This is a genomic window from Simplicispira hankyongi (genome assembly GCF_003570885.1).
Lineage (GTDB): Bacteria > Pseudomonadota > Gammaproteobacteria > Burkholderiales > Burkholderiaceae_C > Simplicispira > Simplicispira hankyongi.
Genome location: NZ_QXJC01000004.1, coordinates 1 through 54,353, shown reverse-complemented (window position 1 = coordinate 54,353; position 54,353 = coordinate 1). Strand labels below are relative to the sequence as shown.

The window sequence follows — 54,353 nt, the reverse complement described above, 5'->3', positions numbered from 1 at the left end:
GGAAACCACCTGCCCCTTCGCATCAAAATCAACGTCAAAAAGGGTGTCGACGGTGCCAAGCACGCGGTACGTAAAGGTGGGACCGGGCTGGTTGCGGTATTTGATGAACTGTGTCGGATGGCCCAATGCGTCGCGGACCTCTGCCATGCTCATACCGGGGGTGACCAAAGCCTCTTGGCTCTGGCTGACCCAAAAACCACTCGCTGCTTGCGCCAGGGCAGCGCAGAGTGCAAAGCCTGCCGCCACCATCAGGCGCGAAGTGGGGGCGATGTAGGGACGTGCCATGATGTCCTGCTTTCTCAAAGGGCCAAGCTTCAGCGTGCATGCAGATTCGCCTGCATTGAACGCAGCACATTTGGCTGGGTAAGTGCGTCTTGCCAAGCGCCTGCTCAAGCGGCCGAGGCCGGCAGGCCAAACACCCGGTCGAAACACCAGTTGAAGACAAAGGTGTAGCAGAGGAAAAACACCACCAGCCCCAGGTCCATCACCAGCGCCTGCCACAGGCTGACGCCAAACCACCAGGCAAACAGCGGCACCAAAAACAGCACCAATCCGCCCTCGAAACCGATGGCATGCGCCACGCGCCGCGCCAAGCTGCGGCCACGCACGCTCTGGCGCGCTTCCCAGCGTTCGAACAGGGTGTTGAATACCAGGTTCCACAGCACGGCAACGGCTGAGGATGCGGCCGAGATGACGGCGGAATGCGCGGCGCCCTGGCCTGTTGCTGCGGCCAGACCCCATGTGGCGACGGCGATGGCGATGATCTCGTAGACGGTGACATACACCACTCGGCGGCGCAGGCCGTGGAGGCCGGGAATCAAGGCAGTGAAAGACATACGGCGATTCTTGCAGGCTTTCGCCTGTCCGACCGGACGCCAGACTATGCGCGGCGTGCATAAACTTGTAACTGCGCTGCCTTGGACATCGGCATTTCACAGGCCTATGCTTCGCGCTTCGACTGATCCCACAAGGAAATCTTCATGCAACAAGCGTCTGGCTCAGGCACATTGCCCAGCCATCCCCTGCCCTCGTATCTGCAGGCCGACCACCTCGGCCCCTGGGGCAATTACCTCAAACAGGTTGACCGCGTCACGCCCTACCTGGGCTCGCTGTCGCGCTGGGTAGAAACCTTGAAGCGCCCCAAGCGCATCCTGATCGTCGATGTTCCCATCGAACTGGACAACGGCACTATTGCCCACTTCGAGGGCTACCGCGTGCAGCACAACCTCTCGCGCGGGCCCGGCAAGGGCGGCGTGCGTTTTCACCAGGAGGTGACGCTGTCGGAAGTGATGGCGCTGTCGGCCTGGATGTCGGTCAAGACGGCCGCCGTCAACGTGCCGTACGGCGGTGCCAAGGGCGGTATCCGCGTGAATCCCAAGACCCTCTCGCGCGGCGAACTCGAACGCCTGACGCGCCGCTACACCAGCGAGATCGGCCTGATCATCGGCCCGACCAAGGACATCCCCGCGCCCGATGTGAACACCAACGAACAGATCATGGCCTGGATGATGGACACCTACTCCATGAACACGGGCGAAGCCGCTACGGGCGTGGTCACCGGCAAGCCCGTGGACCTGGGCGGCTCGCTGGGCCGGCGCGAAGCCACGGGCCGCGGGGTGTTCACCGTGGGCCTGGAAGCGGCGCACCACACGGGCCTGAAAATCGACGGCGCCCGCGTGGCCGTGCAGGGCTTTGGCAATGTGGGCGGCACCGCGGCCAAGTTGTTCTGCGACGTGGGCGCCCGCCTCGTCGCGGTGCAAGACCACACAGGCACCATCGCCCATGAGGGCGGCATGGATGCTGTCGCACTGCTCGCGCATGTGGCCAGCACGGGCGGCGTGGCCGGATTCCCCGGCGCCGAAAAACTGGCGGACGAAGACTTCTGGGGCGTGCCCTGCGAAATCCTGATCCCCGCCGCGCTCGAGAGCCAGATCACCGCAGAGAACGCCCCCAAGATCCACGCCAAGCTGATCATCGAAGGCGCCAACGGCCCCACCACCCCCGAGGCCGACGACATCCTGCACGACAACGGCGTGCTGGTGCTGCCCGACGTGATCGCCAACGCTGGCGGCGTGACGGTGAGCTATTTCGAGTGGGTGCAGGATTTCTCCAGTTTTTTCTGGACGGAAGACGAAATCAATGCCCGCCTGGTGCGCATCATGAAAGAGGCGTTTGCCGGCATCTGGCAGACGGCGCAAGAGCACAAGGTCAGCCTGCGCACTGCCACCTTCATCGTCGCCTGCACGCGCATGCTCCATGCCCGCGAGATGCGCGGCCTGTACCCATGACATTACCTGCAATCGAAGTGTGACAGGCGCTTGAGTTCTAGGATCTGAGGAGCCTGTTGGTAGCGGCCGGCCCCATCCGTGTCCGCTGTTACCCGAACCACCGCCAGTGCGTCGCGATCCGACCCTGGCGGTTTTTTGACTTTCCCGAACGGCGGTTCCGATGTGGTGTGATGGCGACACACAAACCTGCACACCTGCCGTTCAGGCACCTAGAACGACCGCACAGCCCCGGCGGAAACACCGTGATACGCCAGCGTACAACTGGTAGCGTCTGGCTACAGTGCGCCATGGAAGACTGCCCCGACTACATGGCACTTCCAGGAGACCTCGGTGGCCCTTCCCTCTCTGCGCAGCCTGATGACGCGCTTCGTGCTCCGACGTCTGCGTACGGCCCGTGCGGTTGCAAGGCTCGCTTATCGGCTGTACCCGACAAGGCCTGCGCTTATCGACCGGCGTGGCACTCTGAGCTACGCCCAGTTGCAGGATCGCGTGCTGCGTTTGCAGGCGTGGATGCAGGCGCAAGGCGTTCGCAAGGGGGATATTGTGTTCACCTGGCTCCCGGAAACCGGCGAACAGTACGAAATCCGCCTGGCGACTTTTGAAAACGGCACCATCTTCGCCAGCTTTCACAAGCACCTGCCCGCCGACGCGGCGCTTTCGACCATCGAGCGTGTGCAGCCCACCGTTTTCATCCACGATCCGCTGCTGAGTGCCCCCATCCTGCAGGCTGTGCGCGAACGCCTGCCGCACCTGCACCTGCTGGCATTGGGGGACGACTACGAACAGGCCCTGGCGCGGCACACACCCAGAGCAGGCACGGCCGATGTGCACGAAGCCGATGTGTTTGCTCTGCACATGACCTCGGGCACCACTGGCCTGCCCAAGGCCATTGGCTACAGCCACCGAAAATACCTCGACAGCGTCCGCCTGATCTCACAGGCCGTCGACTTCAAGCCACCCGCCAACGGGCCCGATGTGCACATGCTGGGCCTGCCGCTGACCGGCCCAGGCTCTGGCCTGGTGCTGCCCACGCTGCTGGCGGGGGCCGCGCTGGTCATGCCAGAAGACTTCCGCGCCACCACCCTGGCCCGGCTGATCGCGCAGCACCGCGTGTCGCGCGCCTTTCTGTCGCCTTCGGCCATCATCGACCTGCTGGACGAACCCACGCTGGATCAGTACGACCTCTCGTCCCTCACGCACGTGCCCTATGGCTCCGAAATGATGCCGGCACCCAAGATCGCCGAAGCCATACGCCGCTTCGGGCCCATCTTCCAGCAGGGCTACGGCTGCCTGGAAGCGCTTCCCCCGGTTACCTGGCTGCTGCCCCACGAGCATGTGGATGCGCGGGGGATGCCACTGGGCACTGACATTCTCTCCAGCGTCGGCCATGTGATACCTGGGGTGCAGGTGCTCATCCGCGATGAGCAGTTTGCGCCCTTGCCAGTCGGCCAGATCGGCCTGATCACGGTACAGACGCCGGTGCAGTTCGAAGGCTACTGGTTTGACCCGGAAAAGACGCGGGAAACCCTGCGCGACGGGTGGGTGGTGATGGGCGATCTAGGCTACTTTGACGCGGCAGGCTACTTGCATGTGCTGGGCCGCAGCGCCGATCGCGTGCACCGCAACGGGCAGATGCTCAACCCACGTGAGGTCGAGGAAGTGGCGCACTGCCACCCCGCCGTCAAGGAGGCGTGCCTGGTGCAACACGGGGCCGACGCCGTGCTGGTGCTGAGTCTGCGGCACCACTGGCGCAATGGCCGCAGCCAGCAGAGCATGGCGCACGACGTTGCGGAGTTCCTGGTGCGGAATCTGCCAGCGGAGATGCAGCCCGACGATGTTCGTGTGGTCCACGAGATACCGCGCAGCTTCCTTAACAAGATGCTGCGGCGCGAGGTGCGACTGATGCTGGCCGCAGAGCCCCGCAGCACTGACCCCGTGCACGGCCCTCACACGGCAGCGCCGACGCGCAGCGCGCAGGAAACCAGGCCGCATGCACACCCTGCGTCCGAGGCTGCCTGATGCCTGCCACACCGCCAACCCGGCTCTCGACCGACACCAAACTGAGTTACGCCATAGGCAACATCGGCCTGCAGATGCTGGTCGCCTCGATGAGCTTTCTGCTCATGCTCTTCTACACCGACGTGGCGCTGGTGCCCCCAGCCGTTGCGGGTGCCGCGCTGCTGGTGGGCAAGGTGTGGGACACCGTCAACGACCCGCTGTTTGGCTGGTTGACTGATCGCACCCGGTCCCGCCACGGGCGCCACCGGGTTTACCTGATCTATGGCGCCCTCCCGCTGGGCCTGGCTGCCGCTGCCGTATGGATGGTGCCGCCCGGCCTCAGTCCGTGGGCGGCTTTCCTGTGGATCGCCATCACCTACACGGTGTTCGACACCGTCATGACCCTGGTGCAACTGCCCTACCAGGCCATGGCCGCCAACCTGACGCACGACTACGACGAGCGCACGAGCCTCACTGCCTTTGCCTCGATGGGCGCGCTGCTTGGGTTTTTTGCGGGCAGTGTGCTCATGCCGGTGCTGGTGCGCACCGCGCCCGACGCAAGCACAGGCTACGCCCTGGCGGGCGCCTGCTTCGGGTTGGCAGCCGGCGTGGCCGTGGCGGTGGTGGCCTGGCGGGTACGCGAGCCCGACGCCACCGCGCAGCCCGAAAGCGCCGATACCCGTGCGGCCTGGGACTCGGTGCGCGCGACCCTGCGCGAGACCTTGCGCAACCGGCCTTTCCTGATGCTGGTGGGCGCGGTGGGCCTGGTGCGCCTGGGGCTAACGCTGGTGCAGGCGTCCCTGGCGTATTTCGTGATCTACCAATTGCAGGGCAACAAGGGCGATCTGCCCCGGTTCATGGCCATCCTGTTGGGCGTGGTGGGCCTTTCGCTGTTTGCGTGGAAACGGGTGGTGGACCGCTGGGAGAAGAACTGGGCCTACATCCTGGGCCTGTTGCTGTGCATCGCAGGTCTGGCGGCGCTCTATGGCGTGGGGCCTGGCCAGCAGTCCACGGTGACCGTGCTTCTGGTCGTGATAGGCATCGGCATGGGAGCGCACTGGATTGTGCCGTTTGCCATGGTGCCCGACACCATCGACCACGGCCACATGCAGGTAGGCGAGCGCAAGACGGGCATGTACTACGGCCTCTATGGCCTGGTGGACAAACTCGCACGCACCGTGGCCACCGTGCTGGTGGCAGGCATGCTGGACATGACCGGCTATGTGCCCAACGTCGCGCAATCGACTCAGGCGCTGCAGGGTATCGCCCTGATGACCAGCATTCTCCCGGCGCTGTGCCTTGGCTTGGCCGTCCCCTTATTGCTGGCCTACCCCATCACGCGCACGCGCCATGCCGACATCCGGCGCAGTGTGGGTGCGCGCGAGGCGGGCGCGGCAGGCCGCTGAGCGGCAGCGGCCCGCTGGCCCTCAGTACGGCCAGCTGCTGCAGCGGGTCCTGGCGGGCCTGCAGCAAATCGCGGCCTGTACCCATGGTGCATTCGCAGCAGAAATGTGAGGTTTTTTGCCATTCAGGGCAATACCAACGTGCGTATACAGCTATGTTCTTCATAGTGACACATGCCTTCTCATGGCTGCAGGGGGCATAGGCCCCAAGCGTGCAACGCAGTGTTCGCGGCATAGGCACGGGTTCTGCGCTACAAAGTGTCCATGCCAAGCACTGCCCCCACCCTCATCACCCCCCGCGCCGCCGACCTGGGCCATGGCCTGACGGTACGGCGCCTGTTGCCCGCAGCTGCCCGCCGTAGCGTCGGCCCGTTTGTCTTCTTCGACCACGCTGGCCCCGTCACGCTGGCCGCCGAGGACACGCGCGCTGCCGACGTGCGGCCGCATCCGCACATTGGCCTGGCGACGGTGAGCTATTTGCTCAGCGGTGAAATCGTCCACCGCGACAGCCTGGGCACGCACACGCGCATCCAGCCCGGCGCCGTGAACTGGATGACGGCCGGGCGCGGCATCACCCATTCCGAGCGCTTTGAGCACCCGGCGTCGTTTGCCGGTGGCGGGCTGGAGCTGCTGCAGTCCTGGGTGGCGCTCCCCGAAGAACTGGAAGAATGCGAACCCGCGTTCGCCCACACGCCTGCCGATGCGCTGCCTGTGCGGGACGATGGCGGCGTATGGCTGCGCGTGATTGCCGGCACGGTCTACGGTTTGGGCAGCCCGGTGCAAACGCTATCGCCCTTGTTCTATGTGCACGCCGAGCTGCAGGCCGGGGCGACGCTGGCCTTGCCAGACGGCTACAGCGAGCGTGCTGCCTATGTGGCACGCGGAGAAATCGCGTACGAAGGCACGCGCTACACCGCCGGCCAGATGCTGGTGTTCGCGCAGGGCGCCACCGGCGCCCTCACCGCGCCCGCGTCCGCTACGGTCATGCTGCTGGGCGGCGAGCCACTGGGGCCGCGCCATCTGTTCTGGAACTTCGTCTCCTCGCGCAAAGAACGCATCGAGCAGGCCAAGGCCGACTGGGCGGCCGGGCGCTTTGCCCTGCCGCCCGATGACCACGATGAATGGATACCGCTGCCTCCGACACCGGCGCACGGCTAGGGTCGCTGCAACTCAGGCCGGCTGCGGCTCGCGGTAGAAGGGCCGCAGGCGCGGTGCGTCCTGGGCCACACCGGCGGCAATTGCCGCGATATGGTCCGGCGTCGTGCCGCAGCAGCCGCCCACAATGTTCACCAGGCCCTCGGCGGCGAACTCGTGCACCAGGCGGCTGGTCACGTCGGGTGTCTCGTCGAAGCCAGTGTCGCTCATGGGGTTGGGCAGGCCCGCATTGGGGTAGCAGCTGATGAACGTATCCGGCGCGGCCTTGGCCAGCTCTTGGATGTAGGGGCGCATCAGCGCGGCGCCCAGCGCGCAGTTCAGGCCCACGGCCAGCGGGCGGGCGTGGCGCACGCTGTGCCAGAAGGCCGTCACGGTCTGGCCCGAAAGGATGCGGCCCGAGGCGTCGGTCACCGTGCCGCTGATGATGATGGGCAGGCGTTCACCGGTTTTCTCGAACACCTCGTCGATGGCGAACAGCGCCGCCTTGGCGTTGAGCGTGTCGAAAATCGTTTCCACCAGAATCACGTCGGCCCCGCCTTCGATCAGCGCTTCGGTCTGTTCGAAGTAGGCCGCGCGCAGCTGCTCGAAGGTGATGTTGCGGGCGCCGGGGTCGTTCACATCGGGGCTGATGCTGGCGGTCTTGGGCGTGGGGCCAAGGGCTCCGGCGACAAAGCGCGGATGATCGGGCGTGCTGAATTTGTCGCAGGCGGCACGCGCCAGCCTGGCCGAGGCGAGGTTCATTTCGCGCGCCAGGTCGGCCATGCCGTAGTCCTCCTGCGCAATCGTCGTCGCGCCGAAGGTGTTGGTCTCGATCAAATCGGCGCCAGCGGCCAGATAGCGCTCGTGGATGTCGCGAATCACGTCCGGTCGCGTGAGGCTGAGCAGTTCGTTGTTGCCCTTCACGTCGCGCGGAAAATCCTTGAAGCGCTCGCCCACGCTGCCCGGCCCGCTATAGCCCTCGCCCCGGTACTGCGCCTCGCCCAGCTTGAAGCGCTGGATCATGGTGCCCATGGCGCCGTCGAGGATGGCGATGCGCTTTTCAAGAAGAGCGGGGAGCTGCTGGGCGCGGGTGTAGGGGGCGGTTTGCATGGGTGCGATTGTAGAAAACCGCACGTCGCGCGCGAGCGCAGGGGTTTTGCGAAGAAACAGAATGGAAGAAGGGGAATGCTTGGCCGGGATCAATCCCGCACCGGGCTTGGGTGCCGGGTCTGGGAAGCTGCCGACAAGGCCAGCAGCCTTGCATCCAGATCAATGCGCACCTCCGAGAGCAGTTCCAGCGCTTCGTCTTGCAGTTTGCCGGGAGCGGGATGCGAGCGCAAGGCGTTGTCTCGCCGCTGCATCAACGCCTGCAACTGCGGCGCGCAGAGCCGAACGACCGACTCGATGACCGCATCGACCTCGGAATACCCGGAGTCGAGCGCCATCGAGGAGAGCAGTTCCAGTGTCAGGTTTGCTCCCAGCATCAAATCGCCCGTGACCCAACTGTTCACCGTGAACAGCGAAATGGGCAAACCCTTGGCGTTGAACCCGATGGCGAGCAGGTGCCGTGTCTGCGGCTTGGCGGCTGGGTTGCCACACAACTCGGCAAACGCCCGTTCCGACCCTGACTGCAGTCGCCGGCCCCAGAGGGGCTTTCGGGCGAACAGGTGGATGTGCCCATGCTCTGCCGCGCCCGGCCGGTCTTCAGGGCTGTGCGAGTGGTAGAACCATTGGTAGCCGCTGGCCCGGTCGACAGCATCGTCTTGCGGGTAGTGGGCCCACTGCCTTGGTGCCTGGCCCGCCAGCAACCGGCCCAGCAGGTGCTCGCCGCGCGCCGCCACGCCCGCGTAGGCCTCCAGCAAGCGCAGCCCTGCTGCCGGCAAAAAGGCGCCCGACTTGGTTGGGCGCGGCGAGGCTTTCTGCATCAAGTTCAGCTCTTGGGCGCGCACTTGGGGCCGCACTTCGGAGCGCATTTAGGAGCGCACTTGCTGGCGCCGCACTTGGCAGCCTTCTTCACGGGGTACTTTTTTACGTGGCATTTCGCTGCCCCTTTGGCACCACATTTCGCCATGGCGCTGGGTGCGCATTTGGCTTGACCGGAGGTGTCCTGGGCTGCTGCGGGCAGTGCCAGTGTTGCAGCGGTCAATACGGCCAGCGAGGCCAGCGTCAGTTGGGTTTTCATACGGTTCTCCTGAATAGATGCGTGGTTGAGGACGTTCCTCCCCGGTTAAGAGAAGGCATCGTGGCCTTTGGGTTCGCGGAAAGAGAAAAAAGCCGGGCCTGCTGCAGGCAAAGCGATGTACCCAGCAACAAACCGTGCAAAAAATGTGGCTGGCCGCGAATCGTTTGGGCCGCCCACGGCCTCTTAATACGTGTTCACGGTCAACAGGAGGCGTCCCATGAAATCCAACCCGTTCGCTTGGCGCACGCTCATTGCCACAGGGCTCGCTTTGGCGGCCACCCTGGGGTTTGCCGGCCCCGATCCGGCGGCATCTACCATTCGCCCACCCGGCTACCAGCCTTTAAAGGGCCACGCCAAGGCTGGGATGGCGCTGTTCAACGACACGAAACTCTCCACGAACGGGATGTCCTGCGCGTCCTGCCATACCAACCATGCGGCCTTTGGAGCAAGTTTTGCCCAACCGTACCCCCACACGGTAGCCATGGCCCGTGACCAGCTTGGCCGCAAAAGTGTGTACCTGGACGAGATGGTGCAAGCCTGCATGGTCATGCCCATGGCCGCCAGGCCGCTGCCCTGGAATTCCCAGGCGCTGGCCGATCTAACGGCCTACACCGCCGGGTTGCAAACAACCTTCAAACCGGCGCATTAACTACCCACCCTCCAGGAGAACTCCATGAAACGATCCCAACCTCTTGTGGCCGCACTTGCTTTCTGCGCGGCAATGGCATCGGCCGCCGAACCCATGCCCTTCACCCAGCAAGCATTCGACCAGTTGGCCCACGATGGCAAGCCGGTGGTGGTCGATGTCTCGGCGACCTGGTGCCCGACCTGCAAGGCCCAGAAGCCCATCGTTGAGCGACTCTCCAAGCAAGCTGCTTACCAGGATGTGGCGATCCTGGCGGTGGACTTTGACGCTGACAAGGCGGTGCTCAAGCAATTCAAGGTCGCCATGCAAAGCACCTTGATCGCGTTCAAGGGCGGCCATGAAACAGGGCGCTCGGTTGGCGACACCACGCCTGCCGGCCTCGAAGCCCTCTTCAAGAAGGCGGCCCAGTAATGGCATTCGGGCTCGGCTCTTATGGCTTTGGCCTGCTGGCCGGGCTGCTGTCCACGCTGTCGCCTTGTGTGCTGCCGATCTTGCCGATTGTGTTGGCCTCCGCCACAGCGGCGCATCCCCGTGCGCCGCTCGCCCTCGCAGGCGGTCTGGCCCTCTCGTATGCCGCCATCGGCACACTGATCGCGTGGGCGGGCTCGGCCATCGGCCTTGACACTTCCGCCTTTCGATCTGTCGGCGCCGCCCTCTTGGGGCTGCTCGGGCTCGTATTGATGTCCACCAGCCTGCAGCGGCGCTTTGCTTCGGCCACTTCCGGGATGGGCAATGGTGGCAACCACTTCATCTCCCGGCTCAACCTCAATGGCCTCAGCGGGCAGTTCATCATCGGCCTGGCATTGGGGGTGGTCTGGAGCCCTTGCGTAGGCCCGACACTCGGCGCCGCCATCGTGCTGGCCAGCCAGGGATCGCAGCTGCCGCAGGTCGCCTTGCTCATGGGCCTCTTTGGTCTCGGCGCGGCCATGCCGGTCATCGGCCTGGCCTCTCTCTCGCGTGCCGCCATGATGAAAGTGCGCGGCAAGCTGATGCAGGCAGGTAAAACCGGAAAAATCGTTCTGGGGGCCTTCATGGTGGCCATCGCCTTGCTGATCCTTACCGGAGCCGATAGGCCGCTGGAAGCCTGGCTGGTCGATCTGTCGCCGGCTTGGCTCACGGCATTGACCACGCGTTTTTGATGCGGCCTCCTGCCAGCCGAGACTGCGGCGGACACGCGGAGAGATTTTCTTCGGTCGCTTTCGAACCGTTTTGCCTGTTCAGCGCCTCTTATGAACAGGTTCTTGGGAACGGTGCCCTCGAACCTGAAACCGCCAAAGGAGATTGCAATGTTCTACGTGAAAAATGTCCCCCATTGGGAGCGCGGCCTGCGTTTGATCGTGGGGGTGATGGCCCTCGCTTTCGCCGCCATGAACTGGGGCGCGTCCGGCTGGGCCGTAGGCGCTGGCACCATCGGTGCCATGCTTGCCATGACCGGCCTGGTGGGGTTTTGCCCGATGTGCGCCATGGTTGGCCGCAAGCTCGACAAGAGGCCCTGAACCATGGCAGACGGTGTGGTGGAGCGGAACAACCTCATCCTGGCAGCCCAAACGGGCGATCCGGTTGCGATTTCGCGCCTGCTGGTGGTCTGTCAGGCGGACGCCCGCCGCTACGCCCGCCGGCATTGTCAAGTGAGCGACGTGGACGATGCCGTTCAGGAGTCGCTGCTGATCATCTTCCACAAGGTCAAGGGCCTCAAGGTTGCGGCCGCGTTTTCTTCGTGGCTGTTCACCGTCATCAAGCACGAATGCCGCAAGCTTGAACGCATGATGTTCAAGCACGATCCGCTGGAAGACGGTGTAGCGGAACAGCAGTTGGCGAGCCGCAGCGACGACGCTTTGCGAATCGACCTGGCGAACGCCCTTGAATCCTTGCCCGCCCATTACCTCGAAGTGGTCTTGTTGCGGGACTTTGAAGAGTTGTCGATCGCGGAAATCGCCGAGCGCCTTGGTGAGCAATCGGGTGCGGTCAAGAGCCGGCTGCACCGCGCCCGAGAACTCGTCCGGGAATACCTGCTCCATTCGGACAACTGAGCCGCCCGGGCACCAGACCTCACCTGGCGGCGCGTCCCGTAAAACCCAGCACCGCCTCCAGCATGCGCCGCACATGCGGCTGCACCTGCGCGGCGCGCTCGGGCAGGTAGGCAAACGGCAGCGCCTCCTGCATATAGCTGCACTGCGTCATCTCCAACTGCACGGCATGGATGCCCCGCGTCGGATCGCCGCAATGGCGCGTGATGTGGCCGCCCTTGAATCGGCCATTGAGCACGGCGGTATAGCCGGGCGCGCTCTGCGCGATGCGCAGCAGTTCCTGCGCCAGCGCCGGGGCGCAACTGGCGCCGTCGGCGGTGCCGAGGTTGAAGTCGGGCAGCTTGCCTTGAAAGAAGCGCGGCAGCACCGAGCGGATCGAGTGCGCGTCCCACAGCATGGCCACGCCGTGCGCCGCGCGGATGCGGTCGAGTTCGGCGCGCAGCTGCGCGTGGTAGGGCGCCCATATCGCTTCGCGGCGTGCGGCGATTTCGGCGGCATCGGGCAGGTCGCCGCGCACATAGAGCGGGGTTTCATCGAAGGTATCCACCGGACACAGGCCGGTGACGTTCTGGCCGGGGTAGAGGCTGGCGCCGTCCGGCGGGCGGTTCAGGTCGATGACGTAGCGCGAATGCGTGGCCGCCAGGAGGGAGGCGCCCATGTCCTTGGCAAAGGCGTACAGGCGCTCCAGGTGCCAGTCGGTGTCGGGCACCGCGCGCGCCTCGGGAGCCAAGCGGTCCGCGAGCGGTGGCGGCAGGTACACGCCGCCGTGAGGGATGGAAATGAGCAGCGGCGCGCTGCCTTGGTGAAAGCTGAAGGGCGGTGGGGCGCCGGGGGTGTCGGTCATGGCGGGCTCCGGTAATCAGGCGGCGGCTAACAGGGCCTGGCGCGTGGCAACGAAGGCGCGCGCGGCCGCGTCGTGCAGGGGGTGCCGGCCGGCCACCACGCGGGGCACGCCAGCCACCCACAGGCTGTGCAGTGCGCTGCCGCGCTGGCTGGCGAACACATGGGCGGCGAGCATGCGCTCGGCGTCGAGCCCGGCCAGGGCGACGTGCTGCGCGTCCAGCGCCAGCATATCGGCCTGCTGGCCAACCGCAAGGCCGGCCACCGGGCGCCCGGCCGCCTGTGCGCCGCCCCGCACCGCCTGCAGGGTCATGGCGGTGGCCACCTGGGCGTGGGCGCTGCTGGCCAGCACGTTGCGCTGGCGCAGGTGCAGGCGCTGGCCGTATTCAAGCAGCATCAGTTCTTCGGCGGCGTTGACGCAGGCGTGGCTGTCCGAGCCCAGACCCCAGGCGCCGCCTTGCCGCAGCCACCGCGGCATATCGAAAAGGCCGTCGCCCAAATTGGCCTCGGTGCTGGGGCACAGGCCCGCCACGGCGCCGGTGCGCGCGGCGGCGGCGTATTCGGCAGGCGCCATGTGCGTGGCGTGCACCAGGCACCAGCGCGCGTCTACGGGCATGTGGTCCAGCAGCCACTGCACCGGGCGCTGGCCGCTCCAGGCGATGCAGTCCTCGACCTCTTGCGTCTGCTCGGCGATGTGGAGGTGGATGGGCGCGTGCGCATCCAGCGCGGTGATGCCGGCGACCGCCTCGCGCAAGCTCTCCGGCGGCACGGCGCGCAAGGAATGTGGAGCCAAGCCCAAAACAGCCCCTTGCGCATGTGTGGCGGTCGCAAGCTGCTCCAATAAAGAGAGCATATTGCCGGTGCTGCGCAGGAACCGAGCCTGGTCGGCGCGCGGGGCCTGGCCGCCAAAGCCGCTGCTCTGGTAGAGCACGGGCAGCAGTGTCATGCCGATGCCCGCCGTGCGCGCGGCGCGCAGCAGCGCCAGGGAGAGCGCGGTGTCGTCGGCATAGGGCTTTCCGCCCTGGCCGTGGTGCAGGTAGTGGAACTCGCACACCGAGGTGTAGCCGGCCTCCAGCATTTCCACGTACAGCCAGGTGGCAATCGCCTCCAGGCTCTCGGGCGTGATGTGGGCGGCAAAGCGGTACATGAGCCGGCGCCAGCTCCAGAAGCTGTCCTGGCCACCCTCGGGATAGGGGGCGCGGTATTCGGTCAAGCCGGCAAAGGCGCGCTGGAAGGCGTGCGAATGCAGGTTGGGCATGCCGGGCAGCAGCGGGCCGGGCGCCACGGGCACGCCGGCGGGCGGGGCGGCGCCCACGCTGACCTGGGTGATGCGCCCGCTGGCGTCCCACTGCAGCAGCACCTGGCGCGCCCAGCCGCTGGGCAGCAGGGCATCGTTTGCAAAGAGGTGGCCGCCAGCGGCGGGTTTAGACGCCATGGCGCGCTCCTTGTGGGGCAACGCTCGTCGCGCCCTGCACCACCTGCCCCTGGCGCACGATGGTGCGCGCGGGTTGGTGACCGAACCAGTAAGCCAGTTCGGCTGCTTCGGCAAAGGGCCAGAGCACGAAGTTGGCCGGGCGGCCGGCGGCCAGCAGGCCATGCGTGTCCTGTAGGCCCAGCGCGCGCGCTGCGTGCGTGGTGATGCCCATCAGCGCCTCGGGCACCGTCAGGCGGAACAGCGTGCAGGCCATGTTGGCCATGAGCAGCAGGCTCAGGCAAGGCGAGGTGCCGGGGTTGTGGTCGGTGGACACGGCCATGGGCACGCCTGCGGCGCGCAGTTGCGCAATGGGCGGCAAGTGCGTATCGCGCAGCGTGTAGTAAGCGCCGGGCAGCAGCACGGCGACGGTGCCAGCGGCTTTCATGGCGGCGATGCCTTCGGCAGATAGATGCTCGATATGGTCGCACGACAGCGCGCCGTAGCGCGCCGCCAGCGTGGCACCGCCCATGTCCGAGAGCTGCTCGGCGTGCAGCTTGACGGGCAGGCCCAGCGCCTGGGCGGCGCGAAACACCTGCTCGGTCTCGGCCAGCGTGAAGGCGATGCGTTCGCAGAACACATCGACCGCGTCGACCAGCCCTTCGGCGGCCAGCGCGGGCAGCATCTCATGGCACACCCGATCGATGTAGTCCTGGCTGCCACCAGGCTGGCCGGCGTATTCGGGCGGCAGCGCGTGCGCGCCGAGGAAGGTGGTGCGCACCGTCACGCCATACACTTCGCCCAGCCGCCGGGCGACGCGCAGCTGCTTGCGTTCGTGCGCCAGCGCCAGGCCGTAGCCGGACTTGATCTCGATGGCGCACACGCCCTCGGCCAGCAGCGCCTGCAGGCGCTGCTCGGCCAGGGCAAAGAGTTCGTCTTCCGACGCCTCGCGCGTCGCGCGCACGGACGAGGCGATGCCGCCTCCGGCCATGGCCACTTCCTCGTACGTGGCGCCGGCCAGGCGCATGGCGAACTCATGGGCCCGCTGGCCGCCGTAGACGAGATGGGTGTGGCAGTCCACCAGGCCGGGCATGGCCAGGGCGCCGCCGCCGTCCCACTGCGGCAGCGCGGCGTAGGCGGCGGGGACGGCGCCCGTGGGGCCCGCCCAGCGCAGCAGGCCGCCTTGCACCACCAGCGCGGCCAGTTCCCCGGCGGGCAGCGCCCTATCGCAGGCGGTGAGTTCGGGTATCGGGCGCAGGTTGCGCCAGACACCGTCGGCGGAGGTGGCATTGGGTTCCATACGGAGCTTTTGATATTGTTTTGATAGCTACTCGCGCTTACTGCATAAGCGCTAAAGGCTATTTTTATATATATTTCTGCCTCGCTGCGGCTGCGCCCGCGTTTCCGGCAATGGGGTCAGCGCACGGGTTTTGCTGCGCGAAAGCGTGGTTCGACCCCATGGCCTGCATTGCTGGGCGCGCATCGGGCTCCAATCGCACGTGCAGGAGTACGTGGTCCGGCCCGCTGGCATGCGGCGCGGCGTGCCAGCCGCAATCCCCATCGGCCCACCACAGGCCGGTATGCGGCGCCAGCTCCAGCGACTCGCCCGGCGCAGCGGGCGCCACGGTCCAGCGGCCCTGGACCGCCAGCAACAGGCCGGCTGGCCGTGCCGGCAACACCGCCGGACCGCGCAGCACCTGCACCGCACCCTGCCAGCGGCCCCGGCGCGTCATCAGGTTGAAGTCGGTGGACGTGCCGCCCAGCAAGTCGCACTCCATGCCGCCATCGCCTGCAAAGGCAAAGGGTTGCAGCGGCTGGTCCAAACGGTGGTCGATGCCGGTGCCCGGCTGGCGCAGGTGCACGCCATCGCCCGTGAGCAGCGTGATGATCCGGTCCACCCCGGCAAAGCGCGAGAACGGTCCGCTCTGTGCAATCGTGGCCACGCTCACCCGCCAATCGAACTGCTCCATGTCGGCGCCGGCCGGCCAGCAGGCGAGTTCGCGGGTGGCGCCGCCGCCGTTTTTCCACGGCGTGGGGGCGATGGTGGTCAGGTCAAAGCGCTGCATGGCCGGGTTCCTTCACCATGGGGAGCTTCAGCCCCTGCCGCTTCGCCGTCTCCACCGCCAGTTCGTAGCCGGCGTCCGCATGGCGCATCACGCCGCTGCCGCAGTCGTTGACCAGCACGCGCGCCAGGCGCTCGGCTGCCGCATCGGTGCCGTCGGCGACGATGACCATGCCCGCGTGCTGCGAGTAGCCCATGCCCACGCCGCCGCCGTGGTGCAGGCTGACCCAGGTGGCGCCGCCGGCGGTGTTGAGCAGCGCGTTGAGCAGCGGCCAGTCGCTCACGGCGTCGGTGCCGTCGCGCATTCCCTCGGTCTCGCGGTTGGGGCTGGCGACCGAGCCGGTATCGAGGTGGTCACGGCCGATCACGATGGGGGCCTTGAGCTCACCGCTTTTCACCATCTCGTTGAAGGCCAGGCCCGCCTTGTCGCGCTCGCCCAGACCCAGCCAGCAGATGCGCGCCGGCAGGCCCTGGAAGGCGATGCGCTCACGCGCCATGTCGAGCCAGCGGTGCAGCGGCTTGTTGTGCGGGAACAGCGCCTTGAGCTTGGCGTCGGTCTTGTCGATGTCCTCCGGGTCGCCCGAGAGCGCCACCCAGCGAAACGGCCCCTTGCCTTCGCAGAACAGCGGACGGATGTAGGCGGGCACGAAGCCGGGGAAATCGAAGGCGTTTTTCACGCCCGCATCGAACGCCACCTGGCGGATGTTGTTGCCGTAGTCCACGGTGGGAATGCCCATGGCCTGGAAGTCCAGCATGGCCTGCACGTGCACGGCGCAGGATTGGGAGGCCGCTTTGGTCAGCGCGGCGTGCTGTGCGGGGTCTTTTTGCGCGGCGCGCCACTCTGCCACGCTCCAGCCGCTGGGCAGGTAGCCGTTGATGAGGTCGTGCGCAGAGGTCTGGTCGGTCACCAGGTCGGGGCGCATGCCGCCCGCCTGGGCGCGGCGCACCAGTTCGGGAACGGTGTCGGCCGCATTGCCCAGCAAGGCAATGGAGACAGCCTCCTTGGCCGCCGTGTGCTGTGCGATGAGTGCCAGCGCATGGTCGATGTCGCGCGCCTGCTTGTCCACATAGCGGGTGCGCAGGCGAAAGTCGATGCTGCTTTGCTGGCATTCGATGGTCAGCGAGCAGGCACCGGCCAGCGTGGCGGCCAGCGGCTGCGCGCCGCCCATGCCGCCCAGGCCGGCGGTGAGAATCCACTTGCCTGCCAGGTTGTTGTCGTAATGCTGTCGGCCCGCCTCGACAAAGGTCTCGAAGGTGCCCTGCACGATGCCCTGGCTGCCGATGTAGATCCAGCTGCCGGCCGTCATCTGGCCGTACATGAACAGGCCCTTGCGGTCGAGTTCATTGAAATGCTCCCAGTTCGCCCACTTGGGCACCAGGTTGGAGTTGGCGATCAGCACGCGCGGCGCGTTCTCGTGCGTCTTGAAAACGCCCACCGGCTTGCCCGACTGGACCAGCAGGGTTTCGTCGCTGTTGAGGTCTTTGAGCGAGGCGAGGATTTGGTCGAAGCACTCCCAGTTGCGCGCGGCGCGGCCAATGCCGCCGTAGACCACGAGATCCTGCGGGCGCTCTGCCACCTCGGGGTCCAGGTTGTTCTGGATCATGCGGTAGGCGGCCTCGATGAGCCAGTTTTTGCAATGCAACTGGGTGCCGCGCGGCGCGCGGATCACGCGGCTGGCGTCAAAGCGGGGGGCGTTGGACGTTGCGGAGAGGATGGCGTCGTTGGCGTTCATGGGGGGCTCCTTGGGGTATTGGGTTCAGGCGTGGCTGGGCAGGCAGTGCAGCAACGGTGCAGGCCAGGTGGACTGCTGCGCCCATTCGCGCATGGACTCGATGTCGGGTGCGAGGAAACGGTCCTGCTCCAGGTAGGCCACACGCTCGCGGATCGCGGCGAACTGGGCTTCGATGAGGGGTGAACTCTTGAGCGAGCGATCAAATTCCATGCCTTGTGCGGCCGCCATGGCCTCGATGCCGACTACCACGGCCGTATTGCGCACCATGTCGGCGAGGCGCCGCGCGCCATAGGTGGCCATGGACACATGGTCTTCCTGGTTGGCCGAGGTGGGCAGGCTGGTCACGCTGCTGGGGTTGGCCAGGCATTGGTTTTCGGCCGCCAGGGCAGCGGCGGTGACCTGGGCAATCATGAAACCGGAGTTGACGCCGCTCTCCAGGATGAGGAAGGCCGGCAGGCCCGAGAGGCCTGGGTCCAGCAGCAAGGACAGGCGCCGCTCCGAGATGGCGCCGATTTCGGCCACGGCCAGCGCAATGATGTCGGCCACAAAGGCGACCGGCTCGGCGTGGAAGTTGCCGCCAGAGATCACATCGCCATTGCTGAACACCAGCGGGTTGTCGGACGCCGCATTCGCTTCAATGGTCAGCACGCGTGCGGCATGCTGCAGGTTGTCCAGGCAGGCGCCCATCACCTGCGGCACGCAGCGGATCGAATACGGGTCCTGCACACGGCCGCAGTGCGGGTGCGAGGGGTCGATGGCGCTGCCGTCCAGCAATGCACGCACCACTGCAGCGACCGCTATTTGACCCACTTGGCCGCGCGCTTCGTGGATGCGGGCGTCAAAGGGCTTCACCGAGCCCTTGATGGCTTCGAGCGACAGGCAACCGGCCACCAGGGCCGCGGCGAACACGTCCTCCGCGCCAAACAGCCCGGCGAGCGCCAGCGCGGTGGACGCCTGCGTGCCATTGAGCAGCGCCAGCCCTTCCTTGGGGCCGAGCACGAAGGGCTCCAAGCCCACGGCCGCCATGGCGTCCTTGCCGGAAACGATCTTGTCATTGAGCTTGGCCTGGCCTTCGCCAATCAGCACGCAGGCCAGGTGCGCCAGGGGCGCCAGGTCGCCCGAGGCGCCCACCGAGCCCTTGGCGGGGATGACGGGCAACACATTGGCGTTGGCCAGCGCCAGCAGGGCCTCGGCGATTTCAGGGCGTATGCCCGAATGCCCGCGCGCCAGACTGATGGCCTTGGTCGCCAGGATGAGGCGCACCACAGCATCGGGCAGGGCATCGCCCGTGCCCACGCTGTGCGAGAGCACCAGGTTGCGCTGCAGCTCGGCCAGGCGCTCGTGGGCGATCTTCGTGCTGGCGAGCTTGCCGAAACCGGTGTTGATGCCGTAGACCACCAGGTCTTCGTCGACGATGCGCTGCACTGTGGTGTGCGCCGCCTGCATGCCCGCGCGCGCCACTGGGTCCAGGCGCAGAGGCAGCGGCGCGGCATGGATACGGCGCAGCTCGGCTAGCGTGACTTTGCCGGGGTGCAAGGTGAGGGTGTTGGTAGCGGGCATGGCAATCATCCTGTCTATACAAGTAACCGTCAAAAAAATAGGGGTGTGGCCTATGCGGCCACGGGGTTGCCGTCGGTGCGAAAGCGGCTGCCCAGGCGGTAGCGTGAGGCCGGGTGCAGGCAGTGCACCACAGTGACGGGAACGCCGCGCGACCAGGTGCGCCGCGTGAGCAGCAGGCAAGGCTCGGTGGCGGGCATTTCGAGCAAAGCGGCCTGTTCAGGGGTGGGCAGCACGGCGTCGACCATGTGCTCCATCTGGTCGAAGGGCACGTTGCGTACCAGGTATTCAGAGGGGGGCGTCGCTTCAAAGTCCTGGGCGATGAAGCCCGGCGCCAGCCGAGGGTTGACATGCCGGTCTTCAAGCTGCACCGGGACGCCGTTTTCGCGGTGCAGGCACAGGGTGTGAAACACGGGCGTGCCCTTGCGCACGTCCAGCGCCGTCGCCACCCCCCGCGTGGCGCCGGTGCGCTCTACGGTCAGCACATCGCAGCGGTAGGCGTGCCCACGCTGGCGGATTTCGCTGGCCAGATTGGCAATCTGCAGCAGGGTGGATTGGGGCTTGTCTTCGGCCACAAAGCTGCCCACGCCGGCGATGCGAACGATGCGGCCTTCGGCCACCAGATCGCGCAGGGCGCGGTTGACCGTCATGCGCGAAATACCGAACTGTGCCACCAGTTCATGCTCGGAAGGCAGCCGGTCGCCGGCCCGCCAAACACCTTGCTGCACTTTGCGCACGATGAAATCCTTGACCTGCTCGTACAGCGCCAGCGTGGGCGCGGCAGCAGGCGCGCTGGTCTGGCTGCGGACGGTGGTGGAGGCGCGGGACGAGCGGGCGAGGGTCATGGCGGCGTTTGCTTGTCTATACAGGTTAGTCGAATCTGGATCTGGCTGTCAACCCTCGGAATCCCCGGCAGGGTGGCGCTACGCCCTAGTGTCGTGAGTTGAAAGTTCGTTTCAGAAAGCTGCCGAGAATCGCCGCCTTGCCTGACGACGATTTCGACAGCTTTACTTTTTCAACCTACTTCCAACTCACGACACTTTGCACCGGCAGCACCACCCGCACCGCCAGCCCTGGCCCGGCATTGCGCAGCTCCAGCCGCCCGCCGTGCGCCTGCGCCACCAGGCGGCACAGATACAACCCCAGCCCCACGCCGCCGGTGGCGCGCTGGCGGGCGCTGTCGGGGCGGTAGAAGGCCTGGGCCAACTGCGCCAGATGTTCTGGCGGCACGCCGGGGCCGTGGTCGCGCACTTCGATTTCCAGCTCCGTGCCTTGCACACGCAGGTGCAGCTCGGGTGGCAGCGTGGCGCTGTCGCCAGGGTTCTGGCCGAAATGGTGGCTGTGGCGCAAGGCGTTGTCCAGCAGGTTGCGCAGCAGCAGGCGCATGCGGGCGCGGTCCAGGGCCAACACCGGCAGCGCCGACGGTGCCTGCATGCGGATGGCTGCCGCTCCGGCATGGCGGTTGCCCAGTTCGGCAACCACCTCATGGGCCAGGTCCACCAGGTCCACCGGCTCGCGGTGCAACGCGGCATGGCTGCCGGCCAGGCGCTCGCTTTCCAGCAGATCGGTGATAAGGCGTGCCATCTCGCCCAGATCGCGCAGCAGGGCCTGGCGCGGGGCGTCGGCGCCTGTGGCGTCGGGCAGCAGCTCGGCGTTCAGGCGGGCGCGCGTCAGCGGGCTGCGCAGTTCGTGGCTCATGGCCAGCAGCAGGGCGCGCTTGGCGTCGAGCATCTGGTGGATGTCGCTGCCCATGGTGTTGATGGTGGCAGCCAGTTGGCCCAGTTCGTCGGGCTTGTTCGCGCAGCGCACCGGGATGGGCTGTTCGAAGCGGCCCGCGCCAAAGCGCTCGGCGCCGGCACGGATCTCGTCGAGCGGGCGCAGCAGGCGGCGCACATACAGGTAAGCCAGCGCGGTGAGCAGCAGCAGCGCGGCGAGTGTGATCCAGGCGATGCGCGGGCGCTGCTGCCAAATCTGCATGTTCAGGCCAAACTCCAGCCGGTGGCCGTCCGGGGTGGTGCGCACCAGCAGGTTTTCGCCATCGCCACCATGGCGCAGGGCCGGCTCGCGCGCCCAGCCGGGCGGCGGCAGGCCTTGGCCGGCCGCGCTGGGCTGCGAGTCCCAGTTCACCTGTGGTCCCGAGATGCGCAGCGTGATCGGCAGGCGCGCGGTGATGGCCTGGGCGCGCGCGATGCTGGGCGGGCTGCCCACTTCGCGCGCCAGGTGGTCCACGTAGTCGATCAGCAGCGGGCGGGCCGCCTCGCGCCAGCCGACCGCCACGGCCTTTTGCACGCCGCCGATGAAGGTGACGGCCATGGCCAGCGCCAGCGCCACAAACACCAGTACCAGGTGCAGGCGCAGCGACCGATGCACGGCCTGGCGTGCCCGGCGGTGCCAGGGCGCCCGGCCCGCATGCCGCCGCGCGTGCCGCCCTGCCTCCCGCCGCCTCATGTCGGCAGCCGGCGCAGGGCCAGCGTGTAACCGGCGTTGCGCAGCGTTTTGATGGCGTCCAGCGGCTCGAGCTTCTTGCGCAAGCGGCTGACCACGATGTCCACCGCGCGGGTGTACAGCTCGGCCTCGTGGCCGCGCAACTGGTTGAGGATGTCGTCGCGGCTCAGCACCCGCCCGGCACTCTGTGCGAGCAGGTGCAGCAGATCGAATTCGGTGCCGGTCAGCTCCACCTCGCGGCCCAGGCATTGCACGCTGCGGCGCGCGGGGTCAATGCGCAGGCCCTCGAATTCCAGCACGCCCTGTGCCTCTTGTGCATCGCCCGGCCCGGCCGGCTTCATGCGGCGCAGCACGGTTTGCAGGCGGGCGACGAGTTCGCGCGGCTCAAAGGGCTTGGGCAAATAGTCGTCGGCGCCGAGTTCGAGGCCGACCACGCGGTCCATCACCTCGCCGCGCGCGGTGAGCATGATGAGAGGGATGTCGCTGGTTCGCCGAATGCTGCGGCACAGCTCGAAGCCGTCCATCTCGGGCAGCATCACGTCGAGGATGGCGGCGTCAAAACCCCCTTGACCCGGACCTTCCAGCAGCGCCAGGCCTTCGCTTGGCCGCAGCGCCTGCACCAGTTTCAGCTCGTAGCGCTGGAAGTAGGTGGCCAGCGGCGGGCCGAGCTGTTCGTCGTCGTCGATGAGCAGGATGCGGTGCATGGTGCGTGAATTCTCGCTTCATCGTGGAACCATTCCATTCCCAGATCAAGCGTAAAGCCGGTGGTGGCGCAGGATCAGGCTGCGCAGGCGCCGCTGGCTTTGTGCCGCCAGCGTGTCGAAGCAATCCGCCGCCGACAGCAGCGCCGGCAGCGTGCGTGCCGCCTGTTCGGGCTGGTGCGCCGCCAGCCCCAGCGCATGCACGCGGTCAAAGCGCGGCCCCCAGACGAGGGCCAGCAGCTCCTCATGCGGCTGGGGCACCCCATTGAACAAGGCGGGGCCGACTTCGCGCAGGCCCTGCGTCAGGCGCTGCAGGCTGGTGTGATGCGCAGGCATGGCGTTGCCTCAGCCCCGGTGGCGCATCCAGCCGCGGCGCTTGCTCATCATGTCGCGCACCTGGGCTTGCTGCTCGGGCTTCAAACTGTCGTAGAAGTCGCCCATGGCGGCAATCACCTCGGGGCTGCCGGCCTGCACGGCGCGCACCTTGGCGTCCACCAGCGCCTGCGCGCCCGCGCGGTCGAATGTGGCCCCTGTCACCAGGGCCTGCAGCGCCTCGCGCGGGTTGGTGGCATCGCCCATGAAGGCCTTGCGCTGGGCCTGCAGCGCGTCGGCCAGGTGTTCGAGCCTTTGCTTTTGCGCGGCGTCCAGTTCGAGCTTGCTGCCAACACGCTCAAGCGCCTTGCCGCGCATCTCGGTGAGGCTTTGCTCGTCCATGGGGCCGCGGTGCCAGCCGTGTCCGCTGGAGCAGGCCGACAGGCCGCCCACCAGCAGCGAGGCGCCGAGCATGCCGAACAGGGTTCTCTTGATCCAGGGTTTCATCGCGATGTCCTCTTCAATCAGGGTGTGAATCGAAGGACCGATGGTGCGCAGTGGCCGGCCGCGCGTCATCTCGGGGCGGTTTCGGTTTATTTCGCTTTGTATCGGACCCACACCGTCTGCCGATAATCGGGGGCGCCAGCCGTGCGCTGGGCCTGGGCGCTTGGACTGAATTTTTATATAAAATCGGCCTCTAGCGCTTATCCAGTAAGCGCTATCAGCTATCAATCAAAGAGCAAACCGTTTGTCTGCCGCGTATTCCATCCTGAAAGAAGTCTTTGGCTACGAAGCCTTTCGTGGCCCGCAGGAAGCCATCGTTGACCATGTGATTGGTGGCGGCGACGCGCTGGTGCTCATGCCCACGGGCGGCGGCAAAAGCCTGTGCTACCAGGTGCCGGCCATCGTGCGCCAGCAGCAGGGCCGCGGCGTGGCCATCGTCGTCTCGCCACTGATCGCGCTGATGCACGACCAGGTCGGCGCGCTGCACGAGGCCGGGGTCGATGCCGCCTTCCTCAACTCCAGCCTCGGCTACGACGAAGCGCAAGATGTGGAACTGCGCCTGCAGACCGGCGGCATCACCCTGCTGTACGCCGCGCCCGAGCGGCTGAACACGCCGCGCTTTCTGGGCCTGCTGGACGACCTGTACGCGCAGGGCAAGCTGAGCCTGTTCGCCATCGACGAGGCGCACTGCGTGAGCCAGTGGGGCCACGACTTCCGGCCCGAATACCGCGCGCTCACCGTGCTGCACCAGCGCTTTCCTGGCGTGCCGCGCATTGCGCTGACCGCCACGGCCGACGCGCTCACCCGCGAAGACATCGTCGAGCGGCTGCAGTTGCAAGAGGCGCGCCTTTTCATCAGCAGCTTTGATCGCCCCAATATCCGCTACCGCATTGAAGAAAAGAAAGACGTCACCACCCAACTGCTGCGCTTCATCGAGCGCGAGCACGCGGGCGAAGCGGGCGTGGTGTATTGCCAGTCGCGCAAGCGCGTGGACGAGCTGGCCGCCACGCTGGCCGGCGCGGGTATCAACGCCCTGCCTTACCACGCAGGGCTGGACGGTGCGGTGCGCAAAAAGCACCAGGACCGCTTTCTGCGCGAAGAAGGCATCGTCATGGTGGCCACCATTGCCTTTGGCATGGGCATCGACAAGCCCGACGTGCGCTTCGTGGCGCACGTGGACATGCCCAAGAACATCGAGGGCTATTACCAGGAAACCGGCCGCGCCGGCCGCGACGGCCTGCCCGCCGACGCCTGGATGGCCTACGGCCTCGCCGACGTGGTGAACCAGCGCCGCATGATCGACGAGAGCCCGGCGGGCGAGGAATTCAAAGCCGGGCTGCGCGGCAAGCTTGACGCCCTGCTGGCGCTGGCGGAGGCGACCGACTGCCGGCGCGTGCGGCTGCTGGCGTACTTTGGCGAAGCCTCCACGCCGTGCGGCAATTGCGACAACTGTTTGACGCCCCCTGCGGTGTGGGATGCGACCGACGCGGCCCGCAAACTGCTCTCGACCATCTACCGGGTCCAGCAAGCCAGCCACATTGGTTTTGGCGCAGGGCACTTGATGGACGTGCTGCGCGGCAAACCCACCGACAAGGTCACCCAGTTCGGCCACGACAAGCTCAGCACCTTTGGGTTGGGCGCCGATTTATCGGAACAGCAACTGCGCGGCGTGCTGCGCCAGCTCGTTGCCACTGGGGCGGTCGGACTCCAAAAAGTGCAAATGGACAACGGCCACAGCTTTGACACCCTGGCGCTGACCGATGCGTCACGCTCCGTGCTGCGCGGCGAAGTGCCCGTGCGCCTGCGCGAAACCGTCGCCGCCGCCCCTGGCGAGCGCAAACGCCGCCGCAGCCCCGCCGGCACCCTGCCGCCGGCCGCCGCCTCGCTGGACCAGGCCGCCCAGGTGCGCTTCATCAACCTCAAGGCCTGGCGCGCCGAAGTGGCGCGCGAGCATGGCCTGCCCGCCTACGTCATCTTCCACGACGCCACGCTGGCGGCGATTGCCGAGCGCTGCCCGGCGACGCTCGCGGATTTGCAGGGGATCAGCGGCATGGGAGCGAAGAAGCTGGAGGCGTATGGAGCGGAGGTGCTGCGGGTGTGTGGGGGGTAATGGCCACTTCGCCGCATGCGCCATGCGCTGCGGCCATGAAAGCTTCCTCCCTCCTTCCCTCCCTCTCTCTCGTGTGCATCAGTCCGCGCGCCTGAACGGTGGCGCCAGCGAGGCTTCGGTCGCTCCAGCGGCTGGCGGCTCCAGCCCTTCCACCGGGGCGGCGCTGTGGCGCTGTCTATGGCCCTGGCTCCAGCGTAGCCACAGGCTGACCTCGGCGGAAGGTCTGGCCCGCCGGCACCAGGATGCGGGTCACGCGGCCGTCTGCGGGCGCTGCAATTTCCAAGCTGGTCTTGACCAGCACTGCGCTGGCCAGCGGCTGGCCCTGGCGGACCGGCTCGCCTTCCTGCACCAGCCAGCGGTCCACAAGGGCCTCAACCGACGCCTCGACGCCTTCCCATGCCGCCTCCGGCAAGGTGATGTTCATCACGCTTCCACCGGTTGCTGCAGCGAGGCCGCCATCACCGCACGCACCGCCGCCACCAAGCTGTCCACCTGAGGGATCACATGGCGCTCCAACGGGCGGCTGTAGGGGATTGGCACATTCGGCACGGCGATCCGTTTCACTGGAGCCCGCAGTGGCACCGTATCGAGGTTTTCCGCCACGATGGCGGCGATTTCCCCGGTGAGACCGAAGCCCAGGTAGTCCTCGTCGGCCACCAGCAGGCGGCCGGTCTTGCGCACTGAGCGCAGCACCGACTCCCGGTCCAGCGGAACCAGCGTGCGCAGGTCGATTACCTCCACGCTAACGCCCTCTGCGGCCAGTTCTTCCGCCGCCAGCAGCGCCTTCTGCACCATCTGGCTGAGGGTGACGATGGTGATGTCGCGGCCCTCGCGTGCAATGCGCGCCTGGCCGAACGCAATGGTGTAGGCGGCTTCGGGCACCTCGTTGCTGCTGCCCTCGAAATACGCCATCCACGGCAGGCCCATGATCCCTTTGTGGTACATGAAGAGGACCGGGTTGTCGTCGCGGATGGCCTGGATCATGAGACCTTTGGCGTCGTAGGCGTTGGACGGCACCACCACCTTCAGGCCCGGCATGTGGGCGAAGGTGGCGTAGAGGCACTGCGAGTGCTGCGCCGCGTCGTTGTAGCCGCCGCCGATGGCCGTGGTCAGCACCACCGGCAGCTTGATGTGGCCGCCCGCCATGTAGGTGTTCTTGGCCAGGTGGTTGTAGATCTGGTCCATGCAAACGCCGAAGAAATCCACGAACATCAGTTCGGCAATCGGCCGCAGGCCCGCGGCGGCGGCGCCGGTGGCGGTGCCGATGAAGGCCGTCTCGGAAATTGGCGTATCCATGATGCGGCCAGCGCCAAAGCGCTCCAGCAGGCCGCCGGTAGCGCCAAAGATGCCGCCGTACTTGCCGATGTCCTCGCCCATCACGAAGACTGCGTCATCGCGCTGCATTTCCTGGCCGATGGCCTCGGCAATCGCCTGGGCCATGGTGAGCTTGCGGGTGTTGCTCATGTCGTGCTCCTGTTCGTTCGGTACCGGGTCAGGCGAAAACGTCCTGCAGCGCATCCAGCGGCTCGGGGTAAGGGCTGTTGCGCGCAAACTCGAACGCCTCTGCCACGCGGCGCTGCGTCAGGGCCCTCAGCCGGGCCTCCTCGGCATCGTCCATGTGGCCCTGCTTTTTCAGGAAGCCCGCCATCCGGGGAATGGGGTCGTTCTTGCGCAGGCCCGCCACCTCGTCCTTCGGGCGGTAGACCTCGGCGTCGCCCTGGAAGTGGCCAAAGTAGCGGTCGGTCTTGACCTCGATCAGGCTGGGCCCTTCCCCCCGGCGAGCGCGCGCCACAGCCGGCCCGGCAGCCTCATACACCGCCATCGCATCGTTGCTCGCCACCTTGATGCCCGGCATGCCGTAGCCCGCCGCCCGGTCGGCCACCCACTCAATCGAGGTGGCGCTGCTCTTGGGCACCGAGATCGCCCACTTGTTGTCCTCGCAGACAAAGACCACCGGCAGCTTCCACAAGGCCGCGAGGTTGAGCGACTCGTGCACCGAGCCCTGGTTCGCTGCGCCTTCGCCGAAGAAGGCCACCGCGACCCAGTCCTTTCCCAGCTTCTTCGCCGCCAGCGCGGCGCCGCAGGCTGGCGGAAGGCTGGCCCCGATGATGCCGCTACAGCTGAAGCGGTTGGCCGGATCGAACAGGTGCATGTGCCCGCCTTTTCCCTTGCCCAGGCCGGTGGCCTTGCCGAACATCTCCGCCGCCATCGCGTTGAGCGAGACCCCTTTGGCGATGGCAAAGTGGTGCGGCCGGTGCGTGCCCACCACCGTGTCGGTCTGCGTCAGATGCGCGCACACGCCCACCGCGACCGGCTCCTGTCCGGCGGCGAGGTGCATCTCGCCCGGCACCGGGCCTGAACCGATGTCAAATGCCAGCCCTTGCTGAATGTGCGGCGGCAATTTGCCCTCCAGGTAGACCGTCGCCATGGTCTCCTCGAAGTGGCGGATCTCCAGCATTTTCTCGAACATCCAGAGTTCTGTTTCCTTGCCGGCTTGCATGGCTCTCTCCTTGTAAAGGCGATGGACGGAGCCCCGTTTGGAAACAGGAAGCACCGCGCGTCTCGAAACAGCTTATTGACGACCGAGGCCGACCCATTGAGTCCGCTCAATCGAAGCCACCAAAGCCATCTGCACCGGATACGGTCTTGTCCCATGAAATGGACAACGATCTGCCATGCCATGGAGGGCGATGCCCCTCGGCGGCCCGCTGCCGGTCGGCGCCGCCGACGATCAGCCAAGGCAGCCAAGCTCGCGCCGGACATGGCCACGCGCTGCGGCATATTGGCTCAGGGTGCGGCATTGCTGCGTTGGGCCCATGACCGCAACCCATCGCGCGCGGTTCCTGCAACGGTTGCGCATGCTCAATGGACGGCGCCCAAATCGGACAAAAATCGACCCTGATTCAAGCTACGTGCCTTCGGCGAGGAGATAGCCCATGACCGCCAACCAACTGTTCTTTCGCGATGAGGTCCACGGCAGGATTCGCTGCGGTCTCGATGCCTTGGCCGAGGCCACGCAGGTGGCGCTTGGCCCGCGTGGACGCACCGTGATCCTGGACCGCGACCATGGCTGGCCGCAGATCGCCGACTCCGGTGTCCTCGCGGCCAAGTCGGTGAAACTGGAGCATTGGTTCGAGAACAGGGGCGCGCACCAACGGCCTGACCGCCAGCGCCCTGTCACCCAAGCACCCGCCGGACATGGGGTGGCTTGCGGCGGGCAGGCGGGAGATATGGCATGACGGTCGCCATTGAGCCCGTGGTTCTGCAGGAGAGTTCGCTCCAGGGCGATCTGGCCGTTCCGACCCAGGCCCGTGCGTTGGTGCTGTTCGCGCATGGCAGCGGCAGCAGCCGCCTGAGCGAGCGCAACCGCTGGGTGGCCCGCATGCTGCAGCGGGAAGGTATGGCCACTTTGCTGTTCGACCTGCTGACCCCAGACGAAGCGCAGGATCGGCGAAAGGTCTTTGACGTCCCGCTGCTCGGCCAACGGATGGAGCAGGCCATGCAGTGGGCCAGCCAACGCCAGGACCTCGGGAGCCTGCCGTTGTGTCTCTTTGGCGCCAGCACGGGTGCGGCGGCCGCTTTGGTGGCAGCAGCGAAGTGGCCTCAGGCTATCGCTGCGGTGGTTTGCCGCGGCGGACGCCCCGATCTGGCCCAAGGTTACCTGTCGCGGGTGCAAGCACCAACACTGCTGATCGTGGGGGGAGATGACACGGAGGTGCTGGAACTTAACCGGTCGGCGCTGCGTCAGCTGCGGTGCGCCAAACGCCTGGAAGTGGTTCCTGGGGCCGGCCATCTGTTCGAAGAATCCGGAGCACTGGAGAGTGTGGCGGCCCTCGCCGCTGAGTGGTTCTTGGGACACCTGCCCACGCCTGAATGATGCGCGCGACGGCACCGACAAGACTTGTCATATTCCATGATTTGCTATGAACACCGTCTCAGGTTCTCGAACTTGTCTCTATGACACGGCCAGCCTTGATGCCGTGATGGACCGCATGGCGCAGCAGGCGGTAAGCCTGCTGCAGGGCCACGACCGGGTGGCGCTGGTGGGGGTGTTGCGCAGGGGCGCGCCGCTGGCCGACCGCCTGACCCAGCGCCTGGTGCTGCACCATGGCCTGGCTCCTCCACTGCGGCTGGATCTGTCGGTCAAGCGTTATGCCGACGACCTCACGCTGCTGTTTCCCGATACGCAGTTGGGCGAAGACCCGCGCCATGCGGCGCTCGACCTGAGCCACCACATCTTGCTCGTGGTGGATGATGTGCTGTACACCGGCCATTCCGTACTGAAAGTGGTGGACTGGCTGACCCTCAAGCGTCCAGTGGCGATCCGTATTGCCGTACTGGCCGACCGCTGCGTGACCACGCTGCCACTGCACGCTGACGTGGTGGGACTGCGCTTGGAGGTTGCGCCGACCGACATTGTCGAATGCCATGTGCCACCTTATGAGCCAGATTTCAGCGTTCAGCTGCTGCAACCATCGCCTGTGCTTCGCATGGCATAAATGGGGTCGCCATGTTCAAGAACCGTGAAGATGCCGCCTGCCAGCTGGCCACTCGCTTGGACACCTATCGGCGCCAGTCGCCGTTGGTGCTTGCCATTCCCCGTGGTGCCGTGCCCATGGGCAGGAGGTTGGCGGACCTTCTGGAGGGGGACTTTGACGTGGTGCTGGTGCGCAAGCTGCAGGCACCCTACCAACCCGAACTCGCCATCGGTGCCATTGACGAAAACGGCTGGTGCACCATTGCGCCCTACGCGGCAGCGATGGGCGCCGACTCCCGGTACATCGACGCGGAAAAGCGTCGGCAGCTCCAGGTGCTTCAAGCGCGACGTGCGATGTATTCACCGCTGCGCACCCCCATCGATCCGGCCGGCCGGATCGTGATCGTGGTGGACGACGGTTTGGCTACCGGCGCGACCATGACGGCTGCCCTGCACAGCGTGCGCCAACACCGTCCAGCCCGCCTGGTCTGCGCTGTGCCCGTTGCCTCGCGCGAAGCGCTGGAGCGGATCCGGCCGCTTGCAGACGAGATGGTCTGCCTGCAGGTTCCTGATGATTTTCAGGCTGTCGGCCAGTTCTACCGCGATTTTCACCAGATCGAGGATGAGGAGGTGATCAGGCTGCTCAAGTCCTGACCGGTGCCGTCGTTCAGGTGGGCGCGGCCATGCGCAACACGGCCGCACCCTGGAATGCGCCATGGCGCAACTTGTCCAGCGCCTCGTTGGCCTGCTCCAATGCAAACACATGCACAGCCGTCTGCAGCGGCGCATGCCGCACCAGTTCGAAGAATTCGTCGCCGTCGCGACGCGTCAGGTTGGCTACCGACCGCAGCGATCGTTCTCCCCAGAGCCAGGCGTAGGGAAACGACGGAATGTCGCTCATGTGGATACCGGCACACACCACGCAGCCACCGGGGTCTACATGCCGCAGCGCAGCCGGAACCAACTCGCCCACAGGCGCAAAAATCAGCACAGCGTCCAGCGGCTGCGGGGGGGATTCGTCTGAGCCCCCGGCCCAGGCTGCTCCCAGGCTGCGCGCGAACGCCTGGCTGCCGGTGTCGCCTGGGCGCGTCAGCGCGTAGACCTCGCGCCCCTGACGCCGCGCCACCTGGGTGACCAGGTGGGCCGCCGCGCCAAAGCCATACACCCCAAGCCGCCGTGCGTCGCCCGCCATGCGCAGTGCGCGGTAACCGATCAGCCCCGCGCACAGCAGTGGGGCCAGGCATTCGGGCGCGGGCCCATCGGGCAGTGCGAAGCAGTAGCGCGCATCGGCCACGGTGTACTCCGCATAGCCGCCTGGAATCTGGTAACCGGTAAAGCGTGCCCGTTCGCACAGATTTTCTCGCCCGGAGCGGCAGAAGCGGCAAGCGCCGCAGGTCCAGCCCAGCCAGGGAACGCCCACGCGCTGCCCGGTCTGCCAGGTCTGCACGCCTTCTCCCAGCGCAGCGATGCGGCCCACGATCTCGTGGCCGGGGGTCATGGGCAGCACGGTGTCCGGTAGCTCGCCATCTACCAGATGCAGGTCGGTTCGGCACACGCCGCAGGCCTCCACCGCGATCAAGACCTGTCCGGCGCTGGGTTGTGGCACCGCACGGCGCATCAGGCGCAGGTGCGTACCGGGTTGCTCCAGCACCATGGCCCGCATTGTGTTGTCCATTTCACGGCCCTTTCATCGCTAGCGAACGGTGCGGACGCGTGCTGCCCTTGCAGTCCTTGCAGCCGGACCGGTTTTACGCTTCACCCGCGTCCTCCGAGGGGGGCCCTAGGATCTCCCTGCCCAGCCGGTGCTCCAACCCGAAGCGCACCAGCGCGGCCGTGGAGTCAAGCCGCAGTTTTTCCTGGACATGCCTTTTGTGGGTGCTCACCGTCTTGATCGACAGATTCAAAGCGTTGGCGATCTCAACCGGGCGTTGCCCGTTGACGATCCGCTGCAAGATGTCCAGCTCCCGGTTCGATAAGACTTGGATGTCGGGTACGTGGCGCTGCCCATTGAGTTGCAACACCATGCGCTCGGCCAGTTGCGCAGACAGGAACACCCCGCCCGACGCTACTTTGCGCACCGCAGCCACCAGATCGGTGGCTGCGGTGTCCTTGGTTACATAGCCGTTCGCGCCCGCTTGCAGCGCGCGAATCGCGTACTGCTCTTCGCTGTGCATCGTCAGCACCAGAACCGCCACGGACGGGTACTCGCCTTTGATGCGTCGTATGAGGTCCAGCCCGCTCATACCCGGCAAGGACAGATCGACAATCGCCAGATCAAAGGGCTGGTGCCGCAGGAGCTCCAGCGCCTGATAGCCGGTGCCGGCTTCGGTGATGCTCCATTTGTCCGCCAACGGGCAGATGAGGCGTTTGAGGCCCTCGCGCACCACGGTGTGGTCATCGACCAGCAGCAGCCTGAGCATGGGCTTGAGCCCCGATTCGCTCAAGCGAGGGCTCCCGAAACGCAACTGCCTTCATCGGGATATCCCGTGCTCTCCTGCTCCGCAGAAAGGGGCAGCTTCACGACCAGCCTCGCGCCGCCATCTGGCTGGTTGCCGATGTCCAGCTGGCCGCCCATCATGAGCACCCGCTCCTGAATGCCGATCAGGCCGAACGACCCCTTGGGCGTCTGCAGCGGCTGGCCGGGAAACCCCCGGCCGTTGTCCTCGATATGGAGCTCGACCATCGAGCCTGTATGGGTGATGGCGATCGCCACGTGGTCTGCACCCGAGTGCCGCACGATATTGGTCAGGGCTTCCTGCACGATGCGGTAGAGTGCGGTCAAGACCTTCTGATGCATCGGGTCCGGGGCCGGATCAAGGTTGAGCGCAATCTTCAATCCCGCACGCCGCTCGAACTCCTGCGCCAGCCACTCGATGGCCGCCTGCAGGCCAAGATCGTCCAGCATCAGCGGGCGCAAGTCCATGGAGATCCGCCGGGTTGCGGACACGGTGTCGTCCACCATTTCGATCATGGACTGCATGCGCTGCGGCGGGATGCACACCGCGTTGGATTGATCGAGCGCGGAGAGTTCCAGCTTCAAGGCCGTCAGCCGCTGGCCCAGTTCGTCGTGCAGCTCGCGTGCAATGTTTCGGCGCTCTTCTTCGCGTGCATCGACCAGGCTCGCGGCCAGATCCCGCAGCGTGCTTCGCGACGTCAGCAGGTCACGCCGCTCCTGTGATTGCTTCGTGACGTCGGAGAGGACCATCTGCACCAAGGTTCGCGAGTGATCCGGCAGCGCGGCGAGCACCATCTCCACATCACGGGAAGATCCATCGAGCCGGGTAATCCGGCTGTGCATGGAATGCACAGCTTCCTGTGTGCTCAGTGCCTGCGCCACCTTGTGCCGAACGACGTCGTGTATGGCCGGATCAAGAAATTCGTAGATGGAGCGCCCGGCCAGGCTCTCGCGCCGCGCCACCCCAAAAAGCCTTGCACAGGCCATGTTGGAATAGACCACCCATTCGCCTTCCGTGACCCAGACGGCCACGGGCAGCAGTTCGAACAGCGAGCGCAGCCGCCGGTTGAGCTGCGCAATCGTGGCGACCAACTCCTGCTCATGGCTGGCATCCCGCAGCAGTGCGGTGTAGTAGCGCTGTCCGCCCAGGTCGCCGCAAACATCCAACTGGCTGATTGCGGCTTCCAGCGGAAATTTCTCTCCATTGGCGCGCAGACCCATCAGCTGTCCCCGACCGAGCATGGGGCGTTCCGGCACCTCGGAGGCCATGAATTGCCGCACATGTGCGGCATGGGCCTCCTGCGCTCCGGCGGGAATGAGCTCGGACAAGTCACGGCCCAGCAGTTGCTGGGCCGTGCGGCCAAACATGCGCTGAGCTGAGGGGTTGACCATTACGATGCGCATCGCCTCATCAATGGCGACGATGCCATCCAGGGCTCCCTGGACGGCGCCTGATGGAATGGCCGAGTCGATGTCCATGGGATCGGCAAGAGAACCCGCTTTGTGCACCATGACCTCCTGTCAAGCATTCATCGTAGGCCGGTCTGGGCCTTTCAGCCCATCAGATTTTTCTGATATTTCATCGGACAAGTGCCCAGTCCAAAACCGGATTTTCTGAGTGCATTCGAATCCTCAGTCCGATTGTGTGATGGTGGCATGGGCCACAAACTGAAAATTCTAGATATTTCACGTTCTCATCAGGAGGAAATCCCCGATGAACAGCAGCATTTCAGGGCCGATCGCCCACATTCACCTGCCGCGCAGCGGCGCATCGGCCGCTCTGCCCGTTGCGACCATGGCGGACCTGTTGCAGATGTGCGGTGTGCCGTTTGCCCAACAAGGCGCAGCCGAAAACGTTCAGGTGAACCTGCGCACGCTCCATGCGGGTGCGAGTCTGGTACACCAAGGCGCACTGGCCGACGCTCTCTTTTTCGTGCGTTCGGGGACTTTCAAGGTGTTCCGGACCGATGAGGATGGGTACGAACAGGTTCTCGCGTTCGCCATCCGAGGCGAGTTATTGGGGTTTGACGCGCTCTGCATGGAATCCCACCCCATTGCCATCCTCGCGCTGGACGAGTCGACCGTTTTTGTTGTCCCCCGGCGAGAGATCGAGGGGCTCTGCAAAACCGTCCCGCCGTTCGCCTTCGCGCTACAGCAGGCCGGCAGCCTGACGCTCACGCGCAGCCGTGAGCTTGTGGACATCCTGGCGGCGGTGGCGTCCGATGTGCGCCTGGCCCGCTTCCTGATCCAGCTCTCCAAGCGACTGGCGGATTGCGGCCAGTCGCCACTGCGGTTTCACTTGCGCATGGGCCGCCGCGAGATTGCCAGCCTCCTGGGCGTGGCGCACGAAACGGTGAGCCGTTGTTTTGGTGCGCTCTCGGCGATGGGGCTGTTGTACGTGGACGATCGCGAAGTCGAAATTCTCGATATGGGCGGGCTCAAGGCCTTCTCGCGCAGTACGCGCCGGCCGGTGGACGATTCGGCCCTGCTGCGCAACCGGAGCCTCATTCCCAGACGGACCAGAGGGAGCCTGCGTCCATTGGCGGCCTGATCTCTCAAGCCTGAAGAATGGTATCGGGCCCGCCACCCTTCGGGGATGGCGGGTATTCTTGTTCCAAACTCCCGCAGCAGCATCCAAATCCTCCGCAGATTTGGGAACAATGGCGTCTGTCCAGCCGGAATACGTCTACACCACACCAAGCGGGAGGTACGCATGAAAGCTGTGCCCATCGGTTCCTTCACTGCGTGCCATGGGGGCAGGCAGTCCCGCGCGGGTACGGCGCGGCGGGCTGCCCTGCGTGTCGGGTGGTCATGCATCCTGGCGCTGAGTTGTTGCCAAGCGGCCGCTGACAGCGGGCCTGATGGCCAGGCGGCCGGGGCCACCGGTGCTGGCCAAGCCATCCCGCTGGCCAATGAGTTTTCCATTTCGGTGCAGCCCCAGCTCTATCCCACGCGTGCGGACGAGGCAAGGTACGCGGACGCGCTTGAACAGGCTTTTGATGCTGGCCATCGCTGGCTGGACGTTCCGCAGTTCACCTTGCTCGTTGACCGAAACCCCCATGTGCAGGCCATGCTGATCTTCTGGGGTGGCGCGGGATACCCGTGGCGTTTGCTGGGGGCATCGCCCGTATCCACAGGTCTGCCCGGCCGGTTTGAACACTTCGCCACCCCGCTGGGCCTGTTCGAGCACGACCCCGTCCACCTCGACTTTCGTGCCGAAGGCACCCGCAATGCGCAAGGCATACGTGGATATGGCGCCAAGGGTTCCCGGGTTTTTGATTTTGGCTGGGTGCGCGCGCCCAAAGGGTGGGGGAATCGAGCGATCAGTACCCTGCGCCTGCAAATGCACGCCACCGATCCGGATTTTCTGGAGCCCCGCCTGGGTACCGCCCAATCCAAGGGATGCATACGGATATCCGCCTCGCTGAACAGGTTCATCGACCTCTACGGGCTCATTGATCAGGCGTATGAACAGGCTGCCGCGCTCCAGCACCGCTTGTTCTGGGTTCTGCGCGAGGACAGGGTCACGGGCCCATGGTCGGGGCGCTACCTGGTTGTCATCGATTCCCAAGCAACCGAACGACCTGCCTGGTCACCGGCCCCCGCTGTAACGCTGCCCAGGACCCCACACTGAAGAGGTGCGAGCGTTGGCCCAATACCAGCTTGCAATTCATCCATCTGGCATTCTTCGCCCTACTACCCAAAGGACTTTGAACACGTTCCGAGGGGGTTGCAAGTTGGAGCGTCAGTGGGGGGTGCAGATGCTAGACCGGTGGTGGGTCCGATGACAGGGTGGGGTGTTCATTCCACAATTCGATGGTGTGCCGATCCCGGTGATGGGGGTCGATGCCCAGCCCGCTTACCGAGGCTGTGTGCAGCGCAAAGTGCTGGCCTTCGACCAGGGCCAGCCCGATACAGCGCACGGCAAGCGCGGCGCCGAACTGGCCATGCGAGAAAAGTGCCACCGTGCCTTGCACCGTGCCAAGGCGCGAGATGAGTCTGTCGGCCCGCGCGCTGACATCCAAGGGCGATTCGCCACCGGGGCAGCCATCTCGCCAGATGTTCCATTCCGGGTTCTCCTGGCGGATGTCTGCAGAGGTCCGGCCTTCGTAGCGGCCGTAGTCCCATTCAGACAAGTCGGGCTCAATCTCGCTGGCTGCCCCGAAGCCGGTGAGCGCACAGGTCTGGCGCGCGCGCAGGCGCGGGCTGGACAAGACGCGCGTGAAAGCCAGGGCCCGCAGGCGTGGCGCCAGGGCGCGCGATTCATCTTCGCCATGGGCAGTCAGCCCCAGGTCGGTCAAACCGGTGTGCTGGCCGGTGAGCGTCCAGGCGGTTTCACCGTGGCGGACCAGACAGATGTTCATGCCGGAAATGCTTCGGTCTCCATGGCAGGGCGCCAGGCGCCCCGCGCGGCCGCGCCATTGCAGCGTGCGCGGTGCAACAACGCGCTTTGTGCAGCGACGCGGTTTGAATCGCTGCCGGCCCACAGGCCGAGCGCCGGCTGCTGCAGCGCCCGCCCGAACGAGAAGGTGAGTGGCCAGGGCAAGCTGGCTTGCTGGTGCATGGCATTCAAGCGCGCCGTTGCCAGCGCGGCCGGTTGGCCACCGGACAGGAACGCGATGCCGGCAACGGCGGCCGGCACGGCGCGCCGCAGGCAATTCAGCGTGGCTTCGGCGACTTCGTCCACCGAAGCTGGCAGCTCGCAGGCCAACCCGGGCAGCACCATGTTCGGCTTGAGCACCATTCCCTCCAGCGCCACCTCCTGGCGGTGGAGCTGCTCGAAAACCTGGTGCAGCACCTCGGTTGTCACGTCGCTGCACCGCGCCAGCGAGTGCCCGCCGTCCATCAGCACCTCGGGCTCGACGATGGGCACGAGTTGCGCTTCCTGGCAGAGGGCGGCATAGCGCGCCAGAGCGTGTGCGTTGACCAGCATGCAGGCCCGACTGGGCAAACCGTCTCCAATGGTCAGCACCGCGCGCCACTTGGCGAACCGCGCGCCCAGCGATGCATAGCGCGCGAGGCGCTCGCGCAGTCCGTCCAGACCTTCGGTCACATGCTCTGCGGCATGGCCTGCCAAGGCCTTCGCACCGGCGTCCACCTTGATGCCGACCACGATGCCGGCGGCGCGCAAAACATCGACGAACGGCACACCGTCGCCGGTCTTCTGCTGCAAGGTCGCATCGAACAGGATGGCACCACTGATGGCTTCGGACAGGCCGGGCGCGGTGACCAGCAGCTCGCGATAGCGGCGACGGGATTCCTCCGTCTGCGCGATGCCCACTTCGGACAGGCGCCGGTTGCAGGTGCTTACGCTCTCGTCCATCGCGAGCAGGCCCTTGCCCGGTGCCATCAGGGCCTGCGCCGTCGCGATCAATGGAGCCTGTGGAAACGTCATGATTTGCCTCCCTTCCAGCGCCAGTTGCGCACTTCCGGCAGATCCTGGCCATGCTCGCGGATGTACCGGTGGTGTTCCACGAGCTTGGCCGCCAGTCGGGCCTTCAAGGCGGCGCCCGCAGCGCCAGTGTGCGGCAAGCGATCGACGGTGTCCATGACGAGGTGGAAGCGGTCCAGGTCGTTCAACACCGTCATGTCGAAGGGGGTGGTGATCGTGCCTTCTTCCTTGTCGCCACGCACGTGGAGGTTGTGGTGGTTGGTGCGCCGGTAAGCCAGGCGATGGATCAGCCAGGGGTAGCCGTAAAACGCGAAAACGACCGGCTTGCCCTGCGTGAACAGCGCGTGAGTGTCGCCCCATGCCCAGCCTGCCCGGCGCTGGCAGCGGAGCAGCGCCAAATGGGTTGGTGCGATGATCAATCTCTCGCTGGCCCCGGTGGCTGACTGGGGCCTGCAAGGTCCTCCCGTTCAGGTGGCGGCGACAAACGAGGAAACCGTATGAACATCGATGTCAAAGCATTCAAGGTGCGGGAGGCCGACGAGGTCGATCTCAGCCTTTGGGCCACGAAGGTCAAACCGCTGTGCAAGTCGAAGAAGGCGTACCGCAAACTGCTGCAGGACCAGGTCGATCAGCTGAGCGACCAGCAGCGCCTGCTCTACGCCTCGAACCGCCACGCCCTGTTGGTGATCTTCCAGGCGATGGACACCGCCGGTAAGGACGGCGCCATCCGCCACGTGATGTCGGGCGTCAACCCCCAAGGCTGCCAGGTGTTCAGCTTCCAGCACCCGAGCGCGCAGGAACTGCAGCACGATTTCCTCTGGCGCACCACGCGCGACCTGCCCGAGCGCGGGCGCATCGGCATTTTCAACCGCTCGTACTACGAAGAGGTGCTGATCGTGCGCGTACACAGCAGCATCCTGCACAGCGAGGGCCTGCCCGATGCGGCTGCCGGCGAATCCGTATGGCATGGCCGCTACCGCTCGATCGTCGACCTGGAAAGGCATTTGCATGCCAACGGCACGCGCATCGTCAAGGTGTTCCTGCACCTGTCGAAGGAAGAGCAGCGCAAGCGCCTGCTGGCGCGCATCGACGAGCCCGACAAGAACTGGAAGTTCAGCCAGGCCGACATCGCCGAGCGCGAGTTCTGGGACGCCTACATGCAAGCCTATGGCCAGGCCCTGAGCGCCACCAGCACGGCCGATTCGCCCTGGTTCATCGTGCCGGCCGACGACAAGGACAACGCGCGGCTGATCGTGTCGCAGATCGTGCTCAATGCAATGGAAAGCCTGAAGCTGCGCTACCCGGTGGTCAGCGCAGCGCGCAAGCGCGAGTTGCAGGCCATTCGCAGGCAACTGGCAAAGTGAGCGGGGCTCCCCCCCCCTCCCGCCGGCCATGGCGGACATGGGCCGACTTGTCACTTCTTCAGTCGTAGCAGCCGTGCGTTGACGGCCACGATCACCGTGCTCGCCGCCATCAGTGCCGCGCCCAGGGCCGGCGACAGCACCACGCCCCAGGCGTAGAACGCGCCGGCTGCCAGCGGAATGGCAACGACGTTGTAGCCCGTGGCCCAGAAGAGGTTCTGGATCATCTTGCGATAGGTGGCGCGGGACAACTCGACGATGGCCACGACATCCTGTGGGTTGCTGCGCACCAGAACGATGTCGGCGGTTTCCACCGCCACGTCGGACCCAGCACCGATGGCAATGCCGACATCAGCCTGCGCCAGGGCCGGCGCGTCGTTCACGCCGTCGCCGGTCATGGCGACCAACACGCCGCGCGCCTGGACCTCCTTGACCTTGGCGGCCTTGTCCTGCGGCAGCACTTCGGCGAAGTATTCGTCCAGCCCGACCTGGTCCGACACCCACTTGGCCGTCGCCTGGTTGTCGCCGGTGAGCATCATGCAGCGGATGTTCAGTGCCTTCAGCGCTTCGATGGCCTGCTTGGCCTCAGGGCGCACGCTGTCGGCCAAGGCGATGGCGCCCTTCAACTGTCCGTTGATAAGGATAAACACGACCGTCTTGCCTTGCGCCTGCAGGGGTTCGATGCGCTTGTCCGCGTGATCAATGTGCTGCTCGCGCAAGTAGCCCGGGCTGACGACCTTGACCTCCCGGCCATCAACCTTACCCTCGGCGCCCTTGCCGGGGATGCTCTTGAAGTTCAGGACGGCCAGCTTCGCGTCCGATGACGCGGCGATGGCTGTGGCGATGGGGTGTTCGGAATTGGCATCCACCGAGGCCGCGTACTTGCGCAGCGTCTCTTCGTCAATGTCCTGGGGCAGCAGCAAAGTGTCGGTGACGCCAAAGCGCCCCTCTGTGAGCGTGTCGGTTTTGTCGAAGATGACGGCCTGCAGCTTGCGCGTACCTTCGAACGCCCCACGATTGCGGATCAGCAGGCCGTGGCTCGCGGCCAGGGCCGTGGAGACGGCTACCACCGGGGGCACGGTCAGCCCGCCGACGTCTGGATGGCCTACGGTCTGAACGACGTCGTCAACCAGCGCCGCATGATCGACGAGAGCCCGGCCGGCGCCGAATTCAAGGCCGCGCTGCGCGGCAAGCTCGACGCCCTGCTGGCCCTAGCCGAAGCCACCGACTGCCGCCGCGTGCGGCTGCTGGCGTACTTTGATGAAGCGTCTGAACCTTGTGGCAACTGCGACAACTGCTTGAACCCACCCGCGGTGTGGGATGCGACGGACGCGGCCCGCAAGCTGCTCTCCACCATTTACCGGGTGCAGCAGGCCAGCCACATTGGCTTCGGCGCTGTCCATTTGATGGACGTGCTGCGCCAACTCGTCGCCACCGGCGCGGTGGGCCTGGAGAAGGTGCATCTCGACAACGGCCACAGCTTTGAAACCCTGGCGCTCACCGACGCCTCGCGCGCGGTGCTGCGCGGCGAAGTCCCGGTGCGCCTGCGCGAAGCCGTGGCCGCTGCCCCCGGCGAGCGCAAACGCCGCCGCAGCCCCGCCGGCACCTTGCCCCCGGCCGCCGCCGCGCTGGACCAGGCCGCGCAAGTGCGCTTCATCAACCTCAAAGCCTGGCGCGCCGAAGTGGCCCGCGAATACGGCCTGCCCGCCTATGTGATATTCCACAACGCCACCCTGGTCGCCATTGCCGAGCGCTGCCCGGCAACGCTCGCAGACCTGGAGGGGATTGGCGGCATGGGGGCGAAGATGCTGGAGGCGTATGGAGGGGATGTGTTGCGGGTGTGTGGAAGTGCTTCGTGAGCATTCCGCGCGCTCATCGCATCGGCATGGGTTGGAATTCGGGTATGGAGCGTATGCCGCATAAGGACTGCCCGCGTCATGGGAGAGGCCATCAGGCTAGGGTCGAGACCCATACGGGTTTGGGCCTCAAGCCCCTCCTCCGGCCTCCTGTGCCTTCAGCATTCGCCGTGCGCGAGCCCGGATATTGAGGGCTTCCACCGCGAGTGAAAACGCCATCGCCGCGTAGATGTAGCCCTTGGGCACTTCCTGGTCAAAAGCTTCGGCGGTGAGCGCCATACCCACCATCACCAGGAACGCCAGCGCCAATACTTTGACCGACGCATGGCGGTCGACGAAATCGCCAATGGGCTTTGCCGCCACCAGCATCACTCCCACCGAGACGATGACAGCGGCGACCATGACGCCTATGGTGTCGACCATGCCGACGGCGGTGATTACGGAGTCCAGCGAGAACACGATATCGATGACCGCAATCTGGCCGATCACCGCCCAGAACAATCGACTTCCTGAGTCCTTCATGGCTGCGGCATCTGACGGCGGCGGCGCCTTCTCGTCCTTCGCCTCGACCTCTACAAAGATTTCATGGGAAGCCTTGTAGAGCAGGAACAGGCCGCCAAACAGCAAGACCAGATCCCGACCGCTGATGCCCATGCCGGCGACTTGGAACAGGTCTGCCGTCAGACCCATGATCCAGCTCAGCGCGAACAGCAAGGCCAGTCGCGACACCATCGCAAAGCCTAGCCCGATGCGACGCGCCTTGTCGCGTACCTCCGGCGGCAGGCGCCCGACCAAGATGGAAATGAAAATGATGTTGTCGATGCCCAGGACGATTTCCAGGGCGGTCAGCATCGCAAAGGCGATCCAGACATTGGGGTCGAGAAGAATTTCCATGGGGATGGGCCGCAGCGCGGCGCGATAAGCGACAAACGATGACCGGCGACAGCGGCCACTCAGGGGCCGGGTCTACGCAACCCGGCCCGCCTCCATGTCTAAGACTTATTCCTCCCGCCCGCCAATGCCCAGCAGCATCAGCAGCGCCTGGAACACGTTGAACAGGCTCAGGTACACGCCCAGCGTCGCCGTGATGTAGTTGGTCTCGTGGCCATCGCGCACGCGCTTCAAGTCGTACAAGATGAAGGCCGTGAAAACGCCCACCATCAACACCGCGAGCGTGATCATCAGTGTGCTCGACTGCAGGAAGAAGTTGGCAATACCAGCCACCAAAATCATCAAGGCGCCCACAAACAGCCACTTGCCCATGGCGGATAGGTCGCGCTTGATGACCGACGACAGACTCGCCATGCCCAGGAAGATGGCGCCTGTACCGGCAAACGCCGTCATGACCAGCTCAGCGCCATTGGCACGGCCCAACACGCTGCCCACCAGGCGCGAAAGCATCAGGCCCATGAAGAAGGTGAATGCCAACAGCACCAACACGCCGGCCGCAGAGTCTTTGGTCTTCTCGATGGCAAACATGAAGCCGAAAGCTCCGCCCAGGAACAGCATCAAACCAATGCCGGGCGACAAAGCACCGGCAAAGCCGGTGGCAATGCCGACCCAGGCGCCAAGCACCGTCGGCACCATGGACAGTGCCAGAAGCCAGTAGGTGTTGCGCAGAACTTGATTGCGCTCGGCGCTCAGGGCCGCGCCCGTCTGCTGGCCAAAGATTTGAATGTTTTCGTTCATAAAGTCACCTCTGAAAGATGGAATGGAGCAAGCCCATGGGCTCTTGCTTACTTGGCTGCCGCGCGGGCGGCCTGTGCCTTGGCTTTCGCTTCATCGGCCTTGAGTTGCAGGGCCTGTGCTTCCTTTTCAGCTGCTGCTGCCTCGGCTTCCTTGTCCTTCGACATGCCGCCGGCCATCGCATTGCCGGCCATGGAGCCCACCACGCCGCCTACTGCTGCAGCACCTAGCGTGGCGCCCAGACCAGGACGGGCTGCTGCGGGCGCAGCGGCCGCTGGCGCTGCAGCAGTGGGCGCCGTCGGCGCCCTCGGCGCAGCAACGGGCGCCAGTGCGGGCGCTCTTTTGAAGCTGGACGGCGCAGGCTTGTAGCCGCCCATGCGCTTGGCGTGGGCCAACGATGGCGCCGCGAGCGAGGCGATGGTCAGCGCAATCACGGCTGCTGCCGTGGAGCGAATGGAGGCGTGTGTGCGCATAAAGATCTCCTGATATGTGAAAAGCGAACGGCCCATTGCGTTCGAACGCCGTAAGGTAAGGCGAGTGGCGCATCGAGAAAAGCGGACAATCTATGAACCTAACTTCCTTAAAAACTGACAATGAGTTTGGCCTTCAACCACCGCCATCTGTATTACTTTTGGGTCGTCGCGAAAGAAGGCAGCATGTCGCGCGCGGCCGAGCGGCTGGACATGGCGGTGCAAACCGTGAGCACGCAGGTGCGCGAACTCGAACGCGACCTCGGCTGCCAGCTGCTCAAACCGGCTGGGCGCGGGCTGGCGCTGACCGAGGCCGGACAAGTGGCCTTGCAGCAGGCTGAACAAATCTTTCAGTTGTCCCAGGCATTGCCCGAGGTCGTGCTGGCCACCGCCCAAACCCCAGCGGTGCGCTTGGCGGTGGGCATTGCCGACGGCTTGCCCAAACTGGCGGTGCGGCGTCTGCTGCAGCCGGTGCTGGATGTACCCAACCTGCGCCTGGTGTGCGACGACGGGGAAATGGCCGACTTGCTCGCCGACCTCGTGCTGCACAAGCTCGACGTGGTGCTGACCGACCACCCCGCACCCTCCAACACCCAGCTGAAAGTGCACAGCCACTCACTGGGCAGCTCGGATATCGGCTGGTACGGCTCTGCCAACTGGTGGCAAGTGGCGCATAAGCGCTTTCCGGCATCGCTTCAGCAGGTGCCGCTGCTCTTGCCCACTACGCATTCCGTTGTACGTGGCCAGCTAGACCGGTGGCTGAGCCAGCACGGCTTGCGCCCACGGGTGGTGGGCGAGATTGAGGACAGTGCCTTGCTGGAGACGTTCGGCAGCACAGACCTCGGCGTCTTTCCTGCCGCGCTGGCGGCGGAGGAGGAACTGCTGCAACGCAGCCACGTGCAGCTCATTGGCGCGTGCGAGGGGGTGCAGCAGCACTACTACGCCATCAGCACGGAACGCAAAGTGATGCATCCCTTGGTGCAGCAGATGCTGGTGCGGATGTAACCGGCCTATTACAGCGCTTCGATGCGCGGATAAAAGTCGTGGTTTTCGCGCTGCATGCGCTCGTGCACCATGCGCAGCACATGGTTGGCGTCGTTACGGAAGCCCTGTTCGTCGCGCAGCACGTTTTCCGGGATGTTCCAGCGCCGCGCGAACGCTTCGTAAGCGCTGGCGATGGCGCCCATTTCCTGCTGGTACTGCTGGCCCATGCGGGCCAGCTCAGCGTCGCCGCCGCGCTGCAAGGCCGGGTACAAGGCACGGTCTTCCACCGCCAGATGCAGCTTGATGGTGGAACTCATGGCGACGATGCGCTTGGCGATTTCGCTGGCATTGTGGGTGATGCCGGCCTGCGCAAGGCTGCGCAGCGTCGCAATGCTGCCCAGGATGTCGACGTGCTGGTGTTTGAATTTGTCGATGTTCATAGCAATGGCTCCAAGGGTAAGAAAGGCTTTGGGGCGTGTGCCGCGTGGTGTTGCGGTGTATGGGCCCCGATGCCCTGGTGGTTTGCACAGAACGGGCCAGCTTTGGCGCGACGATGAATCAAGGGTTTACGCTAATTAGCGGTCATAATTACCCTGTTTCAAATGGTAAAAATTACCTATGTAAGGTCATGAATACCCTTCCGTACAGCCACTGGTTGGCCGATCTGACCGCCGAACTTCCCGCCCAGTTGCGCCTGCAGCGTTTGATTGGAGGCCTGCGCGCGCATTTCCGCTGTGGTGCTGTCGCGCTGCTGCGCCTGGAGGAGGACCACCTGCGCCCGGTGGTGGTCGATGGCTTGGTCAGCGAGTCGCTCGGCCGGCGCTTTGCCGTGCAGCAGCATCCCCGCCTTGCGGCCCTGCTGGCGCGGGGCGTGGTGACGTGCTTCGACCACGACAGCACGTTGCCAGACCCCTACGACGGCCTGCTCGACTCCATGGTGGGCGAGCCCCTGCCGGTGCACGACTGCATGGGCGTGACCTTGCGGGTGGACGGCCGTCCCTGGGGGGTGCTGACGCTCGACACCTTGCAGACCGGCACCTTTGACGCTGCGTCCCGCGCGGCGTTGGCGCAGTGTGCGGTGCTGGTGGAGGCCGCCATTCGCATCACCCGGCTTGAGCAAGAGAACCAGGCCCTGAGCCGCTCCGCCAACCCCCACAACGGCAACCTGCACGACGAGCCGGCGCTGCGCGCCGCGTTGGACGAAAGCGAAATCCTGGGCCACAGCACAGCCCTGACGCAATTGCTGCACGAGGTCAAGCTGGTCGCCACCTCTGACTTGCCGGTGCTGCTGCTGGGCGAGACCGGCGTCGGCAAGGAGCTGTTTGCCCGCCTGCTGCACCGCCATTCGCCGCGCTGCCAGAGGCCGCTGGTGCATGTCAACTGCGCCGCCCTGCCTGAATCGCTGGCGGAGAGCGAGCTGTTCGGCCACCGGCGAGGCGCCTTCTCCGGCGCGGTGGCGGACCGGCCTGGCCGCTTCGAGGCCGCCGAGGGCGGCACGCTGTTTCTCGACGAAGTGGGCGAGCTGCCCCTCCCCGTGCAGGCCAAGCTGCTGCGCGCACTGCAGAACGGCGAGATCCAGCGTCTGGGCGCCGACGCGCCACGCCGCGTGAACGTGCGCGTGGTGGCGGCCACCAACCGCCATTTGCGCGACCTGGTGGCTGCCGGGAGCTTTCGCGCCGACCTGTACCACCGCCTCTCGGTGTACCCCGTGCCTATTCCGCCGCTGCGCGAGCGGGGAGACGATGTGCTGCTGCTGGCAGGGCGCTTTCTGGAGCAGAACCGCGCCCGTCTGGGGCTGCGCAGCCTGCGCTTGTCCAGTGCCGCCCAGGCGGCGCTGTGCAGCTACCACTGGCCGGGCAACGTTCGCGAGCTGGAGCATGTCATCAGCCGCGCTGCCCTCAAGGCGCTCAGCAGGGGTGCGCGCCGCAGCGACATTGTGACCCTGGAGCCCGATGTGCTCGACCTTGATGCGTTGCAGAGCCCGGCTGAGCCCACTGCCCTTGCGCCAACCGAAGCGGCAACCGTGCCTCGCCCTGCCATTGCTGCCGGCACACTGCGCGATGCCCTCGAATCCTGTCAGCGCCAGTGCGTGCAGGATGCGCTGGCGCACCACCAAGGCAACTGGGCGCGCGCGGCCCGCCAGCTCGGATTGGACGCCAGCAACCTGCACAAGCTGGCGCGGCGCCTGGGGCTCAAGGAGTGAGCTATGGATTTGAGAGCTGCTAGCGCTTGTTGGATAAGCGCTAGAGCCCATTTTTCTCTGAATTTCGGCACACCCTAAGATGCTTTTGCCATGATCAAGCTCCTCCACCTGCAAAACCTCAAAGCCTGGCGCGACAGTGGGCCCGTGCGGCTGGCGCCGGTGAGCATGCTGCTGGGCACCAACTCTTCGGGCAAATCGACGCTGTTGCAAAGCCTGCTGCTGCTCAAGCAAACGGCGGCCGCGCCCGACCGCACCGTGCACCTGAACCTGGGGGGCGACGAGGCCAATGATTTCTTCCACTTTGGTGGTTTCGATGCCGTGCTCTCGCACGGCGTCGCGGCGCCGCGCCAGTTCTCGATCACGCTGGAATTCGAGCGCCCCGAAGGCGAGCGCGTGCGCCACGCGCGCTTTGCCTGCAGCTATGGGCAGACGGCCAGCGGCGCCGTGGTGGTGCAGGAGCTGAGCCTGTCCACCGTGGCGCGGCGCTTTCGCGTGGTGCGGCGCGAGCGCGGCGCGTACGCGGTGTGGGTGGACGGCGAAGCCCAGCCGCGCGGCAAGGGGCCGCAGTACGCGCCCGAGCGCTCCATTGCCTTTTCTGCTGAGGCGCTGGCGCTGCTGGGGGCTGACGGCGCGCACTTGCAAGACCTGAGCCTGGCGCTGCGCCGCGAGCTCGAAGCCATCGTGTACCTCGGCCCGCTGCGCCGCCAGCCCGCGCGCGACCAGGTCTGGAGCAAGTCGGCCCCGGGCGCACTGGGCAGCGACGGCAACCAGGTGCTTGAGGCGCTGCTGGCCAATGCGCTGCTCAAGTCCGACACCCAGGGCGCCACGCTGGCCAGCGTCTCGCATTGGCTGCAGCGCATGGGCATGGCCGACCAGATGGGCGTGCGGCAGGTGGGGCGCTCCAGCCGCTACGAAGTGGTGGTGCACAAGGACGGCGTCGTCGCCAACCTGCGCGACGTGGGCGTCGGCGTCGCCCAGGTGCTGCCGGTGCTGGCCATGGCCTTCTGGGCGCCCGCCGGCAGCACCGCGCTGGTGGAGGAGCCCGAAATCCACCTGCACCCTCTTGCCCAGGCCGTGCTCGCTGAAATGTTCTCGCAGGTCAGCCAGCAGCGGCAGGTGCAGTTCATTGTCGAGACGCATTCCGAGCACCTGTTTCGCCGCATGCAGACGCTGATCGCGCAGCGCAAGACCAGCCCCCAGCAATGCCAGATGCTGTTTGTCGAGCGGCGCGGCGCCGACGCCGTGCTGGTGCCGCTGGAGGTGGACGCGTTCGGCACCGTGCGCAACTGGCCGCCGCGTTTTTTTGGCGACGCCATGGGCGAGGCCCGCGAACAGGCCCGGGCACGTGCCCAGCGGATGCGCGAAGAGAAATGACAACCCCCTGTGGCGCTTCGCGCCTTCCCCCTTCTCTTGCAGCGCTACGCGCTGCGGAAGGGGGACGCCACCAGCGCCCGGACTTTCAGGTACTGGCGGCCCTTGCGCGGTGGCCCCTGGCCGGGCCACGCCCATTGCAGGCGCCGCAGACATCTTGCAACGCAAGGAACCATTGAGATGCAGGCCCGCCTGGTGGACACCAATGTGCTCATCGTCGCCAGCGCGGCTGACACGGGCTCGCCCTTTCACCCCGACGCCACACCCGTGGAGGAAGCCGCCCTGCGCCAGCAGGTGTTCGACTGGCTAGCAGCCTTTGAAGCCGACCCCACGCGCCACGCCGTGCTCGACGTGGACTGGCATGTCTGCGGCGAATACCAACACAAGCTCACCGAACAGGACTACGGCTGGCTGGCGATGGTGCACAAGATGGACCGCGGCGAAGTGGTGTGGGTCGATGTGCTGCTCGACAAGGATGGCAACGCCGTGCTGCCGCCCGAACTGGCCGAGGCGGTGACCGACCTGGCCGACCGCAAGATGGTGGCCGCCGCGCTGGCCGCGCTGGACGCCGGCTACGCCACCCAGATCACCAACGCCGCCGATACCGACTGGATCGACTGCCAGCAGGCCCTGCGCAGCGTCGGGCTGGAGGTGGAAAACCTGCTGCCCGACTGGCTGCGGGCGCGCTGGCGCCAGAAACATCCGCCCATGCGGCGCGCAAAATAAAGGCACCTATGTCCGAAGATTTCTTCCGCTTCCCCCACACCCCCCACATCGCCTGGCTGGCCACGGGCGAACCGCGCGACGACAAGGTGCTCTCCCCCGCCGAGGCCGAGGACATCCTTTCCGGCCCCGTGGTGCTGGAGGAAAAGCTCGACGGCGCCAACCTGGGCTTCTCGGTCTCGCCCGACGGCGTGCTGCGCGCGCAAAACCGCGGCCAGTACCTGCCCCAGCCCTTCCACGGCCAATTTGCCCGCCTGGGCCCCTGGCTGGCCGCGCACGAAGACAAGCTCTTCGACGCCCTGGGCACCCACCTGGTTGCGTTTGGCGAATGGTGCGCCGCGCGCCACTCGCTCGACTACGCCACCCTGCCCGACTGGTGGATGCTGTTCGACGTGTACGACCGCCAGGAACAGCGCTTCTGGAGCACCCCGCGCCGCAACGCCTGGGCGGCGCAGATGGGCTTCAACACCGTGCCCTGCCTGTACGCGGGCGAGGTCACGCTGGACCAGTTGCGCGACTGGGTGCACGCCCACGACAGCCAGTTCCGCCAGGGTCACCTCGAAGGCATCGTGGTGCGCCGCGAAAACGCCGACTGGCTGGAGAACCGCGCGAAATTGGTGCGCGCGGATTTCACGCAGACCATCGAAGAGCACTGGCGCAGCCGGGCGCTGGAGTGGAACCGGGTGGTGTGAAGGGACTTAAGGATTGTCAGAAATTGAATACATGTCCATAATCGTAAATGCCTAGCGATTGTTCAGCTTCGGCTGAACCGGGTTGCGGGTAGCAACCCGCCTTGCATTTTTACCCATCTGGCGATGGAGTCCGCTTCGGATACCCGCCAGTCGGCGGGTATCCGAAGCGGACTCCATCGACGCTCAAGTAGGCATGTTGATACGCGCACTGAAACATAGCAATAGCGCGATCGGCGCACGGGTAAGGAATTTCGGGCTGGCCATTAAGGCCAGCCCGCCTCTTTTGGCGCGAACTAATCAGCTCTTGTTCCTATGTGGCGCCAATCGAAGCACTGGCCTACCATCAGCCCGGCGAGAGGCAGTCAAAAAATTTATTGAGGGGTTGTCACCTGACTTCAGGGTGATATATGCTGAAGGCGTATTCGGCGAATTATCAAAAATCGAACACTCGAGAAATGTACTAGATCTTGAGCATGAAATTTCTGATATAGCAGACAAAATTTTGATTGTTCTCGAAAGTCCGAGTGCCTTCTGCGAACTTGGTGCTTTCTCGCATCAAAGTTTTCGTAAGAAGCTGGTCATCGTCAACGATTTGGAATTTAAGGCCCAATCTTCCTTCATCAATACTGGGCCGATTGCTGCTGCCGAGGAAGTGAAAGCACCAGTACTTTGGTACCCTATGAAGACTGATGGAATTCATACCGTCGACGGCATCGGTGCGATTTTCAATGATCTTAAAAAATCCATTACGGTGACCTCGTCATCTCGTGGCATTCGTATTTCTGGCGATATTTCATTGCTTGCCGCCAATAAATCAAGTCTCTATTTTGTTCACGATCTAGTTCTTTTTGCGGGCCCATTAAGCCACGAAGAACTTGTCGAATTTTTAATAATTGCCTTCGGAAGAAAGAGCTACGATATCCTGAAGCGCCTGCTCGGCGTATTGCGTGCGGCAGAGTTAATTCGCAGTTTTGATGCGTCAGGTACTTGGGTCTATGAATCAGTAATTGGCAGTCCATTTCTGCGTTACGAAGCGAATATCAATTCTTTGATGGCCTCAATTCGAATATTTCATTTGCAAACACAGTCATCAAGGTTCGAACGATGACCAATTTCCCGGTGCTGATTGCTGATCAGATGAAAGTCCCGGTGGTCCTTGTCGAGGATGCGTTAAAGCTTGCATTTATCCGATATCGGAAAATTCGTGTTCCAAAGCGCTCAGGTGGCTACCGTACGATTATTCAGCCTGCTGCTGAGTTAAAGTTAGTGCAAGCATGGTTAAATGAAAAAATATTTAAACATTTGCCATTAAGCAGCGTTGCAACAGCGTTTCGGCCAGGCGCTTCGATTACAAATAATGCTGCCATACATCGAAACTCACTCTATTCAGTTAGGGTGGATATTAAGGATTTTTTTCCTTCAATCCGTAGTGTAGATCTAATTCGAATCGTTCGTTCTAATCGATCGGCACTGCCGCCCTTTGTCATGGAAACAGGTTTTACGAACTTGGTTCGTCAAGCATGTTTTGACCGCGAGGGCAGGTTGCCTATTGGCTACCCAACATCCCCGTCAATCGCAAACGCGGTTATGCATCAAACTGACAAAATGTTGATAAATGAAATCACTTCAGATGTTAGTATTTTCGGAAATACGCAATTAACGCGCTATGCGGACGATTTTGTTTTTTCGACTGACAAGTCAGGTGCATGCCATGAGTTTGTTCGTAAACTTGAGAGGCTGCTTTCCACATTGGAGAGTCCTCGTTTAAAATTAAATACGAGCAAGACAAAATTCATGAGTCGGCGTGGTGGCTCAACACTCGTAACCGGGTTACGCATTAATCAAGAGGGACTCGTACGTGTTCACGCAAACTACAGAGACCACGTGCGCCTGCTTCTAAAACATTTCGCTGCTGGATCGCTCCAAAGCGATGATGTCATACGGCTCGTAGGTCATTTGGCTTTCGTTGAGCATGCTGACCCACGACTCTTCACTCGACTCTCATTCCGGTATTTCGAGGAAATTGCGCGACTCCGAGGTAAGTAAGCCACCGTGCTTTCCCAGCCATGTCCCAGTAAAAAATTGACTAAACGCTTGTTTTATTGAGACTGGTAGCTATCTGCCCCATGTCGGCCGATCATATGACTTGTGTAGCTTGTTGATCCTGACCGAGCATTACGGACACCTCACAGATTTGATTCTGGAGCTGATAGATGCCGGGACGGATCAGGTCATTCTTCAATCGCTCAAGGCCGCCAAGGTGAATTTGGGTGCTGCAGTCTGCCGCTGTTTGTTGCGTCAGCTCCTTTTCTGCACCCACCGAGAGCGAAGGGTCCGAGAGTGCTCTGTCACGCCACCGCGGCCCGCGCCCGCAGCGCGCGAATGCCTTCCGAAAAGCGCTGCAGCGTGGGCGTGCTGTCGCCCGGCGGCACCATGAACTCGACGAGCTGAAAGCGCCCGCGTTCGGCAAAGGCGGCGTCCAGGGCCGTTTTGAACTCTTTTCGCGTGGTCACGCGGTGGCCGCGCCCGCCCAGCACGTTGGCCATGTCGGCAAAGCGCCAGTCGCCCAGCGCCGCGCACTGCGATTCGGTCTGGAAGGCGCGGATCATTTCCCAGCTCTGGTTGTTGAGCACGATGACGATGGGGTCCAGCCCCAGGCGCGGGCAGTTGCCCAGCTCCCAGCCCGTCATCTGGAAAGCGCCGTCGCCCACCAGAACCAGGCTGCGCTCGCCCGTCGCCACCTGCGCGCCAATGCCGGCGGGCACGCCAAAGCCCATGGTGGCGTAGTAGCCGGGGGCCACCAGGGGCGTGGGCAGCAGCTCCATGGCAGCAAACAGGCAGTCGCCCATGTCCGAGACGATGTTCATCGGCCCGTGCGCCAGGATGCGGTCGTTCAGCGCCCGGCTCAGATCGCCCGCGCACAGCGGCGTGTCGTCGGCCACCAGGCCGCGCGGGTATTCGGGCTGGGGCGGCAGGGTGCGCCGCGCACCGCTGGCGGGCGGAATGCGTTCGAGCAGCGCCTCGACCAGCGCGGCCAGCGGAATGTCGTGGTACATGTGGTGGCCCACGCGCACCTCGCGGTGCGCGGCAATCAGCGCGCGGCGGAAGTCCATGCGCTGGGCGCTCACGCCAAAGTTGCTGTCGGACAGAATGGCGCCCAGCATCACGGGCAGGTCCGAGTCGTCGAGCAGCGCCGTGGTTTCGGGCGCCCCCGCCACACCCAGGTAGGTGCCGTGCAGATCAACGCCGTCTTCGGCCAGCAGGCCCCGGCCCATGAAGGTGGTGAGCACGGGCAACTGCAGGCGGCGCGCCAGCTCGGCCACGCGCGCCTCGACGCCAAAGCGGCGCACTTCCACATCGACCACCATCACCGGGTTCTTCGCGGCGTGGATGCGCGCCAGCCATTCGTCGGCAGCCTCGGCCACAGCCTCGGCGTTGAAGCTGCGCGGCGGCAGCACGGGCACCTCGCGCATGGGTTGCAGCGTCATGTCGCGCGGGATTTCGATCAGCACGGGCTGCGAGTATTCGCGGCAGTTGCGCAGCACGCGGGCAATGTCTTCGGGGGCGGTGTCGGCGTTGGACAGGCGCACCTGGTCGCAGGTGATCTCGCTGAAGATGCGCAGCTGCGAGTCGATGCTGCGCACCTGGTGGTGCAGCACCAGGCCCGAATGCGCCTCGACCTCGCCGGGGCAGCCCGCCAGGATGACCAGTGGCGAGCATTCGGCATAGGCGCTGGCCACGGCGTTCACCACGTTGAGGGCCCCTGCGCCATACGTCACGGCCATCACGCCCAGGCCGCAGTGCATGCGCGCCGCCGCGTCGGCGGCAAAGCCCAGCGCGGGCTCGTGGCTCAGGGTGTGCAGCGGCAGGATGCGGCTTTCTTCGATCTGCTTGAACAGCGGCAGGATGAAGTCGCCGGGAATGCCAAAAATTTCCTGCGCGCCGTGGTTCTTGAGGGCGCGCAGCAGCGCGAGGCCGAGGGTCATGGGGTGTCTCCGGGGGGTCTGCAAAGCCCGGATGATCGGGGCGGCAAGGGGGTGGCGGCACTGATCTGGATCAAACACGGAACGCAAACCAATGGCTGAAATGCACAATTATTTGTGTCTTTAAGGCAATTTATGCGCAGTTTGTTTGCGTAATTTTCCAGAATTACGCACTTATAGTGCACAACAGAAAAATGCCATCCTTGCCTGGTGGTCGGCAGATCCTGCCGCTGCGCGTGCGAATGCCTTGGATCTGGTGCCGAACGTTCGAACGGATTGGGGCTGCTGCGTGGGACGAAGGTCGAAGTCGACCTTGAAGTGCCGCTCAGGCTGTGCAGCGATTGCAGCCCTCTCTATCTGCAATTGAACTCCCTGCCCTATAGCTGTCGTGCAACGTGAAGTAGAGACGGCTGGTCGACGTTCACTTATGTTGGGACGCCGATGCTCGCCATAAGAGATTCGTATTGATCTGGATCCGCTGCCTTGATCTTCTCCAAGACATGCGCCGCAATCTTCTGAATCTCAGGAATGTCTATCGGTGACATGCCGCGATCTAAGCTTTCTTCCAAGTGTGACAGTTCATTGCTCAGGCGCGTCGCAATCTTCCCCGCCATCTCGTCTCCCGCGAAAAATCTCATGACGCGCTCGGTAGCGGTGTCTCGTCCCGTTCCATGTGGGTACTTGAAATACAGGTAGGCCTCGAAAAACTTCCGCAGGTTGTTTCCGAAACTGAAGAAGTGATCGTGATTGTCGCCTTGCTGCACCTGGATCGAGCACCGGTAAATCTGATGAAAGAGATAGTTGAACTCCGTCACATACTTCTTCAGGTAATCCGGCATAAGCGAAAGGCGGCTGGGCGAATCACCGTGTCGCTCCACAATGAAGTGCTGCACCTGCTTGCCCGGCCCCGAAAGGCGTTTGAGATACTTCAGGAAGTCAAGGTTGTGCGTTGACACAAAGAGCTGCTTGTATCTGTAAGCCTCGGTTCCATCGGCCTTTCTGACGGGCGCGCATAACAGCTGCTCGATGACGCTGTAGACGAAGAACACATGATTGCTGTCCAAGCTGGAGATCGGATCGTCGATGTATACGATGAGTTCCTTCCCGCTGTTGTCCAAGGAGTCGAGCTTGGCCATGAAGTAGCAGAAAGCAATCAGACTGCCTTCGCCCTCGCTCAGATTGAAAGCGGGCTGATTGCCTCGCATGATCTGGAATCTGACACCCGCACTTGCCACGTCATCCACTGCCTCTAGCCTCTCAAGAAACACCAGATAACTGATTGATTTTCATGGTGTTTTCAAGCGGTGTTGTCGGAGGGCACGAGCTGCATGCCCATGGCTTTGGCCT

General features: G+C 64.9%; 56 protein-coding genes and 1 pseudogene (1 of these 57 running past the window's edge). 25 read left to right on the top strand and 32 right to left on the bottom strand.

The window, feature by feature from the left end:
- Window positions 1–303: the 5' portion of a hypothetical protein gene (locus D3F03_RS11505; protein ID WP_147414721.1), read on the bottom strand. 51 nt of this gene lie to the left of the window's left edge; 303 of the gene's 354 nt are visible here — the first part of the coding sequence; it begins with the start codon at window positions 301–303; its stop codon lies beyond the left edge, outside the window.
- Window positions 304–389: 86 nt separating this feature from the next.
- Entirely contained in the window at window positions 390–836 is a 447-nt protein-coding gene (locus D3F03_RS11500) for a PACE efflux transporter (protein ID WP_119109569.1), read from the bottom strand.
- Window positions 837–980: 144 nt separating this feature from the next.
- On the opposite strand from D3F03_RS11500, the gene D3F03_RS11495 reads away from it, so the two are divergent.
- From D3F03_RS11495 to D3F03_RS11480, 4 genes are all read left to right on the top strand, one after another.
- Window positions 981–2,288 carry a Glu/Leu/Phe/Val family dehydrogenase gene (locus D3F03_RS11495; RefSeq protein WP_119109568.1) on the top strand — a complete coding sequence of 436 codons (1,308 nt, stop codon included), beginning with the start codon at window positions 981–983 and terminating at the stop codon, window positions 2,286–2,288.
- A 330-nt stretch (window positions 2,289–2,618) separates the two neighbouring features.
- Window positions 2,619–4,307 (top strand): class I adenylate-forming enzyme family protein, encoded by a 1,689-nt coding sequence (locus tag D3F03_RS11490; RefSeq protein ID WP_119109567.1) that lies wholly within the window; start codon window positions 2,619–2,621, stop codon window positions 4,305–4,307.
- Window positions 4,307–5,692, top strand: a complete 1,386-nt coding sequence (locus D3F03_RS11485; protein ID WP_119109566.1) for an MFS transporter — start codon at window positions 4,307–4,309, stop codon at window positions 5,690–5,692. The genes D3F03_RS11490 and D3F03_RS11485 overlap by 1 nt, the downstream gene beginning before the upstream one ends.
- A 261-nt stretch (window positions 5,693–5,953) precedes the next feature.
- On the top strand, window positions 5,954–6,847 hold the full coding sequence (locus D3F03_RS11480; RefSeq protein ID WP_119109565.1) for a pirin family protein: 894 nt from the start codon (window positions 5,954–5,956) through the stop codon (window positions 6,845–6,847).
- A gap of 12 nt (window positions 6,848–6,859) precedes the next feature.
- On the opposite strand, the gene D3F03_RS11475 is transcribed toward D3F03_RS11480, so the two are convergent.
- From D3F03_RS11475 to D3F03_RS11465, 3 genes are all read right to left on the bottom strand, one after another.
- Entirely contained in the window at window positions 6,860–7,933 is a 1,074-nt protein-coding gene (locus tag D3F03_RS11475) for a homocysteine S-methyltransferase family protein (RefSeq protein WP_245960598.1), read from the bottom strand.
- Window positions 7,934–8,022: 89 nt separating this feature from the next.
- The gene (locus tag D3F03_RS11470) at window positions 8,023–8,748 is read right to left on the bottom strand and encodes a DUF6969 family protein (RefSeq protein ID WP_245960597.1); all 726 of its coding nucleotides are present in this window, start codon (window positions 8,746–8,748) and stop codon (window positions 8,023–8,025) included.
- Window positions 8,749–8,753: 5 nt separating this feature from the next.
- Window positions 8,754–9,005, bottom strand: a complete 252-nt coding sequence (locus tag D3F03_RS11465; protein ID WP_119109564.1) for a hypothetical protein — start codon at window positions 9,003–9,005, stop codon at window positions 8,754–8,756.
- 217 nt (window positions 9,006–9,222) lie between these two features.
- Here D3F03_RS11465 and D3F03_RS11460 point away from each other — a divergent pair, with 217 nt between their 5' ends.
- The 5 genes from D3F03_RS11460 (at window position 9,223) to D3F03_RS11440 (ending at window position 11,681) form a co-directional block, all read left to right on the top strand.
- Window positions 9,223–9,654, top strand: a complete 432-nt coding sequence (locus D3F03_RS11460) for a c-type cytochrome (protein WP_119109563.1) — start codon at window positions 9,223–9,225, stop codon at window positions 9,652–9,654.
- Between the two features lie 24 nt (window positions 9,655–9,678).
- Window positions 9,679–10,062, top strand: a complete 384-nt coding sequence (locus D3F03_RS11455; RefSeq protein ID WP_119109562.1) for a thioredoxin family protein — start codon at window positions 9,679–9,681, stop codon at window positions 10,060–10,062.
- A complete protein-coding gene (locus tag D3F03_RS11450) occupies window positions 10,062–10,790 on the top strand; it encodes a cytochrome c biogenesis CcdA family protein (RefSeq protein WP_119109561.1) in 729 nt (242 codons plus the stop codon). The genes D3F03_RS11455 and D3F03_RS11450 overlap by 1 nt, the downstream gene beginning before the upstream one ends.
- A gap of 147 nt (window positions 10,791–10,937) precedes the next feature.
- A complete protein-coding gene (locus tag D3F03_RS11445; RefSeq protein ID WP_119109667.1) occupies window positions 10,938–11,147 on the top strand; it encodes a YgaP family membrane protein in 210 nt (69 codons plus the stop codon).
- Between the two features lie 3 nt (window positions 11,148–11,150).
- Window positions 11,151–11,681 (top strand): RNA polymerase sigma factor, encoded by a 531-nt coding sequence (locus D3F03_RS11440; protein WP_119109560.1) that lies wholly within the window; start codon window positions 11,151–11,153, stop codon window positions 11,679–11,681.
- Window positions 11,682–11,700: 19 nt separating this feature from the next.
- Here the strand turns inward: D3F03_RS11440 and hutG are convergent, their stop codons facing one another.
- From hutG to D3F03_RS11385, 11 genes are all read right to left on the bottom strand, one after another.
- Window positions 11,701–12,522, bottom strand: coding sequence for an N-formylglutamate deformylase (gene hutG / locus D3F03_RS11435; RefSeq protein WP_119109559.1), 822 nt, complete (start codon window positions 12,520–12,522; stop codon window positions 11,701–11,703).
- A 15-nt stretch (window positions 12,523–12,537) separates the two neighbouring features.
- Window positions 12,538–13,953 (bottom strand): formimidoylglutamate deiminase, encoded by a 1,416-nt coding sequence (locus D3F03_RS11430; RefSeq protein ID WP_119109558.1) that lies wholly within the window; start codon window positions 13,951–13,953, stop codon window positions 12,538–12,540.
- Entirely contained in the window at window positions 13,943–15,229 is a 1,287-nt protein-coding gene (gene hutI / locus D3F03_RS11425) for an imidazolonepropionase (protein ID WP_119109557.1), read from the bottom strand. The genes D3F03_RS11430 and hutI overlap by 11 nt, the downstream gene beginning before the upstream one ends.
- A gap of 64 nt (window positions 15,230–15,293) precedes the next feature.
- A complete protein-coding gene (locus tag D3F03_RS11420; RefSeq protein ID WP_119109556.1) occupies window positions 15,294–15,995 on the bottom strand; it encodes a HutD/Ves family protein in 702 nt (233 codons plus the stop codon).
- A complete protein-coding gene (hutU, locus tag D3F03_RS11415) occupies window positions 15,982–17,724 on the bottom strand; it encodes a urocanate hydratase (RefSeq protein ID WP_119109555.1) in 1,743 nt (580 codons plus the stop codon). Before hutU ends, D3F03_RS11420 begins: the two co-directional genes overlap by 14 nt.
- Before the next feature lie 24 nt (window positions 17,725–17,748).
- The gene (hutH, locus tag D3F03_RS11410) at window positions 17,749–19,284 is read right to left on the bottom strand and encodes a histidine ammonia-lyase (RefSeq protein ID WP_425453120.1); all 1,536 of its coding nucleotides are present in this window, start codon (window positions 19,282–19,284) and stop codon (window positions 17,749–17,751) included.
- 50 nt (window positions 19,285–19,334) lie between these two features.
- Window positions 19,335–20,126: a histidine utilization transcriptional repressor HutC gene (gene hutC, locus D3F03_RS11405; RefSeq protein WP_119109553.1), complete on the bottom strand. Its 792-nt coding sequence runs from the start codon at window positions 20,124–20,126 to the stop codon at window positions 19,335–19,337.
- 175 nt (window positions 20,127–20,301) lie between these two features.
- A complete protein-coding gene (locus tag D3F03_RS11400; RefSeq protein ID WP_119109552.1) occupies window positions 20,302–21,729 on the bottom strand; it encodes a sensor histidine kinase in 1,428 nt (475 codons plus the stop codon).
- Window positions 21,726–22,430 carry a response regulator transcription factor gene (locus tag D3F03_RS11395; protein WP_119109551.1) on the bottom strand — a complete coding sequence of 235 codons (705 nt, stop codon included), beginning with the start codon at window positions 22,428–22,430 and terminating at the stop codon, window positions 21,726–21,728. Before D3F03_RS11395 ends, D3F03_RS11400 begins: the two co-directional genes overlap by 4 nt.
- Before the next feature lie 45 nt (window positions 22,431–22,475).
- The gene (locus D3F03_RS11390) at window positions 22,476–22,763 is read right to left on the bottom strand and encodes a hypothetical protein (RefSeq protein WP_119109550.1); all 288 of its coding nucleotides are present in this window, start codon (window positions 22,761–22,763) and stop codon (window positions 22,476–22,478) included.
- Between the two features lie 9 nt (window positions 22,764–22,772).
- Entirely contained in the window at window positions 22,773–23,246 is a 474-nt protein-coding gene (locus D3F03_RS11385) for a Spy/CpxP family protein refolding chaperone (RefSeq protein ID WP_119109666.1), read from the bottom strand.
- Window positions 23,247–23,487: 241 nt separating this feature from the next.
- On the opposite strand from D3F03_RS11385, the gene recQ reads away from it, so the two are divergent.
- Window positions 23,488–25,353: a DNA helicase RecQ gene (gene recQ / locus D3F03_RS11380; RefSeq protein ID WP_119109549.1), complete on the top strand. Its 1,866-nt coding sequence runs from the start codon at window positions 23,488–23,490 to the stop codon at window positions 25,351–25,353.
- A gap of 175 nt (window positions 25,354–25,528) precedes the next feature.
- Here recQ and D3F03_RS11375 read toward each other — a convergent pair whose 3' ends face one another.
- The 3 genes from D3F03_RS11375 to D3F03_RS11365 are packed head-to-tail and all read right to left on the bottom strand — an operon-like array spanning window position 25,529 to window position 27,853.
- Window positions 25,529–25,777 (bottom strand): lipoyl domain-containing protein, encoded by a 249-nt coding sequence (locus D3F03_RS11375; RefSeq protein WP_119109548.1) that lies wholly within the window; start codon window positions 25,775–25,777, stop codon window positions 25,529–25,531.
- Window positions 25,777–26,817 (bottom strand): alpha-ketoacid dehydrogenase subunit beta, encoded by a 1,041-nt coding sequence (locus D3F03_RS11370; RefSeq protein ID WP_119109547.1) that lies wholly within the window; start codon window positions 26,815–26,817, stop codon window positions 25,777–25,779. Before D3F03_RS11370 ends, D3F03_RS11375 begins: the two co-directional genes overlap by 1 nt.
- Window positions 26,818–26,845: 28 nt before the next feature.
- Window positions 26,846–27,853: a thiamine pyrophosphate-dependent dehydrogenase E1 component subunit alpha gene (locus D3F03_RS11365; RefSeq protein ID WP_119109546.1), complete on the bottom strand. Its 1,008-nt coding sequence runs from the start codon at window positions 27,851–27,853 to the stop codon at window positions 26,846–26,848.
- Window positions 27,854–28,289: 436 nt separating this feature from the next.
- On the opposite strand from D3F03_RS11365, the gene D3F03_RS11360 reads away from it, so the two are divergent.
- The 4 genes from D3F03_RS11360 to D3F03_RS11345 are packed head-to-tail and all read left to right on the top strand — an operon-like array spanning window position 28,290 to window position 30,484.
- Window positions 28,290–28,592 carry a hypothetical protein gene (locus tag D3F03_RS11360; RefSeq protein WP_119109545.1) on the top strand — a complete coding sequence of 101 codons (303 nt, stop codon included), beginning with the start codon at window positions 28,290–28,292 and terminating at the stop codon, window positions 28,590–28,592.
- Window positions 28,589–29,230 (top strand): dienelactone hydrolase family protein, encoded by a 642-nt coding sequence (locus tag D3F03_RS11355; RefSeq protein ID WP_119109544.1) that lies wholly within the window; start codon window positions 28,589–28,591, stop codon window positions 29,228–29,230. Before D3F03_RS11360 ends, D3F03_RS11355 begins: the two co-directional genes overlap by 4 nt.
- A gap of 46 nt (window positions 29,231–29,276) precedes the next feature.
- Complete coding sequence (locus D3F03_RS11350; protein ID WP_119109543.1) at window positions 29,277–29,852, top strand: bifunctional pyr operon transcriptional regulator/uracil phosphoribosyltransferase PyrR; 576 nt, start codon at window positions 29,277–29,279, stop codon at window positions 29,850–29,852.
- Between the two features lie 11 nt (window positions 29,853–29,863).
- The gene (locus D3F03_RS11345; RefSeq protein ID WP_119109542.1) at window positions 29,864–30,484 is read left to right on the top strand and encodes a phosphoribosyltransferase; all 621 of its coding nucleotides are present in this window, start codon (window positions 29,864–29,866) and stop codon (window positions 30,482–30,484) included.
- Window positions 30,485–30,497: 13 nt separating this feature from the next.
- Here D3F03_RS11345 and D3F03_RS11340 read toward each other — a convergent pair whose 3' ends face one another.
- The 3 genes from D3F03_RS11340 to D3F03_RS11330 form a co-directional block, all read right to left on the bottom strand.
- Window positions 30,498–31,493, bottom strand: a complete 996-nt coding sequence (locus tag D3F03_RS11340) for a zinc-dependent alcohol dehydrogenase family protein (RefSeq protein WP_119109541.1) — start codon at window positions 31,491–31,493, stop codon at window positions 30,498–30,500.
- Between the two features lie 85 nt (window positions 31,494–31,578).
- Window positions 31,579–32,274 (bottom strand): response regulator, encoded by a 696-nt coding sequence (locus D3F03_RS11335; protein WP_245960595.1) that lies wholly within the window; start codon window positions 32,272–32,274, stop codon window positions 31,579–31,581.
- The gene (locus D3F03_RS11330) at window positions 32,271–33,764 is read right to left on the bottom strand and encodes a PAS domain-containing sensor histidine kinase (RefSeq protein WP_158606160.1); all 1,494 of its coding nucleotides are present in this window, start codon (window positions 33,762–33,764) and stop codon (window positions 32,271–32,273) included. The genes D3F03_RS11335 and D3F03_RS11330 overlap by 4 nt, the downstream gene beginning before the upstream one ends.
- Window positions 33,765–33,999: 235 nt before the next feature.
- Here D3F03_RS11330 and D3F03_RS11325 point away from each other — a divergent pair, with 235 nt between their 5' ends.
- Window positions 34,000–34,836, top strand: a complete 837-nt coding sequence (locus tag D3F03_RS11325; RefSeq protein ID WP_119109539.1) for a Crp/Fnr family transcriptional regulator — start codon at window positions 34,000–34,002, stop codon at window positions 34,834–34,836.
- A gap of 162 nt (window positions 34,837–34,998) precedes the next feature.
- A complete protein-coding gene (locus D3F03_RS11320; protein ID WP_147414720.1) occupies window positions 34,999–35,919 on the top strand; it encodes a murein L,D-transpeptidase in 921 nt (306 codons plus the stop codon).
- Between the two features lie 130 nt (window positions 35,920–36,049).
- Here D3F03_RS11320 and D3F03_RS11315 read toward each other — a convergent pair whose 3' ends face one another.
- Genes D3F03_RS11315 through D3F03_RS11305 form a run of 3 tightly spaced genes read right to left on the bottom strand, consistent with a single transcriptional unit; the run spans window position 36,050 to window position 38,096 of the window.
- Window positions 36,050–36,649 carry a histidine phosphatase family protein gene (locus tag D3F03_RS11315; RefSeq protein ID WP_119109537.1) on the bottom strand — a complete coding sequence of 200 codons (600 nt, stop codon included), beginning with the start codon at window positions 36,647–36,649 and terminating at the stop codon, window positions 36,050–36,052.
- Complete coding sequence (locus D3F03_RS11310) at window positions 36,646–37,680, bottom strand: class I fructose-bisphosphate aldolase (protein ID WP_119109536.1); 1,035 nt, start codon at window positions 37,678–37,680, stop codon at window positions 36,646–36,648. Before D3F03_RS11310 ends, D3F03_RS11315 begins: the two co-directional genes overlap by 4 nt.
- Window positions 37,677–38,096: a phosphoketolase family protein gene (locus D3F03_RS11305; protein WP_119109535.1), complete on the bottom strand. Its 420-nt coding sequence runs from the start codon at window positions 38,094–38,096 to the stop codon at window positions 37,677–37,679. Before D3F03_RS11305 ends, D3F03_RS11310 begins: the two co-directional genes overlap by 4 nt.
- Window positions 38,097–38,174: 78 nt before the next feature.
- On the opposite strand from D3F03_RS11305, the gene D3F03_RS11300 reads away from it, so the two are divergent.
- The gene (locus D3F03_RS11300; protein ID WP_119109534.1) at window positions 38,175–39,041 is read left to right on the top strand and encodes an ADP-polyphosphate phosphotransferase; all 867 of its coding nucleotides are present in this window, start codon (window positions 38,175–38,177) and stop codon (window positions 39,039–39,041) included.
- Window positions 39,042–39,091: 50 nt separating this feature from the next.
- On the opposite strand, the gene D3F03_RS11295 is transcribed toward D3F03_RS11300, so the two are convergent.
- Window positions 39,092–40,108 (bottom strand): heavy metal translocating P-type ATPase, encoded by a 1,017-nt coding sequence (locus D3F03_RS11295; RefSeq protein ID WP_425453122.1) that lies wholly within the window; start codon window positions 40,106–40,108, stop codon window positions 39,092–39,094.
- On the opposite strand from D3F03_RS11295, the pseudogene D3F03_RS11290 reads away from it, so the two are divergent.
- A pseudogene (locus D3F03_RS11290) lies at window positions 40,097–40,897 on the top strand (HRDC domain-containing protein); the annotation flags it as partial. The gene D3F03_RS11295 and the pseudogene D3F03_RS11290 sit on opposite strands and share 12 nt — an antisense overlap.
- A 126-nt stretch (window positions 40,898–41,023) precedes the next feature.
- Here D3F03_RS11290 and D3F03_RS11285 read toward each other — a convergent pair.
- The 3 genes from D3F03_RS11285 to D3F03_RS11275 form a co-directional block, all read right to left on the bottom strand.
- Window positions 41,024–41,788 carry a TerC family protein gene (locus D3F03_RS11285; protein ID WP_119109533.1) on the bottom strand — a complete coding sequence of 255 codons (765 nt, stop codon included), beginning with the start codon at window positions 41,786–41,788 and terminating at the stop codon, window positions 41,024–41,026.
- 105 nt (window positions 41,789–41,893) lie between these two features.
- Window positions 41,894–42,583: a Bax inhibitor-1 family protein gene (locus D3F03_RS11280; protein WP_119109532.1), complete on the bottom strand. Its 690-nt coding sequence runs from the start codon at window positions 42,581–42,583 to the stop codon at window positions 41,894–41,896.
- Between the two features lie 47 nt (window positions 42,584–42,630).
- A complete protein-coding gene (locus D3F03_RS11275; protein ID WP_119109531.1) occupies window positions 42,631–43,053 on the bottom strand; it encodes an ABC transporter substrate-binding protein in 423 nt (140 codons plus the stop codon).
- A 120-nt stretch (window positions 43,054–43,173) separates the two neighbouring features.
- On the opposite strand from D3F03_RS11275, the gene D3F03_RS11270 reads away from it, so the two are divergent.
- Window positions 43,174–44,055: a LysR family transcriptional regulator gene (locus D3F03_RS11270; protein ID WP_119109530.1), complete on the top strand. Its 882-nt coding sequence runs from the start codon at window positions 43,174–43,176 to the stop codon at window positions 44,053–44,055.
- A gap of 8 nt (window positions 44,056–44,063) precedes the next feature.
- Here D3F03_RS11270 and D3F03_RS11265 read toward each other — a convergent pair whose 3' ends face one another.
- The gene (locus D3F03_RS11265; protein WP_119109529.1) at window positions 44,064–44,474 is read right to left on the bottom strand and encodes a hemerythrin domain-containing protein; all 411 of its coding nucleotides are present in this window, start codon (window positions 44,472–44,474) and stop codon (window positions 44,064–44,066) included.
- Between the two features lie 188 nt (window positions 44,475–44,662).
- On the opposite strand from D3F03_RS11265, the gene norR reads away from it, so the two are divergent.
- The 6 genes from norR to D3F03_RS11235 all read left to right on the top strand — a co-directional run bounded on the left by norR (window position 44,663) and on the right by D3F03_RS11235 (window position 51,069).
- Window positions 44,663–46,237 carry a nitric oxide reductase transcriptional regulator NorR gene (gene norR, locus D3F03_RS11260; protein WP_119109528.1) on the top strand — a complete coding sequence of 525 codons (1,575 nt, stop codon included), beginning with the start codon at window positions 44,663–44,665 and terminating at the stop codon, window positions 46,235–46,237.
- Between the two features lie 90 nt (window positions 46,238–46,327).
- Complete coding sequence (locus tag D3F03_RS11255) at window positions 46,328–47,611, top strand: AAA family ATPase (protein WP_119109527.1); 1,284 nt, start codon at window positions 46,328–46,330, stop codon at window positions 47,609–47,611.
- A 177-nt stretch (window positions 47,612–47,788) separates the two neighbouring features.
- Window positions 47,789–48,334 carry a hypothetical protein gene (locus D3F03_RS11250; protein ID WP_119109526.1) on the top strand — a complete coding sequence of 182 codons (546 nt, stop codon included), beginning with the start codon at window positions 47,789–47,791 and terminating at the stop codon, window positions 48,332–48,334.
- Between the two features lie 8 nt (window positions 48,335–48,342).
- Window positions 48,343–49,023 carry an RNA ligase family protein gene (locus D3F03_RS11245; RefSeq protein ID WP_119109525.1) on the top strand — a complete coding sequence of 227 codons (681 nt, stop codon included), beginning with the start codon at window positions 48,343–48,345 and terminating at the stop codon, window positions 49,021–49,023.
- 193 nt (window positions 49,024–49,216) lie between these two features.
- On the top strand, window positions 49,217–50,131 hold the full coding sequence (locus tag D3F03_RS17165; RefSeq protein WP_147414719.1) for a retron St85 family effector protein: 915 nt from the start codon (window positions 49,217–49,219) through the stop codon (window positions 50,129–50,131).
- Entirely contained in the window at window positions 50,128–51,069 is a 942-nt protein-coding gene (locus D3F03_RS11235; RefSeq protein WP_119109523.1) for a retron St85 family RNA-directed DNA polymerase, read from the top strand. The genes D3F03_RS17165 and D3F03_RS11235 overlap by 4 nt, the downstream gene beginning before the upstream one ends.
- 302 nt (window positions 51,070–51,371) lie before the next feature.
- Here D3F03_RS11235 and ipdC read toward each other — a convergent pair whose 3' ends face one another.
- Complete coding sequence (gene ipdC / locus D3F03_RS11230) at window positions 51,372–53,009, bottom strand: indolepyruvate/phenylpyruvate decarboxylase (protein ID WP_119109522.1); 1,638 nt, start codon at window positions 53,007–53,009, stop codon at window positions 51,372–51,374.
- A 422-nt stretch (window positions 53,010–53,431) separates the two neighbouring features.
- Entirely contained in the window at window positions 53,432–54,250 is an 819-nt protein-coding gene (locus tag D3F03_RS11225) for an AAA family ATPase (RefSeq protein WP_158606159.1), read from the bottom strand.
- Window positions 54,251–54,353: the final 103 nt, after the last annotated feature.

Excerpts from the sequence above, each read along its gene's own strand:
- D3F03_RS11500 (WP_119109569.1), bottom strand. The coding sequence starts at position 836 with ATGTCTTTCACTGCCTTGATTCCCGGCCTCCACGGCCTGCGCCGCCGA.
- D3F03_RS11495 (WP_119109568.1), top strand. The coding sequence starts at position 981 with ATGCAACAAGCGTCTGGCTCAGGCACATTGCCCAGCCATCCCCTGCCC.
- D3F03_RS11485 (WP_119109566.1), top strand. The coding sequence starts at position 4,307 with ATGCCTGCCACACCGCCAACCCGGCTCTCGACCGACACCAAACTGAGT.
- D3F03_RS11480 (WP_119109565.1), top strand. The coding sequence starts at position 5,954 with ATGCCAAGCACTGCCCCCACCCTCATCACCCCCCGCGCCGCCGACCTG.
- D3F03_RS11475 (WP_245960598.1), bottom strand. The coding sequence starts at position 7,933 with ATGCAAACCGCCCCCTACACCCGCGCCCAGCAGCTCCCCGCTCTTCTT.
- D3F03_RS11470 (WP_245960597.1), bottom strand. The coding sequence starts at position 8,748 with ATGCAGAAAGCCTCGCCGCGCCCAACCAAGTCGGGCGCCTTTTTGCCG.
- D3F03_RS11465 (WP_119109564.1), bottom strand. The coding sequence starts at position 9,005 with ATGAAAACCCAACTGACGCTGGCCTCGCTGGCCGTATTGACCGCTGCA.
- D3F03_RS11460 (WP_119109563.1), top strand. The coding sequence starts at position 9,223 with ATGAAATCCAACCCGTTCGCTTGGCGCACGCTCATTGCCACAGGGCTC.
- D3F03_RS11455 (WP_119109562.1), top strand. The coding sequence starts at position 9,679 with ATGAAACGATCCCAACCTCTTGTGGCCGCACTTGCTTTCTGCGCGGCA.
- D3F03_RS11450 (WP_119109561.1), top strand. The coding sequence starts at position 10,062 with ATGGCATTCGGGCTCGGCTCTTATGGCTTTGGCCTGCTGGCCGGGCTG.
- D3F03_RS11445 (WP_119109667.1), top strand. The coding sequence starts at position 10,938 with ATGTTCTACGTGAAAAATGTCCCCCATTGGGAGCGCGGCCTGCGTTTG.
- D3F03_RS11440 (WP_119109560.1), top strand. The coding sequence starts at position 11,151 with ATGGCAGACGGTGTGGTGGAGCGGAACAACCTCATCCTGGCAGCCCAA.
- hutG (WP_119109559.1), bottom strand. The coding sequence starts at position 12,522 with ATGACCGACACCCCCGGCGCCCCACCGCCCTTCAGCTTTCACCAAGGC.
- D3F03_RS11430 (WP_119109558.1), bottom strand. The coding sequence starts at position 13,953 with ATGGCGTCTAAACCCGCCGCTGGCGGCCACCTCTTTGCAAACGATGCC.
- hutI (WP_119109557.1), bottom strand. The coding sequence starts at position 15,229 with ATGGAACCCAATGCCACCTCCGCCGACGGTGTCTGGCGCAACCTGCGC.
- D3F03_RS11420 (WP_119109556.1), bottom strand. The coding sequence starts at position 15,995 with ATGCAGCGCTTTGACCTGACCACCATCGCCCCCACGCCGTGGAAAAAC.
- hutU (WP_119109555.1), bottom strand. The coding sequence starts at position 17,724 with ATGAACGCCAACGACGCCATCCTCTCCGCAACGTCCAACGCCCCCCGC.
- hutH (WP_425453120.1), bottom strand. The coding sequence starts at position 19,284 with ATGCCCGCTACCAACACCCTCACCTTGCACCCCGGCAAAGTCACGCTA.
- hutC (WP_119109553.1), bottom strand. The coding sequence starts at position 20,126 with ATGACCCTCGCCCGCTCGTCCCGCGCCTCCACCACCGTCCGCAGCCAG.
- D3F03_RS11400 (WP_119109552.1), bottom strand. The coding sequence starts at position 21,729 with ATGAGGCGGCGGGAGGCAGGGCGGCACGCGCGGCGGCATGCGGGCCGG.
- D3F03_RS11395 (WP_119109551.1), bottom strand. The coding sequence starts at position 22,430 with ATGCACCGCATCCTGCTCATCGACGACGACGAACAGCTCGGCCCGCCG.
- D3F03_RS11390 (WP_119109550.1), bottom strand. The coding sequence starts at position 22,763 with ATGCCTGCGCATCACACCAGCCTGCAGCGCCTGACGCAGGGCCTGCGC.
- D3F03_RS11385 (WP_119109666.1), bottom strand. The coding sequence starts at position 23,246 with ATGAAACCCTGGATCAAGAGAACCCTGTTCGGCATGCTCGGCGCCTCG.
- D3F03_RS11375 (WP_119109548.1), bottom strand. The coding sequence starts at position 25,777 with ATGAACATCACCTTGCCGGAGGCGGCATGGGAAGGCGTCGAGGCGTCG.
- D3F03_RS11370 (WP_119109547.1), bottom strand. The coding sequence starts at position 26,817 with ATGAGCAACACCCGCAAGCTCACCATGGCCCAGGCGATTGCCGAGGCC.
- D3F03_RS11365 (WP_119109546.1), bottom strand. The coding sequence starts at position 27,853 with ATGCAAGCCGGCAAGGAAACAGAACTCTGGATGTTCGAGAAAATGCTG.
- D3F03_RS11360 (WP_119109545.1), top strand. The coding sequence starts at position 28,290 with ATGACCGCCAACCAACTGTTCTTTCGCGATGAGGTCCACGGCAGGATT.
- D3F03_RS11355 (WP_119109544.1), top strand. The coding sequence starts at position 28,589 with ATGACGGTCGCCATTGAGCCCGTGGTTCTGCAGGAGAGTTCGCTCCAG.
- D3F03_RS11350 (WP_119109543.1), top strand. The coding sequence starts at position 29,277 with ATGAACACCGTCTCAGGTTCTCGAACTTGTCTCTATGACACGGCCAGC.
- D3F03_RS11345 (WP_119109542.1), top strand. The coding sequence starts at position 29,864 with ATGTTCAAGAACCGTGAAGATGCCGCCTGCCAGCTGGCCACTCGCTTG.
- D3F03_RS11340 (WP_119109541.1), bottom strand. The coding sequence starts at position 31,493 with ATGCGGGCCATGGTGCTGGAGCAACCCGGTACGCACCTGCGCCTGATG.
- D3F03_RS11330 (WP_158606160.1), bottom strand. The coding sequence starts at position 33,764 with ATGGACATCGACTCGGCCATTCCATCAGGCGCCGTCCAGGGAGCCCTG.
- D3F03_RS11325 (WP_119109539.1), top strand. The coding sequence starts at position 34,000 with ATGAACAGCAGCATTTCAGGGCCGATCGCCCACATTCACCTGCCGCGC.
- D3F03_RS11320 (WP_147414720.1), top strand. The coding sequence starts at position 34,999 with ATGAAAGCTGTGCCCATCGGTTCCTTCACTGCGTGCCATGGGGGCAGG.
- D3F03_RS11315 (WP_119109537.1), bottom strand. The coding sequence starts at position 36,649 with ATGAACATCTGTCTGGTCCGCCACGGTGAAACCGCCTGGACGCTCACC.
- D3F03_RS11310 (WP_119109536.1), bottom strand. The coding sequence starts at position 37,680 with ATGACGTTTCCACAGGCTCCATTGATCGCGACGGCGCAGGCCCTGATG.
- D3F03_RS11300 (WP_119109534.1), top strand. The coding sequence starts at position 38,175 with ATGAACATCGATGTCAAAGCATTCAAGGTGCGGGAGGCCGACGAGGTC.
- D3F03_RS11285 (WP_119109533.1), bottom strand. The coding sequence starts at position 41,788 with ATGGAAATTCTTCTCGACCCCAATGTCTGGATCGCCTTTGCGATGCTG.
- D3F03_RS11280 (WP_119109532.1), bottom strand. The coding sequence starts at position 42,583 with ATGAACGAAAACATTCAAATCTTTGGCCAGCAGACGGGCGCGGCCCTG.
- D3F03_RS11275 (WP_119109531.1), bottom strand. The coding sequence starts at position 43,053 with ATGCGCACACACGCCTCCATTCGCTCCACGGCAGCAGCCGTGATTGCG.
- D3F03_RS11270 (WP_119109530.1), top strand. The coding sequence starts at position 43,174 with ATGAGTTTGGCCTTCAACCACCGCCATCTGTATTACTTTTGGGTCGTC.
- D3F03_RS11265 (WP_119109529.1), bottom strand. The coding sequence starts at position 44,474 with ATGAACATCGACAAATTCAAACACCAGCACGTCGACATCCTGGGCAGC.
- norR (WP_119109528.1), top strand. The coding sequence starts at position 44,663 with ATGAATACCCTTCCGTACAGCCACTGGTTGGCCGATCTGACCGCCGAA.
- D3F03_RS11255 (WP_119109527.1), top strand. The coding sequence starts at position 46,328 with ATGATCAAGCTCCTCCACCTGCAAAACCTCAAAGCCTGGCGCGACAGT.
- D3F03_RS11250 (WP_119109526.1), top strand. The coding sequence starts at position 47,789 with ATGCAGGCCCGCCTGGTGGACACCAATGTGCTCATCGTCGCCAGCGCG.
- D3F03_RS11245 (WP_119109525.1), top strand. The coding sequence starts at position 48,343 with ATGTCCGAAGATTTCTTCCGCTTCCCCCACACCCCCCACATCGCCTGG.
- D3F03_RS17165 (WP_147414719.1), top strand. The coding sequence starts at position 49,217 with ATGTTGATACGCGCACTGAAACATAGCAATAGCGCGATCGGCGCACGG.
- D3F03_RS11235 (WP_119109523.1), top strand. The coding sequence starts at position 50,128 with ATGACCAATTTCCCGGTGCTGATTGCTGATCAGATGAAAGTCCCGGTG.
- ipdC (WP_119109522.1), bottom strand. The coding sequence starts at position 53,009 with ATGACCCTCGGCCTCGCGCTGCTGCGCGCCCTCAAGAACCACGGCGCG.